Source organism: Clostridium sp. E02, assembly GCF_003833015.1.
In the GTDB taxonomy this organism is placed as follows: domain Bacteria; phylum Bacillota; class Clostridia; order Lachnospirales; family Lachnospiraceae; genus Lacrimispora.
In genome coordinates this window covers 1-57,671 of sequence record NZ_RJLQ01000010.1, presented here as the reverse complement: position 1 = coordinate 57,671, position 57,671 = coordinate 1, and the positions used below count along the sequence as shown (strand labels likewise).

Here is a 57,671-nt window from a genome sequence, read left to right as displayed (position 1 = left end):
AATAGAAAATAATGATATAAAACATATAAAATCAGACTATATTTATAAAATATGCAAATAGACGAATTATCTGAAAACTCTCAAATAAAACGCATTTACAAAGTGTGAAAAATGTAGTATTATCAATTAAAATTCACTGTTACACTTTATCACCTCAAAGCAGATGGGGCAGTCAGGAAAGGATGAGATTATGGATAAGAGTTTACAATCTCCGAACAAAGCAGTAACTCCGGGTTTATATGATTCCCGTTTTGAACATGACAACTGCGGAATTGGCGCGGTTGCCAATATGAAAGGCATTAAGACTCATAAAACAGTGGAACGGGCACTCCATATAGTGGAGAATCTAGAACACAGGGCAGGCAAGGATGCAGATGGAAAAACTGGTGATGGGGTAGGCATCATGCTTCAGATTTCTCACAAATTTTTTAAAAAGGTTACAAAACCTTTGGGGATTGAGGTGGGAGAAGAGAGAGAGTATGGGGTTGGCATGTTTTTCTTTCCTCAAGATGAGCTTGCAAGAAATCAAGCAAAAAAGATGTTTGAGATCATTGTAAAAAAGGAAGGACTGGATTTTCTTGGTTGGAGAGACGTCCCGATCCATCCCGAACTGATTGGAGAAAAAGCAGTAAACTGTATGCCTTATATTGTGCAGGCTTTTATAAAGAAACCTGGAGAAACAAAACAGGGGTTGGAATTTGACAGAAAACTTTATGTATCCAGACGGATTTTTGAACAAAGCAATGATAATACCTATGTGGTCTCATTGAGCAGTAGAACCATTGTTTATAAAGGAATGTTTTTGGTAAAAGAGTTAAGGAAATTTTTCGGTGATCTTCAGGATAAAGATTATGAGTCAGCCATCGCAGTGGTACATTCCCGTTTCAGTACCAATACAAATCCAAGTTGGATGAGAGCCCATCCCAACCGTTTGATTGTGCATAACGGGGAGATCAATACGATTCGCGGTAATGTAGATAAAATGATGGCTAGAGAAGAAACCATGGAATCTGATTTTTTCCATGCAGATATGCATAAGGTACTTCCTATTATTAATCAGGAAGGTTCAGACTCCGCTATGCTTGATAATGCACTGGAATTTATGGTTATGAGTGGAATGGATCTTCCTCTTGCTGTCATGGTAACCATTCCGGCGCCGTGGGAACATGATAAATCTATGCCTCAGGAAACTCGTGATTTTTACCGGTACTATGCGACGATGATGGAACCTTGGGATGGTCCGGCTTCCATTGTATTTAGCGATGGGGACCTTGTTGGAGCAGTTTTAGACCGGAATGGTCTTCGACCATCTAGATATTATATCACGGATGATGATCATATGATTCTTGCATCCGAGGTTGGGGCGATTGATATCGAACAGAGTCATGTAGTGAAAAAAGAACGTCTTCGCCCTGGTAAAATGCTTCTGATTGATACGAGAAAAGGCTCTCTAATTAGTGATGAGGAACTAAAAGAGTATTATGCTGTGCGAAAGCCCTATGGGGAATGGCTGGATTCTAATCTGATTGAATTAAAAGACCTGCCCATTCCAAACAAAGGGGTTCCGCGTCTTTCGAAAGAAGAAAGAGCAAAGCTTCAGAAAACCTATGGTTATACCTATGAAGAATATAAAACGATGATTCTTCACATGGCTTTAAATGGAGCGGAAGCAGTGTCAGCCATGGGAGCGGATAGTCCTCTGGCAGTATTAAGCAAAAAGCATCAGCCTTTGTTTAATTACTTCAAACAGCTCTTTGCACAGGTTACAAATCCTCCCATTGATTCCATACGGGAAGAGATCGTGACTTCAACCACTGTTTATGTGGGAGAAGAAGGGAATATACTGCAGGAAAAAGCCGAAAATTGCAAGATTTTAAAGGTTACCAATCCGATTCTTACCTCAACGGATCTTTTGAAGATCAAACATATGAACAAATCGGGATTTAAAGTAGAAGTAATCCCCATTACGTATTATAAAAATACTTCTCTTGAAAAAGCCATTGACAGGTTATTTCTAGAGGCAGACCGAGCCCACCGGGATGGAGCAAATATTATTATTTTGTCGGATCGTGATATTGATGAAAACCATGTGCCAATCCCTTCATTGCTTGCAGTTTCTGCCCTTCAGCAGCATTTGGTAAAAACGAAGAAACGAACTTCGGTTGCATTAATTCTAGAGAGTGGGGAGCCAAGAGAGGTTCATCATTTTGCAACTTTATTAGGGTATGGAGCTTGTGCCATCAATCCCTATCTTGCTCAGGAGTCCATTCACAATTTAATTGATAGTGGAATGCTTGATAAAGATTATTATGCTGCGGTGGAAGATTATAACCTGGCAGTTCTTCATGGGATTGTAAAAATAGCCTCTAAAATGGGAATTTCTACGATTCAATCCTATCAAGGAGCACAGATTTTTGAGGCCATTGGGATATCAAAAAAAGTAGTAAATCAGTATTTTACCGATACAGTCAGCCGAGTAGAAGGGATTGATCTAGAGGATATTGCGAATGATGTCGATACCCTTCATTCAGCCGCTTTTGATCCCCTTGGACTTGATGTAGATTTAACGCTTAACAGTGTTGGCAGTCACAAGGAGAGAGCCGGAGAGGAAGAACACTTATATAATCCTCGAACCATCCATCTTTTACAACAGGCAGCAAGAACTGGAAACTATGAAACCTTTAAGGAATATTCAAACGCACTCACAAATGAGGGGCAGATGGTGAATCTAAGAAGTCTGCTGGATTTTGATGATTCAAAAACCAAGGAGATTCCGCTAAATGAAGTGGAAAGTGAAGATTCCATTGTGAAGAGATTTAAAACTGGAGCAATGTCTTATGGTTCCATCTCACGAGAGGCGCATGAAACCCTTGCCCTTGCCATGAATCAGATTCACGGAAAATCAAATAGTGGAGAAGGCGGAGAGAGCTTAGAGCGACTAACCATTGGAAGCGACGGCAAAAACCGGTGTTCTGCAATTAAACAGGTGGCTTCTGGTCGATTTGGAGTAACATCCCGATATCTAGTCAGTGCAAAGGAAATCCAGATCAAGATGGCACAGGGAGCGAAACCGGGAGAAGGCGGTCATCTACCGGGGAAAAAAGTGTATCCTTGGGTAGCGAAAACCAGACATTCAACCACTGGAGTCGGGTTGATCTCCCCGCCTCCTCATCATGACATTTATTCCATTGAGGATTTGGCACAGCTGATTTATGACCTTAAAAATTCCAATACTCAAGCAAGGATTTCGGTGAAACTGGTTTCTGAGGCAGGAGTTGGTACCGTAGCGGCTGGTGTTGCCAAAGCAGGTGCTCAGGTGATTTTAATCTCAGCTTTTGATGGCGGAACAGGGGCAGCACCCAGAAATTCCATTTATAATGCAGGACTTCCCTGGGAACTAGGTGTTGCAGAAGCACATCAGACATTAATTATGAATGGGCTTCGGGATAAGGTGATTTTAGAGACAGATGGAAAGTTGATGACAGGCCGTGACGTTGCAATTGCTTGTATGCTGGGAGCAGAAGAATTTGGGTTTGCAACGGCTCCTCTTGTTACGCTTGGCTGTGTTATGATGCGTGTCTGCAATCTAGATACCTGTCCAGTGGGGATTGCAACTCAGAATCCTGAATTGCGCAAACGTTTTAAGGGGAAACCAGAATACGTTATTAACTTCATGTACTTTATTGCAAAAGAACTAAGGGAATACATGGCGAAGCTGGGAATTCGTACGGTGGATGAGTTAGTGGGAAGAACGGATCTGTTGAAAAAGAAAGATAAGGTTTCTTTTCATCGAGCAGATAAAGTGGATCTCTCTTCCATTCTTGGTAATCCATATGCAGAATTAAAACTTGCGGGGTACGACAAAAAGCATATTTACGATTTTGAGCTGGAAAAAACAATAGATGAAAAAATCCTCTTAAAGAAATTAAAGCAGGCGTTGCAATCAGGGCAGAAAAAAGGACTTCAGATTGATGTGTCTAATACAGATCGTGCGCTGGGCAGCATCTTTGGTTCAGAAATCACAAGGCTTTATCCGGAAGGACTTCCAGAAGATACGTTTGTTATAAACTGCAATGGAAGCGGGGGGCAAAGCTTTGGAGCCTTTATTCCAAAAGGTCTGACGCTGGAATTAGTGGGAGATAGCAACGACTACTTTGGCAAAGGTTTATCTGGAGGAAAACTGGTTGTTTATCCCCCTCAGGGAGTTAAGTTTAAAGCATCTGAAAACATTGTAATTGGGAATGTAGCCCTTTACGGAGCCACCAGTGGAAAAGCATTTATCTGTGGTGTTGCAGGAGAGAGATTCTGTGTTCGAAACTCAGGAGCAACAGCAGTGGTGGAAGGGGTTGGCGATCACGGTTGTGAATATATGACGGGAGGCCGTGTCGTTGTGCTAGGATCCACAGGTAAGAATTTTGCGGCTGGTATGAGCGGTGGAATTGCTTACGTGCTGGATGAAAAAAGAGATCTTTATAAGCGATTGAATAAAGAAATGGTTTCCTTTGAGGAGATTACGAATAAATATGATGTTTTAGAATTAAAAGATATGATCAAAGAACATGTTGCTTACACCAATTCAGAAAAGGGGAAGGAAATTTTGGATAACTTTGGCGAATATCTGCCTAAGTTTAAGAAAATTATGCCTCATGATTACAGACGTATGCTGAACACCATTATACAGATGGAAGAAAAAGGGTTGAGTAGTGAACAGGCACAGATTGAAGCATTCTATGCGAACACCAAAAAGTAAGGAGGAGGCGATAAATATGGGAAAGCCAACAGGATTTTTAGAATTTAACAGAGAAACAGGAAAAACGGTAGATCCCAAGACTCGTATTAAGAATTACAACGAGTTCCATCTACCTCTTTCCGAAAAAGAACAAAGATGTCAAGGTGCACGCTGCATGGACTGTGGAGTTCCTTTTTGCCAATCCGGTGTAATTTTAAATGGTATGGTTTCTGGCTGCCCGCTGAATAACTTGATTCCAGAATGGAATGAGCTGGTGTATACAGGTACTTGGGAACAGGCATTTAACCGGTTAAAAAAGACCAATAGTTTTCCGGAATTTACAGCAAGAGTCTGTCCTGCGCCCTGTGAAGCTGCTTGTACCTGTGGATTAAATGGAGATCCGGTTAGTATCAAAGAAAATGAATATGCAATTATAGAACGTGCTTATGACAATGGGATTGCTGGACCGAATTCTCCAAAGATCCGCACAGGAAAAAAAGTGGCCGTCATCGGTTCGGGTCCAGCTGGACTGGCAGCTGCGGATCAGTTAAATAAACGGGGACACAGTGTTACAGTATTAGAACGGGAGGATCGTTTGGGAGGTCTTTTGATGTACGGGATTCCCAATATGAAACTGGAAAAACATGTGATCGACCGGAAGGTAGACATCATGAGACAGGAAGGCGTAACGTTTGTGACGAGTGCAGACATTGGAAAGAATCAAAAGGCAAAGGACTTGTTAAAAGAATACGACCGAGTAATTCTGGCATGTGGGGCGTCCAACCCCAGAGATTTAAAAGTATCTGGAAGAGATGCGATGGGAATTTACTTTGCTGTAGACTTTTTAAAATCCACCACCAAAAGTCTTCTTGATTCCAACTTGCGGGACAATCAATTTATATCTGCAAAAGGGAAGCACGTGATCGTGATTGGTGGGGGGGATACAGGCAATGACTGTGTGGGAACTGTTATACGTCATGGTTGTTCCTCTGTTACCCAGTTGGAGATGATGCCTCAATTACCAACCGTCAGAGCAGAAGATAATAGTTGGCCTGAATGGCCGAAAGTCATAAAGACAGATTATGGTCAGGAAGAATCCATTGTAGTATTTGGAAAGGATCCTAGAGTCTACCAGACCACAGTGAAAGAGTTTATCAAAGACAAATCAGGGAAATTAATAAAAGTGATACTCATGAGCCTGGTGCCGAAAAAAGATGAAAAGACCGGACGGACAAATATGGTTCCGGTTGCAGGAAGTGAGAAAGAAGTTCCTGCTGATTTGGTATTAATTGCGGCTGGTTTTTTAGGAGCACAAAGTTATGTGGCAGATGCATTCGGTGTGAAGTTAAATGCGAGAAGCAACGTGGAAACAACAAGTGGTAATTACAAAACCAACGTAGAAAAAGTATTTGTAGCAGGAGATATGCACCGGGGGCAGTCTTTGGTTGTTTGGGCGATCAGAGAAGGCCGGGAGGTAGCAAAAGAAGTAGACGTCAGTTTAATGGGATATTCAAACCTGGCATAGCTACGAGCAGTGCGCTAATAAAGGAAGAAGCCTGGAAATGAGAGTTCACTCACATTTCCAGGCTTCTTCCTTTATTGGCATACGGCGACAACCGTCCATAAGGGAGGCAGTTTACGCCTCCCTTATGAGCCGGTCAAGAGCCAGTTGAGAATATTATCTTATACATTAAACCGGAACAAGATCACGTCTCCGTCTTTTACAATGTACTCTTTGCCTTCCAGTCCCACCAGCCCTTTTTCTTTGGCAGCGGTGTAAGTTTTACAGTCCAGAAGATCTTTGTAAAAAACAACTTCAGCCCGGATAAATCCACGTTCAAAGTCTGTATGAATCTTACCAGCTGCCTGAGGTGCCTTGGTGCCTTTTGTAATGGTCCATGCCCTTGTCTCAGTAGGACCTGCGGTCAGATAACTGATCAGACCCAGAAGCTGGTAACTGGCAGCAATCAATTTTTCCAGTCCAGATTCGGTAAGACCCAAATCCTCTAAGAACATCTTTTTCTCGTCTTCTTCCAACTCTGCAATCTCTTGCTCAATCTGAGCGCAGATAACAAAGACTTCGCTGTTGTTCTCCTTTGCAAATTCCCGAACCTTTTTTACGGATTCATTATCAATCCCGTCGTTCGCTAAATCATCCTCACATACATTGGCTGCGAAGATTACAGGTTTATAAGTAAGAAGATTCAAAGTAGAGATGAATTCCTGCTCATCTGCATCATCGACTTCCATGCTTTTAGCCAGTTTTCCATCTTCAAGATGAGCTTTGAGCTTCTTTAAGGTTTCCAGTTCTTTTGCCAGTGTCTTATCGTTCATACTTCCCTTTGAGGTCTTGGAGATACGACGATCCAAAATCTCGATATCGGAAAAGATCAGCTCTAAATTTATGGTTTCAATGTCACGCAAAGGATCAACGCTTCCATCAACGTGAATCACATTGGGGTCTTCAAAACAACGTACGACATGTACGATGGAATCCACTTCTCTGATATTGGAAAGAAACTGATTTCCAAGGCCTTCGCCTTTGGAGGCACCTTTTACTAGCCCTGCGATATCTACAAATTCAATCACTGCCGGTACGATCTTGGCGGAATGATACAATTCAGCAAGTTGTGATAGACGTGCATCTGGAACTGGAACTACACCAATATTTGGATCAATGGTACAAAAAGGATAGTTTGCAGATTCTGCTCCAGCCTTTGTCAGAGAATTAAAAAGAGTGCTCTTACCTACGTTTGGTAATCCGACAATACCTAATTTCATAGTTATTACCTTCCTATATTGAATAATATTGTTCATATTCATGGTTGATTTTTGTCTGTAACTAATATAGAATATCATATTATCCGCAAAATTAAAAGCGAAAAACGCAAGAATTGATACTGCTGTCGAATATTAGTTGAATATGTCGGGCGAATCTGTTTGATTTTTGTGTTTTCACGGGGTAAAATAAAGAAAACATCGAAAGGAGAAGACGAATGGCAAATACGGCAGATATTAGTTTTGTGCATTTGGGTATTACCATTGATCATCTGCATAACAATATCTCGATATTTGGGTTCCGCATTGCATTTTACGGGATTATCATAGGGATTGGTATCCTGGCAGGTTTATGGGTTGCAGCACGCGACGCAAAAAGGAGAGGACAGGATCCGGATATTTATCTGGATTTCGCTCTTTATGCAATCGTTACATCAATTATAGGCGCAAGAATCTATTATGTAATATTTGATTGGGACAACTATAAAGATAACCTGCTACAGATATTTAATACAAGGGCGGGTGGACTGGCGATCTATGGAGGTGTTATAGGAGCCATTATCACTCTTACGGTTTATACCAGGGTAAAGAAACTTTCCTTCTTTTCTTTGGCAGATACCGGCTGCCTTGGACTGATAACCGGGCAAATAATAGGAAGATGGGGAAACTTCTTTAATTGCGAAGCGTTTGGCGGATACACCGACGGCTTGTTTGCTATGAGAATCAGAAGGGCGCTGGTTAACGAGAATATGATATCAAAGGAGCTTTTAAACCATTTGATTGTAAAGGATGGGATTGAATATATACAGGTTCATCCGACTTTCCTTTATGAATCTGTATGGAATCTTTGTGTTCTGGTGTTTATGTTATGGTATCGGAAGCACAAACGATTCGATGGGGAAATACTTCTTATCTACCTGCTTGGCTATGGTTTGGGACGAGTATGGATAGAAGGAATGCGTACAGACCAGTTAATATTTTTTGGTACTGGCATACCGGTGTCTCAGGCACTGTCTTTGATATTGGTAGTGGTATCTACTCTTGTGCTCTTCTGGAAACACAAACAGATACGAATAAAGAGCAAAGGAGAAGTATGATATGATAAAATCAAAAGAAGAGTTAATACAAAATATTGAAGAAGCAAGGGAAAGATTAAATAAAAGCATTGATCATGACGATGGAGATGTGATTTATCTTAGAAGCACCGAACTGGATAAATTAATTGAACAATATATTGAAGCAGGATATTAATTGGAAAAAGAAAGCAGGAGATATGAAAACATCTTCTGTTTTTTTGTATCATAATGAGGAGAATAATCCAATACAGATGAAATCGTATGAGCAGGCATTTGAGCATAATTATGTTATGCAAAAAGCCTGCTTATTTTGTTTTTGTGTTCAGAAATCTATGCAATGTGCATAAACATGTAAGGAGGTTGCACAGGAATGACTGATAGCCAGTAAAAAGGTATATCGGCAGCTCTCTTAGGAGGTAGAAAGATGAGAAAGAGACACAACAAAATGATTACGTTTCTTACAGTTGGAACCGTAATACTCTCCATGCTTTGGGGGTGCCAGAAAGCAGAACCAGAACCTAATAAGAATGTGGAAAAAAACACGGAGGCAGTCGAAGAGACTACCAAGGAATCAGTTACTGAGAATAATACAGAGAAAACGGATGGCCAATCAGGCTCCACCCCCAGAAATGAGACTCTCTATTTTAATGGACAGCAGTGGGGAACGATCAACGACTGGAATCCGCTAAGTTCCAATTCCAACAATGCTATGGCTGTTTCTCAGAATGACAATTCAAGAGAACTAGTTTATGAAACTCTGTTTATGTACAACATGCTGGACGGTAAAATCTATGGATTGTTGGGAAATAATTACGAATGGAATCAGGATCAGACAAATCTTACCATAACCATAAATCCAGATGCCAAATGGAATGATGAGACGGCCGTGACAGCAGATGATGTGGCCTATACCTTCGCATGTCACAAAAAATATGCGTCTGCCCAAGGAAGTGATTATGCAAATTATATTGATTCCGTCGAGGCAGTGGATGATCATACCGTTGTATTTCATTCAAAACTGGACAAAAAAGGACTTCCAGTAAATCCCCTTAAGGTAATGGAGTACATTCCAAAAATTTATGTATTGCAAGAAGCGTATCTTAAAAAAGTGGAAGAACGAAATGGGAACGATGGGGATAAAATCAAACAAGATAGAATGGAAGATTTTGTTTCTTCCGGTCCTTATACCTCCTATTATAATGATGACCAGAAGGTGGTTTTGGTTCGGTATGAAAAATATTGGGGGACTGCATTGTGGGGTAGTTTACCTGCACCCAAGTACATTACTCATGTTATTTATGAAAATAACGCAGCAGGGGATACGGGATTTAAGACCGGAGAAGTAGATGTATCACAACAGTTTATTACCAATGTACAAAAACTATGGGAAGAAGATGGGCTCCCGATCTCAACCTATGTTGATGAAGCTCCCTATGGTGTTTGTGCAACAATGCCCACGGCATATTTTAACGTTGAGGTGAAGGGCCTAGATCGAAAAGAAGTCCGGAAAGCCATAGCAATGGCTGTGGATTACGACCAGATTATTGCTTCTGCTATGTCCAATCAGTCTCCAAGCTTTAAAGATGTCCCTCGTTCCATTATGAATCCAACCGTTGGAGAACAGACGTTGGTAAACCAAGAAGAATTAAAAGACGTTCAATTTACGGGAAACGACATTGCAGGAGCCAATGCGTTGTTAGATAAAGCAGGAATTGTAGATACCGATGGGGACGGCATCCGGGAAATCGACGGAAAGAATCTTTCTTTTAAGGCAGAATGTCCAGATGGATGGACCGATTGGAATGCATCTCTTGAAATTGTTGCTGCAGCTGGAAAACAAATTGGAATAGAGCTTGAAACTTATTTTCCGGATGCCAATACATTCTATGATGATATGACAACGAGAAAATTCGATATTTGTATGTGGAATCCACCGGCTGCTTCAGTAGCAAATCCATGGGGAAGGGCTATGGCTTTTCTGTCAACTGACTATGCCAATCTTAAAGTGAACTGGAGTGGAAACTTTGGAGGGTATGTAAATCCCCAGGTGAATGATATACTCAACAAGATTCCTCTTGAGACAGATAAGGATATATTAAAAGATTACTATACGCAATTGAGTAAGATCTATTTGGAGGAAGTTCCTTCCTTTTCCCTAATGTACAGACCTATGCTGTTTCATGCAGTTAATGAGAGTGTTTGGACTGGGTTTCCGCAATTAGAAGATGGAAAGAACATACCACCGACAGATTGTACCGATGGATATGGAGTTGCAGCGCTTTATCATCTTAAAAATGTGAACTAAGTTATCATAAGACCATGCGTTCCAAAGAATTCATTTCCTTGCACCATGGTCTTTTTCAATAAGAGTATATGAAACCATCCAATAAAAAGAGGTGATCGTTTGAAGGGATATAAGAAATACTACAGGAGTAAAATAATCTGGTACTTATTTACGTTTATAATTGCAGTTATGCTGAATTTTATTTTACCAAGACTCATGCCTGGGGATCCTGTATCTGCAATTGCGGCAAGGGCTGTTGATGGGATGACAGATTCGACTGCGATACAAGAGGTTTACGAAGATTATGCAGAGAAATTTGGTGTCAACCAACCCATGATAACACAATTTTTCCTATTTGTTAAAAATGCAGTCAAAGGAAATTTTGGTGTATCTTTTAGTCAGTATCCCAGGGCAGTATCTGATATCATCGCTACTTCGGTGTGGTGGACGGTATGTCTGCAGCTTCCAGCAATTATACTAGGATGGATTTTAGGCAATATTCTCGGTGCAGTCGCTGCATATATGAAAGGGGTTTTTGATAAGGGAATTCTTCCGCTCTTTTTGTTCCTTAGTAATATCCCTGCATTTGGAATGGCTACCATATTGCTATTTGTGTTTTCCTTAAAACTTGGTTGGGCACCATCAAGCGGAGGATATGGATTTGACTTAATACCCAGTGGAAGTCTGACATTTTTTAAATCTGTGATTTTACATTATCAGCTTCCGTTCTGGTCGGTGGTACTAATTACCATAGGCGGGCAGGCCATTGGAATGCGTTCCATGTCCATCTATGAGCTAAATGCTGACTATGTAAAATACAGCCGTTTTCTAGGGATTAAGGACAAAACAATTGTTGGTTATGTATTTCGCAATGCCATGCTACCTCAGATTACAGGACTGGCCATGTCCATTGGCACCATGATCGGCGGTGCACTTGTTGCAGAAATTATCTTCAGTTATCCTGGACTTGGAACCACTTTGCTTTCTGCTATCAAAGGCAGAGATTATCCCCTGATTTCGGCATGTACCTTGATTATTACAATTATGGTACTTCTTGCCAATCTGTTTGTGGAATTGATTTACGGTGTCATTGACCCACGAATTAAAGCGGCGCAACAGGATTAGGAGGAATGCGATGAAAAACCAGATCAAACAGATCTTTCATTATCCCAAATTTGTAATTGGCTTTGTGATCTTTCTTGTAATATTCTTGATCACCATTTTATACCCATTGTTTGTAACCGAGGATCCATTAAAAATGCTTGGAAAGGGAAATTTTTTTAAACCAGGTGTTTACATAGCAGTTACTGATGTAGTACGCACAGATACCTATCCGCTTAATTTAGATCCAACCACCAATCGGTTGGAACAAAGCCTTTTGATGGAGGACCGGACTGCAATGGCAGAATGGCTTGAGGCATATGGGAGTGTACCTGTTGGAGAAATTGATGTAACCGATGGAGAAGGGCTGGTTTCTTTGTGGAATGCTCACTATGATCCATTGAATGAACAGAAAGGGGAAATAGCAGCTAGAAAAAAATATTTTAAACGTCTAGACAAAAAAGTAAAGGGGTTGTTGGAAGAATCAGAGGTAATTATTGCAGAAAAGGAAGAAAAGACAGGAAACCTTGCTGTGAAAAAAAGTATATCACAAGAAGAATACGTGAATATCAAAGACGTTCCAAATCAGAGAGTTTTTGTTTTAGGTACAGATAATTTTGGGCGGGATGTGCTAACTGAACTGATTTCGGCCATTAAAACATCATTAAAAATCGGTTTGATTGCAGGAATTACAGCTACGTTAATCGGTTTAACCCTTGGACTGTTAGCAGGGTATGTAGGAGGAGTGTTGGATGAATTCATTATGTTCATCACCAACTTATTTACGGTGATTCCCAGTTTTATATTATTGATTCTGATTTCATATAGTGTAGGGAAAAATGCCAGAGGGGTTATGATGGTAGCGGTGATTATCGGTGTAACATCGTGGACCTGGACGACAAGATCTGTGCGTTCCCAAGTGATTTCTCTTAGAAACAGAGATCATGTGAATTTATCCAAACTGTCGGGACATAGTTTAGTTGCTATTATATTAATGGATATCCTTCCTTATATTGCTTCTTATGTTGTTATGGCTCTCATCTTACAGATTTCTTCCGGAATTCTTGCAGAGGCCCAATTGTCTATGATAGGACTAGGTCCTGCAACAACTACGGTATCCACGCTGGGGCTGATGATGAATTGGGCAATGTCATACAGTGCACATTTAAATGGAGACTGGTGGGCATATTTTCCTGTGATTTTCTCCATTGCACTAATTTCATTTTCTTTGAATCTTATGAATACAGGCCTGGATCAGGTATTTAACCCGCAGTTGAGAGAATAAAAGGAGTGGTGATTATGGGAAAGAAGATGCTTGATGTAGACCATTTGAAAACAAAGTATATCACTAGGTCAGGAGAAAACATTTATGCAGTAGATGGAGTATCTTTAAAAATTGAGGAAGGGAAGTCTCTTGGGATTGCAGGAGAATCTGGTTGTGGAAAATCTACACTAGCTCTAAGCCTGATGGGCTATTACTTTGCGCCTCTTCATTATCAAAGTGGAACAATTAAAGTGGATGGTGTGAATATCTCCAGTATGAAACCAGATGAAATTCGAAAAAAAGTTCTAGGAAGTGAAATTGCTTATATTCCTCAGGCGGCGATGAATGCATTAAATCCTACCCAGAAAATCATTCATTTCATTGAGGATGTGGTTCGCGCGCACAAACCCAAAACGACGAAGAAGGAGATCTATGATCTCGCAAGAGAGAGATTTGAGATACTTGGGCTGCCGGAAGGTGTACTAAAAAAGCATGCCGTAGAGCTTTCTGGAGGGATGAAACAAAGAACAGTGATCGCAATCTCCACCATTCTCTCCCCTAAAGTTTTAATCGCAGATGAGCCATCTTCCGCGCTTGATGTTACCTCTCAGAAAATGGTAATTAAAATGCTTCATAACCTTATGGAAAAAGGGTTGATTAAATCCATGCTTTTTATTACACACGAACTTCCTTTGCTTTATAATGTTACGGATGAGATAATGGTAATGTATGCGGGGCAAATTGTGGAGCAGGCTTCTGCTCGTAATATGGTATTTGATCCACTCCAGCCTTATTCAAAAGGTCTGATGGGATCCATTCTGGTGCCAGAAGAAGGCGTGAGAAGTGGGAAATTAACGGCTATTTCAGGGACACCTCCCAATCTGAAACACCCACCAAAGGGATGCCGGTTTGCAGACCGATGTAAGTATGCCAAGCCAGAGTGTATGCTCCACGGAATTGCAGAAACGCATATGGAGAATGGAAGAATGTTTCGCTGTTATCTGACGGAACAGGAATTGAGGGAGGTGTATGCGTGTGAATCTTAACGAAAAACCAAAAGAACTATGGCTAAGTGGGAGCGGAGTTACGAAGATATTTGGTTTTGGAGATGAAAAGACAGTTGCCGTAGATCATGTGGACTTTTCATTTCTAAAAGGGGAGATTGTATCTATAGTAGGAGAAAGCGGTTCGGGTAAAACCACATTGTCTAAAATGCTTCTTGGTCTGATTCGTTTAACGGATGGAGAGATCAACTATCAGGGGAAAGTCAGAGATCTTTCCAGCGGAAAAAAGAAAAAAGAGTATTGGAAAGGGATTCAAGCTATTTTTCAAGATCCTTTTTCTTCCTTTAATATTTTTCGCAAGATTGATCAGGTACTTCTTGATTGTATTAAGATGCGGGGGGATGGAAAGCTTCCTTATATTAAAAAGGTGGAGCTTATGGCAGAAGCTTGTCAATTTGTCAACTTGAAATTTGAAGAATTAACCAATAAATATCCCTTTGAGTTGTCTGGTGGACAGATGCAAAGATTGATGATTGCCAGAATTTTTTTACTAAAGCCACAGATTTTGCTGGCAGATGAACCCACCTCTATGGTAGATGCCTGTTCACGGGCTACCATACTGGATATGCTTTTAAAATTAAGACAAGAAACCAACCTAACCATTATATTTATTACCCATGATATTGGGCTTGCTTATTACATTTCGGATACTATTTACATTATGGAGCATGGCAAATTTGTAGAGTCTGGGGATGTAGAATCTGTTATCATAAATCCCAAGGCAGATTATACGAAGCGATTGATTAACGATGTGCCAAAGATTCATGAAGAATGGGATTTATCCTAGTTTAAGAGAAAACAATGAGAAAAGGAGCAAAATAGTATGCAAAAAGTTGAAATGAAAGACATATTTAAGATGCGGATCAAGGGAACGGATCAATGGCATCCGGCAAAGGTGCCGGGAAGTGTTTACACAGATCTACTTAATAACAAAGCAATGTCTGACCCCTTTTGGAGAGATCAGGAAGAAATGGTATTAAGTTTGATGGAAGAAGAGTTTGAATACTTGGGTGTTTTTGACGTTTCTCCCTCAATGTTGGAAGAAGAAAAAAATCTACTACATTTTGATGGTCTTGATACACTGGCTGAGATTGAATTAAATGGAGTTTGGTTAGGCTCTGTGAATAATATGCATCGAACCTATGAGTTTGTCGTCACCAATTTGCTACGCATGAAAGACAATGAACTGCGAATTTTGTTTCACTCTCCTACAAAGTACATAGAAAAAGAGTATCAAAAAGAACCAATTGGAGGTTCTGAAGATGCAATGAGAGGCTTTTCAAGGCTGCGTAAGGCTCATTGCATGTTCGGTTGGGACTGGGGGCCGCGGCTTCCAGATGCAGGAATATGTAGAGGGGTTTATTTATTGGGGTTTACTTATGCGCGTCTGGATCAGGTATATATCACCCAAAGACATCAAGCCGAAGGGGTTTATCTGGATTTTCAGGTTGATTTAAAGTTGAATCAAAAGGATGATTTGCTTACATTTGTAAAAGATCAAAAAGAGTTGAAACGAAAAAAATATTCCTATCAGGTTACGGTAACAGAACCAGACGAGGAAGGAAAGCAATGTGTTTATGAACATGCTCCGGAGACAATTTTGCTTACAAATCCAAAATTGTGGTGGCCCAATGGATTTGGCAAGCAGAATTTATATCATATACGGGTTGTCCTCTTAAAAGAAGGGAAGGAGATTGATGCATGGGAAAACCACATTGGTCTTCGAACGATGACCATACACCGGGAAACAGACGAATACGGGGAATCCTTTGCCCATGAGGTCAACGGCATAACGATATTTGCCATGGGTGCAGATTACATTCCAGAAGATAACCTTCGTGGAAGATGCAACCCAAAAAGAACAAAAAACCTGCTCTTACAATGCAAAGCAGCCAATTATAATATGATACGAGTTTGGGGTGGCGGATATTATCCAGACGATTATTTCTATCAGATCTGTGACCAATTAGGTTTCATTGTCTGGCAGGATTTAATGTTTGCATGTGCGAATTATGATCTGACGGAAGCGTTTGAAGAAACAGTTTTTTATGAATTGGTAGATAATATACGGAGAATCCGCCATCATGCCTGCCTTGGACTCTGGTGTGGAAATAATGAGATGGAACAGTTTACCGCACTTTCTGCCTGGAATTGTACTCCAAAACAAAAAGCAGACTATATAAAGCTGTTTGAATACATCATACCTAAAATTCTCAATAAAGAGGACCCACAGACCTTTTACTGGCCGGCTAGCCCTTCGTCTGGTGGAAGTTTTGATTCCCCCAACGATGAAACCAGAGGAGACGTTCACTACTGGGATGTATGGCATGGGAACAAACCGTTTACGGAGTACCGCAAGTTTTATTTTAGGTATTTGTCAGAATTTGGCTTTCAGTCGTTTCCATCTTATCGAACAATAGAAACATTTACAGAGGAAAAAGACCGGAATGTGTTTTCCTATATTATGGAGAAACATCAACGCAATGCCCAGGCCAATGGAAAAATAATGGGATATCTGGGACAGACGTTTTTGTATCCTACAGACTTTGACGTTCTTTTGTATGCATCTCAACTTCTTCAGGCAGAGGCCATGAAATATGGAGTGGAACATTTTAGACGGAATCGGGGAAGGTGCATGGGAACCATTATCTGGCAGCTCAATGATTGCTGGCCGGCTGTTTCCTGGTCCTCCATTGATTACTGTGGAAGATGGAAGGCACTCCATTACTATGAAAAACGTTTCTTTGCGCCTCTTTTGATTTCTTGTGAAGAAGCTGTTCACACTTGTGAAGTAGAAACGTCCATTCGCCTATCTTTGGCAAATGAGTCGCGTTTTGATGAAACCGTAACAGCCAGCTGGCAATTGACAAAAAACACAGGAGAAATCATACGAAAAGGGCAAGAAAAAAGGGGACTAAAAAAATTGTCCTCCCTGTGGCTTGATCCGGTAATGCTTCCAGAGGCAAATATTCATGAGGATTATGTAAGCTATCAAATGGAACGGGAAGGAGAGATTGTTTCTTTTGGAACGGTTTTGTTTTGTGCTCCCAAACATTACAACTTTCTGGATCCTGAGTTGACGGTACGAGCAGAAGCTGATACGATCATAGTAAGATCCAAAGCGTACGCAAAATCCATTGAAATTCGGAATAGAAACGATGATTTAATTCTTTCTGATAATTTTTTTGATATGAATCCGGGTGAGAGACAAGTGAAAATATGGAGCGGAATACCAGAGGATCTAACGGTTCGAAGTGTCTACGACATTCGTTAAGAAAAGTAGCGTTTGAAAAAAGAAAGGGGATTTGTATGGATGTAGAAAAAATAGTGAAAGAGATGACGCTAGAAGAAAAGGCGGGACTTTGTTCGGGGGCGGATTTTTGGCATACCAAAGTGGTTGACCGGTTGGGGATACCTGCTTCTATGGTGAGCGACGGGCCTCACGGTCTTCGAAAACAGGATCAGGAAGGGGATCATCTAGGCGTGAATGACAGCATCAAGGCGGTTTGTTTTCCAACGGCATCGGCAACGGCATCTTCGTTTGACCGGGATTTGCTGATTACGCTTGGAAACGCATTGGGAGATGCCTGTCAGGCAGAGGGGCTGAGTGTGATTCTTGGACCTGCTGTTAATATCAAACGCTCTCCTTTGTGTGGACGGAATTTTGAATATTTTTCAGAGGACCCTTACTTGGCATCCGAGATGGCGGCCAGCCATATTACGGGTGTACAGGAAAAACAAGTTGGAACCAGCATCAAACATTTTCTGGCAAACAACCAGGAGAAAAGACGCATGACATCGGATTCGAAAATTGATGAGAGAACCTTACGGGAAATATATTTAGCGGCATTTGAGGGAGCGATAAAAAAAGCAAAACCATGGACTGTGATGTGCTCGTATAATCGGATCAATGGAACTTATGCATCGGAAAGCCACCACTTTCTCACTGAAATATTAAGAGAAGAATGGGGATTTGATGGGTATGTAATGAGTGATTGGGGCGCAGTTAATAACAGAGTGGAAGGGGTAAAGGCAGGTCTTGATCTTGAAATGCCCTCTTCTGGAGGAAGGAATGATGCGTTGCTTGTAAAGGCTGTAAAGGAAGGGGAACTAGATGAACAGGTCCTTGACAAAGCGGTAAAAAGAATTCTTACCATTATTGACCGGTATCATAAAAATAAAAAACCAAATACTGTCTGGGATAAAGAAAAACACCATGAACTAGCTCGAAAAATCGAAGGAGAGAGCGCGGTTTTATTAAAGAATGAAGGAGTTCTTCCTCTGCAAGATACGGATGAAGTTGCATTCATTGGTTATTTTGCGGCTCACCCAAGGTTTCAAGGTGGTGGAAGTTCCCATATCAATGCCACAAACGTGCTGTCTGCAGTGGAAGCGGCGAAGGATAAGAGGATTACATATAGCCAGGGATACGAAATTAATACGGATCAGGAAAATGCAGCCATGAAGATAGAGGCGGTGGAGGCGGCAAAGAAAGCAAAAAAAGCCGTTATCTTTGCTGGACTTCCAGATTCTTTTGAATCCGAAGGATATGACCGTACTCATATGGCAATGCCTGACTGTCAAAATTCTTTGATTGAAGCAGTAGCGGCCGTACAGCCAAATACAGTGGTTGTTCTTCACAATGGATCACCAGTAGAGATGCCGTGGATTAATCAGGTGTCCGGAGTGCTGGAGGCTTATCTTGGAGGGCAGGCCGTTGGAGGTGCGATTGTAGATCTTTTATATGGAACGGTAAATCCCAGCGGAAAACTAGCCGAGTCGTTTCCAATACAGCTTGAGGATAATCCATCCTTCCTCTACTATGGAGGAGAAAAAGATGTAACAGAATATCGAGAAGGGATTTTTACCGGTTATCGTTATTATGACAAAAAGAAGATGGCTGTCAGATTCCCGTTTGGTCATGGTCTTAGTTATACAACTTTTGCATACAGTAATATGAAAGTAGACCAGGATTTAATGAAAGATACAGATACAGTGATTGTTTCCGTTGATGTAACGAATACAGGCAGGGTGACAGGAAAAGAGGTTGTTCAGATCTATGTAGAAGCCAAAGATCAATCGGTGATTCGTCCGGTGAGAGAACTGCGTGAATTTGCAAAGGTTCAGTTAAAAGCAGGAGAAACAAAAACTTTAAGATTTTCTTTGGGAAATCGTGCGTTTTCCTATTATAATGTTGAAATCAGTGACTGGCATGTCAAAACCGGAGGCTATACCATATATGCAGCTGCTTCATCAAGGGACCTTCGGGAGTCTGTATCGATTCGCGTTCAGTCCACTGTCAAAATACCAATGAAGTATCATCTTAATAGCACCATAGGCGATATTCGCTCAGATTCTATTGCGGCGGAGGTGTTACAGCCACTGATGGAACAATTTCAGAAACAGAGTGCCATAGGAAATTCGGATGGAGATGCTTCAAAATCAGCCATTTCAAATGAGATGGATGAAGCCATGTTCCGTGATATGCCTCTGCGGCAGATTTTTAGTTTTGCGCCTTCTTTAACGACGCAGGAAGAATTAGAAACATTAGTTGATCAAATGAATGAAATGAAAAAAAATAATTGATTTCGGATAAGTAAATAGTAGAGTTTCTCTTAAGGCAATGGAGTTTTTCTGTCTTAAGAGAGGCTCTTTTTGTCACTTTATAGAGAATAATGGAAAAGTATGGAAATAACAAATTTTATCCGTGTATGAAATTAAAAAATCTTTAAAATTGTTCTTGCTATTTACCAGTATATGTAATAAAATTATACTATAAGTGGAGGAAAGTGGTACAAAGTGGTAGAAAATGGTGGGAATGCAGCTGTTTTTCTCACCACTCATTGTACTAGCAGGTGATTGGTATGTTCATGGGCGAATACAATCATACAGTTGATGCGAAGGGACGTCTTATAGTCCCATCGAAGTTCAGAGAACAGCTTGGAGAAGAATTCGTTGTTACGAAAGGCTTAGATGGCTGTTTATTTGTGTATGATAATGAAGAATGGACTGTACTGGAAGAGAAACTGAAAAGCCTGCCGCTGACTAACACCAATGCCAGAAAATTCTCCCGATTCTTTCTGGCCGGCGCAACTGCATGCGAAGTGGACAAACAGGGAAGAATTTTATTACCTGCTGTCTTAAGAGAACATGCGGGAATTTTAAAAGATGCGGTATTAGTAGGGGTAGGCAGCCGAATTGAAATTTGGAGTAAAGATGCATGGGCAGCTACTAACACCTATGAAGACATGGAAGAAATCGCAGAAGCTATGGAAGGACTTGGAATATGACATTTGAACACAAATCAGTACTGTTAAACGAAACGGTTGACAGCCTGAATGTAAAGCCGGACGGAATTTATGTGGACGGAACATTGGGAGGAGGCGGACATGCTCTTGAAGTGTGTAAGCGCCTGGGACAAAACGGAAGATTAATTGGAATTGATCAGGATGCAGATGCGATTGCGGCAGCAACGATGCGGCTTGAGGCATTCAAAGATAAAGTTACAATTGTTCGCAACAATTATAAGAATATACAGATGGTTTTAAGTGATCTATCAATTGAACGGGTGGATGGGATTTACTTGGATCTTGGAGTGTCATCTTATCAGCTTGATATGCCGGATCGGGGATTTACCTATCGGGAGGAGGATGCGCCTCTTGATATGCGTATGGATCAGAGAAATGATCAGACTGCAGCTGACATCATTAATGACTACAGTGAATTTGATTTATACCGGATTATTCGAGACTATGGAGAAGATAAATTTGCAAAAAACATTGCAAAGCATATTGTTCGGTCCAGAGCGGAGAAACCGATTGAAACAACGGGTGAATTAACTGAGATTATTAAGGGAGCCATTCCTGCAAAGATAAGGGCCGTAGGCGGGCATCCGTCCAAAAAGACATTTCAAGCGATTCGGATTGAATTAAATAAAGAACTTGAAGTGTTAAATAATTCCCTAGATACTATGATTGACCTGTTAAATCCAGGAGGAAGATTGGCGATTATTACGTTTCATTCATTGGAGGATCGTATGGTGAAAACTAGATTTCGAACCAATGAAAGACCATGTATATGCCCGCCGGACTTTCCGATCTGTGTTTGTGGGAAAAAGAGTAAAGGGAAAGTGATTACAAGAAAACCTATCATACCGTCAGAAGACGAGATAATAGAAAACAAACGTTCAAAAAGTTCAAAACTTCGGGTATTTGAACGAAATTAGTGAGGGAGGAAATGAGTGTGACTGCAAGAAACAGTGTGCGATCCTATGGGAACAAACATGCTTATGTGCATGGGAATACAGTCCATAAAGCCATGCCGGTGCAAAGACCGGTATATACACCAGAAAAAATTCAACGTCCATCTGTAAATAATCAGGTTAGGCGAAATCGTGAAAAAGCATTGCAGATGAATCTGCCATATGTAATTCTTCTTACGATTGCTGCAGTCATAACTCTTTGCATTTGTGTTAATTATCTGCATTTACAGTCTTCAATCACTACGGGGATTCATAGCATTGAAGAAAAAGAAGCAGAGCTGGAACATTTAAAAAATGAAAACAATGCATTGGAAACGAGAATTAACACTTCTGTTGATTTGGATCATGTGTATAAGGTCGCTACTGAGGAACTTGGTATGGTCTATGCAAATAAAGACCAGATCCTTCACTATGATAAAACAGAAAGTGAGTATGTAAGGCAGAATGAAGATATTCCCGAACATTAAGAAAAATAAAAATAGAAAAACCAAGGTGTTTCCCCGTTATATGCAGGAAAAGCTGGCGATTACTGTACTGGTAATTACGCTGGCTTTGTTTGCATTGGTTATGATACTTTATAACCTTATGACGAATAAAAAAGAAGATTACAATCAGATTGTGCTGTCTCAACAGGAATATGACAGTCGTGTCATTCCGTTTCGAAGAGGAGATGTAATGGATCGAAACGGCACCTATCTGGCAACCAGCGAGAAAGTTTATAATTTGATCTTGGATCCGAAACAGATTATGTCAGATCAAGATGCATACCTTGAGCCTTCCGTTATGGCGCTCATAGATTGTTTTGGATACGACAGAACGGAAATCCTCAATTTAATTCAGGAAAAAAAGGACAAGCAGTATATCCGCTATGCAAAACAGCTTACTTATAGTGATAAGGAAAACTATGAAACATACAAAACGAAAAAAGCAAAAGAGTTAAAGAATGAAAATAAAGCCATCAAAGGGATTTGGTTTGAAGACGAATATAAAAGAGTATACCCATATAATAGCTTGGCAAGTAGTGTCATTGGTTTTGCCAGTAGTGACGGTGGAGAAGGTACCGGAGGAGTAGAGCAGTCCTACAATTCCACTCTTATGGGAACCAATGGGAGAGAGTATGGGTATCTAAATGATGACTCAAATCTAGAGAGAGTAATAAAGCCTGCTACAAATGGGAATACAGTGGTTTCTACCATAGATTTAAACATACAAAAGATCGTAGAAAAGTACATACGAGAATGGGAACAGCAGACAGGGAGTGAAAAAGTAGGAGTAATTGTTATGAACCCCAATAACGGGGAAGTTCTAGCCATGGCAGATGACAATACCTTTGATTTAAACCATCCCCGTGATTTGAGTCCGGAGTATACAGATGAAAGAATCCGTCAGTTGGGGATCGAAGAGGCCATTGCAGATTATAAGCGTAAAAACAAGGATGCAGAACCACTAACAGAAGAAAATGTGAGCAATCATTATAGCGATACTGAAATTAGATCGTTTGGTACTATGGTGGCCTGGAACCAGACTTGGAGAAATTTCACGATTAGTGATGGCTATGAACCAGGTTCCACCTCTAAGATTTTTACTATTTCTGCCGCTTTAGAAGAAGGTGCGATTACAGGGAACGAGAGCTATGACTGCCCTGGTTTTTTGGAAGTCGGAGGGTATAAAATCAGATGTGCAAGCCGCTATGGACATGGCCTATTGACGGTGGAGCAGGGGCTTATGAAATCCTGTAATGTGGTTATGATGCGGGTTGCCCAGCAGATGGGGAAAGATAAATTCTATAAATATCAGAAGATTTTTGGATTTGGAACAAAAACAGGAATTGATCTTCCAGGAGAGGCCGATAATAAGACATTGATGTATTCTGCGGATTCGGCTGGACCTACAGATCTTGCAACCAACTCCTTTGGACAGAACTTTAACTGTACCATGATCCAGATGGCGGCGGCATATAGTTCTGTAATCAATGGAGGTTCTTACTATGAACCTCATGTTGTAAAACAAATTTTAAACGAACAAGGTTCTGTGGTGAAAAAGATGGAACCAGTTCTAGTTCGTGAGACTGTTTCAGAATCGACTTCTAAATTTATCAATGAAGCGTTATTTAAGACGGTAAACGCGAAGGGGGGAACGGGTGGAGCTGCCAGAGTGGAGGGCTATAAAATAGCTGGTAAAACAGGCACCGCTGAGAAAATCCCAAGAGATAAAACAAATTATCTGGTATCATTTTGCGGATATGCGCCTTCGGATAATCCGCAGGTATTGGTCTATGTTGTGGTGGATCAGCCTCATGTGGAGAGTCAGCCTCATAGCACTTATGCCAGTGAGATTTTTAAAAAAATCATGACTGATATTCTTCCTTATTTAAATATATTCCCGGATACAGATTCTGCGTCAGGGACACCCACTGATAAATCGGATTTGCCAGTTGAAGAAGGAATTACCAGTGAAACCAAAGAGGATGCAGAGCAAATGGAATCTGGAGAGGAATCCAAAGCAGATGGGAGTTCTTCACCGTCTCCAACGATGGAGGATGGGGCTTCCATTCCGGAAGAATATTTAAATCCTACGGATGAATTCATTGACAGGCAGGAAGGAGACGATTCCAATCTTCCGGATTCTCTGCCAAAAGATGTGAATTCGTCGCAGAACTCAACAGAGACAGATCAAGATCAAGAGTAAACGATAAAGTGGATAAGTATCATAAAAGAGTCTGAATTTCATATACTGTATCAATAATGATAGTGGAGTTGTGTATGAATTCAAATAAAACACATCACAGAGAGAAAATAGCCCTCCTGTTTTTCCTGCTTTTTCTTTGTATGACAGGACTAATGGGGCGGCTTGTTTTTCTCATGGTATTCCGATCCGAACACTATAGTGCCATGGCTGAAGATCTCCATGAAAGAGAAAGGACGATAAAGGCGGCAAGAGGGAATATAATTGATGCGAATGGAATTGTTATAGCCACCAACCGGACGGTATGTACGATCTCCGTAATACACAATCAGATAAAAAAAGCCGATGAAGTAGTGGCGGTATTATCGAAGGAACTAGGATTAGAAGAATCAGAAGTGCGCAAGAAGGTACAAAAGTATAGTTCAAGGGAAATTATTAAGACAAATGTAGACAAGGCTATGGGAGATCAGATTAGGGCTTATCATATGGAAGGGGTCAAGGTAGACGAAGATTACAAACGTTATTACCCATATGATACTTTGGCTTCAAAGGTACTTGGCTTTACGGGAGGAGATAATCAGGGGATCATCGGTCTGGAAGTGAAATATGAATCCTATTTAAAAGGGATGAATGGGAAAATACTGACGATGTCAGATGCCGCAGGAATTGAAATCCCCAATGCTGCAGAAGATCGGATAGAACCAATTGCAGGACAGAATCTTACCGTTAGCCTGGACGTGAATATTCAACGGTATTGCGAACAAGCGGCCTATCAGGTTATGGAGAAAAAAGGCGCAAATAGAGTGTCGATTATTGTCATGAATCCACAAAATGGGGAAATTATGGCAATGGTGAATACTCCTGAATTTAATTTGAATGATCCGTTTACACTAAACACATCGGTTGAAATACCGAAAACAGAAAAAGAAAAGCAGAATATGCTCAATCAAATGTGGAGAAATCCCTGTATTAATGATACGTATGAGCCGGGGTCAACGTTTAAGATCATCACAGCAGCTGCAGGGTTAGAATCAGGTGTTGTAAAATTGGATGACCATTTTTCCTGTCCTGGATTCCGAATTGTTGAGGATCGCAGAATCAGGTGCCATAAAGTAGGAGGGCATGGTTCGGAGACATTTCTGCAGGGGATGATGAACTCTTGTAATCCAGTTTTGATTGATGTGGGGCAGAGACTTGGAGTGGATGGTTATTATAAGTATTTTGTCCAGTTTGGCTTAAAAGGAAAAACAGGAATTGATTTGCCGGGAGAAGCGACAACCATAATGCATAAAAAAGAAGATATGGGATTGGTTGAATTGGCTACTGTTTCCTTTGGGCAGTCCTTTCAAATCACGCCAATGCAGCTAATTACCACTGCGTCTTCGATTATTAACGGCGGAAACCGGATTACACCTCATTTTGGAGTGAAATCGGTTCGTGCAGATGAAGAACTGGTACATGATTTTACCTATCCCGTAAAAGAGGGTATCTTATCAAAAGAAACCAGTGCGACCATGCGTTATATTCTGGAACAGGTCGTTTCGGAAGGGAGTGGGAAAAGAGCAAAGATTGAAGGGTACCGGATTGGTGGAAAAACAGCAACTTCTGAAAAACTTCCCAGAAGCTTAAAGAAATATATATCCTCATTTATTGGATTCGCACCAGCGGATGATCCAAAAGTGATTGCCCTGATTACCATAGATGAACCGCAGGGGATTTATTATGGTGGAACTATAGCCGCACCAGTCATTGCGGATATATTTAAGAACATTCTTCCATACTTAGGAATTGAGCCTACAGCGGAGGATACTGTATCTGCGTTTCGAATCAGTGGTTGATTATTCGGGCAAAAAGACGTATACTACTTACTGTGGCATAATTTGCTTAGAGAACTGTTCGATAAGCCAAAGGCGAATCGAACCTCCTTATGAATAATATACGAATACATAAAATATTGAGGTGTGACATGATAAACGAAACGATTTTGGCGATCATTATAGCTTTTGCCATCAGCGCAATGCTGTGTCCCATAGTAATACCATTTCTTCACAGATTAAAATTTGGTCAGGAGGTCCGAAAGGAAGGACCGGAAAGTCATCTGAAAAAACAGGGGACCCCTACCATGGGCGGACTAATTATATTGACCAGCATTATTATAACTTCTTTATTTTATGTAAAGGAATATCCAAAGATAATTCCCGTTCTTTTTGTAACGGTTGGATTTGGTATTGTAGGTTTTCTTGACGATTACATTAAGATAGTGATGAAACGATCAGAAGGTTTGACAGCGATACAAAAGATGGCAGGACAGTTGATTATCACTGGTATCTTTGCATTTTATCTAATTCATTCAAAGGATGTAGGAACCGAGATGTTAATTCCGTTTACCGGAGGGTTTGAGAAAGGGATTTTTCTAAAACTTGGATTCTTATTTGTTCCGGCTGTTTTTTTTATTGTAATTGGAACCGATAATGGGGTGAATTTTACGGATGGACTGGACGGACTTTGTACAAGTGTTACCATTCTGGTTGCAACATTTCTAACTGTAGTTGCCATAGGAGAAAAGACTGGGATCAGCCCCATCACAGGAGCTGTGGTAGGGAGTCTTTTGGGATTTTTGCTATTTAATGTTTATCCTGCCAGAGTGTTTATGGGGGATACTGGTTCACTGGGGCTTGGTGGATTTGTAGCATCCAGTGCCTTTATGATGCAGATTCCGATATTTATAGCCATAGTCGGCTTTATTTATCTCATTGAGGTATTATCTGTCATTATTCAGGTGACATATTTTAAAAAAACAGGTGGGAAAAGAATATTTAGAATGGCACCGATTCATCATCATTTTGAGTTATGTGGTTGGTCTGAAACTAGAGTTGTAGCCGTTTTTGCCATCATAACAGCCGTTCTTTGCCTACTTGCATATCTTGGATTATAGGAGAGAAACCATATGAGTCAGAAAGTATTAATTGCAGGCAGTGGAAAAAGTGGGATCGCCGCATCCAAGTTAATATTAAAATCAGGGGATAAAGCAGTCCTTTATGACTCCAACGATGTACGAAAAGAGGATGAGCTGTTAAGCCAATTTGAGGAGAAAGCGAATCTATCGATACTCTTGGGAGAACTTAAGAAAGAAGATTTAACAGATGTAAACCTATGCGTGATCAGCCCAGGGATTTCCCATGATGCTCCATTTGTATCAGTGATAAAGGAAGAAAAGATACCTATATGGAGTGAGATTGAATTAGCCTATCATCATGCAAAGGGCAGACTAATAGCCATAACAGGAACAAACGGTAAGACAACCACGACGGCTCTTACCGGTGAGATCATGAAAGCTTTTTATGAACATGTTTTTGTTGTGGGAAATATCGGCATTCCATATGCACAAGAGGCGATGCACACAGATGAAGATTCTGTTACAGTTGCCGAAGTCAGCAGTTTTCAGTTGGAAAGCATATTGGATTTTAAGCCCGATGTCAGCGCGGTTTTAAATATTACACCAGATCATTTGAACCGTCATAAAACCATGGAATGTTACATAGAAGTGAAAGAAAGCATTACAAAGAATCAGTCAGAACAAGAGGTCTGTATCTTAAATTATGACGATCCCGTTCTTCGGGAATTTGGGGAAACATTAAAACCGAATGTGATTTATTTTAGCAGTCGAGAGACATTAAAGGATGGCTATTGCCTAGAAGGGGACAGGATTGTCCGCAATCAGAAAGGCAAGAAGACTGAAATTGTAGATATTCATGATTTGCAGATTCTTGGACGGCACAATTACGAGAATGCGATGGCAGCGATTGCAATCGCGGTGGAGCTATCTGTTCCACTGGAAGTGATACAAAAGACAGTTTGTGAGTTTAAGGCGGTAGAGCACAGAATTGAGTTTGTAGCTGAAAAGGCAGGAGTGAAGTATTACAATGACTCCAAAGGAACCAATCCAGATGCGGCTATTCAGGCGGTCAATGCCATGCCAGGATCTACGATCCTGATTGCAGGTGGTTACGATAAGAATTCAGAATATGACCAGTGGATTGAATCCTTTCAGGGGAAGGTCCGGTATATGGTACTTCTGGGACAGACAAGGGAGAAGATTGCAGAATGTGCTGCATCTCATGGATTTACGAATGTGATGTACGCAGAGGATATGCAAGAGGCAGTCCGCGTTTGCGCTTCTTATGCAAATCGTGGAGATTACGTCCTTCTTTCTCCGGCATGTGCAAGCTGGGGGATGTTCAAAAGCTATGAAGAGCGGGGCGAGATTTTCAAGGAAAGTGTCCGTAATCTTTAAAGTAATTCTGGTAAGAAGTCTGGTTGGCAAGGAGGAATGGTATGGCAGAGAGCAGACCAGCGAAGAAAACAAACAAACCACGCCGATTTTATGATTACAGTCTTTTGTTTACGGTGATATTTCTATCTGTTTTTGGGCTGGTTATGATCTATAGTTCAAGCTCATATGCTGCCCAACTAAAATACGAAAATGCGGCTTATTTTATGCTGCGGCAGGCGAAGATTGCACTTGGCGGATTCATAATCATGCTTATAATATCTAAGATGGACTATCACTGGTATGCCAGATTTGCAGTTCTGGCTTATGCGTTATCTTATATACTGATGATCGCTGTATCTGTGGTTGGAATAGAGCGTAATGGTAAAAAAAGGTGGCTGGGAGTAGGATCTTTGTCCTTTCAGCCAACAGAATTTGTTAAGATAGCACTCATTGTTATGCTGGCCGTTATGATCGTTCAGATGGGTAGGAACATTAATACAAGGAATGGTGTCTTTTTGATCCTTGTAACGGCGTTACCCATATCAGGAATCGTTGCGGCTAACAATTTAAGCTCTGGTATTATCATTGTAGGAATTGCATTTGTTATGTTGTTTGTGGCATGCAAGAAAAAATGGCCATTTTTTGCATGCGGATTTGCAGGAGTAGGACTTTTAGCGTTTGCCGGTCCCATCGCTACTGTGTTGGAAAAGCTTAATATACTTCATGATTATCAGCTTGGAAGGATTTTAGTCTGGCTGGAACCGGAGGCGTTTCCTTCCACCGGCGGGTATCAGGTCTTACAAGGACTTTATGCCATTGGCTCTGGAGGCCTAGTAGGCAGAGGGCTGGGCGAGAGTATACAGAAGATGGGATTTGTACCAGAAGCTCAAAATGATATGATTTTTTCAATTATATGTGAAGAACTAGGGCTTTTTGGAGCCGTATCGGTTATTCTCATATTCCTTTTTATGATCTATCGCTTTATGCTCATTGCAGATAATGCCCCTGATTTATTCGGTGCGCTGATTGTGGTAGGTGTTATGGGCCATATCGCCATCCAGGTTATATTAAATATTGCGGTTGTAACCAACACCATCCCAAATACGGGGATTACCCTACCGTTTATCAGTTATGGGGGAACATCTGTCCTTTTCCTAATGATGGAAATGGGCATGGTTTTAAGTGTTTCCAACCAGATAAAACTGGAAAAATAATTAGATATGAAACCATTCTCTCGCTTTTTACATAGGATAGTATATAAGAAGCCATGGGAGGTAACGGATTGTCAGTTATACAGGTCCAGGGGTTACGATCCTTAAAAGGTGAGATAAAGATTCAGGGTTCCAAAAATGCTGTTCTGCCTATGATGGCAGCAGCGGTTCTCCATAGAGGTACAACTGTGATTCGTAATGTCCCCAGGATACAGGATGTGTTCTGTATGCTGGGGATACTTAAGCGTATTGGCTGCAAATGCCAACTTGACGGTCATACGCTCATTATTGATGCAGAAGTAGTGAAAGAATCTGAGATCCCCAAAGAATTTATTAAAAGCATGCGTTCCTCGATTATTTTGTCGGGGCCTTTGCTGGGAAGGCTTGGTAGCGCAGTGACCAGTTTCCCTGGAGGCTGTTCCATTGGAGAACGGCCCATTAATCTGCACCTGTCTGCATTACGGTCGTTAGGCGCCGTCATAGAAGAACTGGGGGATAAACTCATTGCAACAGCACCAAAGTTAAAAGGTGCCAGTATCTTTTTTCCATTTCCCAGTGTGGGTGCAACTGAAAATGCTCTAATGGCTGCTGTCTGTGCTTCTGGGACAACAGTGATACAAGGGGCTGCAAAAGAACCTGAGATTATGACTCTATGTGAATTTTTAAATAACATGGGAGCTAGAATTGATGGGATTGGAACTTCCAGCCTGGCGATTACAGGCGTACCGAAACTTCATGATTCTGAATTTACAGTCGCAGGCGACAGGATTGTCGCGGGAACTTACTTAACAGCTGTTATGGCAGCAGAGGGCAGTGTACTCATGGAAGGAATTCGACCGGATCATTTGACAGCCGCATGTTTACTTGCGGAAAGAATGGGAGCTGAGATTATCAGCTATGAAAATCAGTTGAAGGTAACAATGAGTGGGCGCCCTGATTGTGCAGACGTGATTACAGAACCTTATCCTGGGTTTCCAACCGATCTTCAATCTCAGTTTATGGCAGTGATGGCATCGGGAAAAGGATCCGGTTGGATGGAGGAGACTATTTTTGAAGGGAGGTTTGGCACTGCAAAAGAGTTGCAGAAGCTGGGAGCAGATATTATAATAGAAGGGAAACATGCAGTGATACATGGGACCCATCCGTTACATGGGAGCAAGGTTATTGCGACGGATCTAAGGGGTGGTGCCGCACTGGTAGTTGCAGGACTTGCGAGTGAAGGTATGACCGTTATCCATGAATGTCATCACATTGAGCGCGGATATGAAGATATCTGTCGAGATTTAAGCAGTCTTGGCGCTGCAATCAGAGGGATGGAATGAAGAATTACAAGAAAAGCAGAAGAAAAATTAAATTTGCGATCGCAGCACTGGTCCTTATTCTCCTAACGGTTGTTTTACTATCACTTCAGATCAGAGAGATAACGGTTAGTGGCAATAAAAAATATACAGCGGATCAGATTGAGAACCTGATATTTAAGGATGGCTGGGATAGAAATGCGGTTACCTGTTTTTTCAAGGATCGATTTGTGAAGCATGAACCGATTCCGTTTGTTGAGGATTATAAAATCGTGTTTCTAAGCCCAGTTAAAATGGAAGTAATTGTATACGAAAAATCCGTTGTGGGTTATGTATCCTATATGGGAAGCTACATGTATTTTGATAAAGATGGAATTATCGTGGAAAGCTCCAGTGGAAAATTGTCTGGAGTTCCCTGGGTCACTGGGCTTTCCTATGGACACATTGCTTTGCATCAGCCCCTTCCAGTAAAGGATCCAAAGATTTTTAATAAAATCCTGACCCTGACCCAATTATTGTCAACACATGGGATTCCGGTTGATGAGATTTTATATGACTCAAAGGGAGAAGCGACACTGGTTTTAGGACAGATAGAAGTGTTTCTTGGAAGCAATGATCAGATGAATGGTAAGATATCAGAATTAAAGGATCAGCTCCCTGTTCTTACGGGGTTATCTGGTACCTTATATCTGGATACATATGAGGAGACGGAAACTGTCACATCTTATCGATTTGTGAAGAATAAGTGAATTTACATAATTTGCTTAGAAATTTAATAAAAAAATGGTTGATATTTTCTGCAAAATAAAATATTATATAAATTAGGTTTATTCAGTAAGCTGTTTATGGTTAAAGGAGGATATAATCTTGTTAGAGATTAAGATAAATGAGGCGGACAACGCGGCAAGAATTCTGGTAATCGGTGTAGGCGGTGCCGGAAACAATGCGGTTAACCGCATGATTGATGAGAATATAGCAGGTGTAGAATTTCTTGGAATTAATACGGACAAGCAGGCGTTGCAGTTTTGCAAGGCACCTACTGCGATGCAGATTGGTGAGAAATTAACCAAGGGGCTTGGTGCAGGTGCAAAACCTGAGGTTGGAGAAAAAGCAGCGGAAGAGAACGCAGACGATCTTGCTCAGACCATGAAAGGTGCCGATATGGTGTTTGTAACCTGCGGCATGGGTGGTGGAACTGGAACGGGAGCGGCTCCTGTCGTGGCTAAGATTGCCAAAGATATGGGGATTTTAACGGTCGGCGTTGTTACCAAGCCTTTCCGATTTGAAGCAAAGACCCGTATGACCAATGCGGTTGCAGGAATTGAACGTTTAAAAGAAAGTGTAGACACTTTAATCGTAATACCAAACGACCGTTTGCTTGAGATCGTAGACAGACGAACCACCATGCCAGAGGCATTGAAGAGGGCAGATGAAGTGCTTCAGCAGGCAGTACAGGGAATTACAGACCTGATTAATGTACCTGGTTTGATTAACTTAGACTTTGCAGATGTTCAAACCGTTATGACAGATAAAGGAATTGCACATATCGGAATTGGACGAGCCAAAGGGGATGAAAAGGCGATAGAAGCAGTGAAACAAGCGGTGTCTAGTCCTCTTCTTGAAACGACCATTGAAGGTGCTTCACATGTGATTATTAACATTTCTGGAGATATTAGTTTGATTGAGGCCAATGAGGCGGCAAGCTATGTTCAGGAGATGGCAGGAGATGATGCGAATATCATATTCGGAGCGATGTATGATGAGAATGTTCAAGATGAAGCGAGCATTACCGTCATTGCGACTGGTCTTGAGATGCATAATGAGACACCAGTCTCTAAGGTTATGACTAATTTCTCCAATACGAACTATAAACAGTCTCCTCATCCACAGGGGAATCCGGAAGCAGCAGCAACCGCAGCGACTCCAGGCTATAACCAAAATTTTGGAACTCCGGGATATACTTCTGGACAGTCATATAATAATACCAATACCAATACCAATACCAATAACACCAATGGGAATTTTAATAACCCCAATTACAACAACCCGAATTATTCTAAGCCCAATTACGGCACTCAGAATACGCCTCAGGGAACGCAACAAGGTGGAGGTCAGCCATATCGTCCAACTGTAAACAAAGAAGTACAGATTAACATTCCTGATTTTTTAAGAAATAAACGATAAGAGTTTATGAAATTTGGCAGGTTCTTTTTGAACCTGCCTATTTTGGAAGGAGGGATTACATGTCAGAGAAAGAAAAAGACTGGGAATTATCCGATGATTATTATTCCGTGGAGGAAAAGAAATGCTTGTCTTTGGAAGATTTTATAACAGAAGATCAGCCCAAAAGCAGCGAATCAAAGGTCGCCGATCTGTCTGATGAAGCTTTAAAAAAGACCATAGAGGATGTACATCAGGTTCTGGCACTTGCACAGGAAGGGAAAAGCATCGCTGAGATAAAGGAACGAACCAAACTAGAGGAGTCTTATATCCATGATATTCAGGTTTGTGCTCAAGGATTCCACGAAGACGATGAGATTGCAGTGGCGTACCTCATGCTAGGTTAATCGGAATCGTTCTTTGTTCTATTTCCACCGGTTTATTTGACAGAAGAGAGAACATCTGTTATAATTAAGTCAGTCGTAAAAGGGAGTAGCTTCCAATCTGGTGAGATGGTTGGATAAGGTTGCGTCAGGACGGTATATGATTATACCCGCATACTTATGAAATGCAAGACTTTTACTAATACCATTCTGGTATTAGTGAAAGTCTTTTTTTATATAACAGTATCCTTAAAATTTCAATACCCCTTTACGATCATAGAAAAAACGAGGATAGGAAGAAAGGAGCTACTTATGGAAACATTTAATCCAAACAGCAGCGAGAAGTGGAAACAAGTAAAAAGAATCATGAAAAGGTCTGGTATCCTAGTAGTACTTATAGTGGCAATTCCGTTGATTGGTCTTGGTTCCATTTATAATATTCAGGAACAGGAACAGGCTGTCGTAACTACATTTGGCGTCCCTAGAACAGTTTCTGAGTCAGGTCTTCATTTTAAGATTCCATTTATTCAAAATGTTCATAAAGTTAATACGACCATTCAGGGGTTTGCCATCGGATACGACCCAGCAGACAACGAAAGCAAGGAAGAAGATTCACTGATGATTACAAGGGACTATAATTTTGTTAATGTGGATTTCTTTGTGGAATACAAAATTACAGATCCAGTAAAAGCAGTCTATGCATCTCAGGACCCTCTTCTGATTTTACAAAATATTACAAAGAGCAGCATTCGGTCAATTATTGGAAGCTATGAAGTAGATTCTGTTTTGACAACTGGAAAAAATGAAATTCAAGGCAAAGTGAAAGATATGATTATTGAGAGACTGCAGAAACATAAGATTGGTTTGACGGTTATCAATGTGACCATTCAGGATTCTGAACCACCTACCGTAAAAGTAATGGAAGCCTTTAAAGCAGTGGAAACAGCAAAGCAGGGAAAAGAAACGGCAATCAATAATGCAAATAAATACAGGAATGAGAAATTACCGGAGGCTACAGCCCAAACAGATAAGATCCTTCAAGAGGCAGAATCCACAAAAGCACAAAGGGTGAATGAAGCAAATGCTGAGGTGGCAAAATTCAATGCAATGTATCAGGAATACGCAAAGAATCCAGAGGTAACGAAGAAGAGAATGTTTTATGAAACCATGGAAGATGTTTTACCAAAAATGAAGGTAATCATTGATGGTACCGATAAGACCAGCACGATTTTACCCCTTGACAGCTTTGTTGGTGGGAATCAAGAAGAAAAAAAGGAGACAAAAGAATGAAGAGCAAATTAAAAACATCAGTTACAGTAATTGTGGCGGTAGCATTAATTATGGTGATTTTTAGTTCGATTGTTATTACCAAAGAGAATGAATACAAACTAATCCGCCAGTTTGGTAAAGTGGAACGAGTGGTCAATCATTCCGGATTATCGTTAAAAATTCCAATTATTCAGTCTGCTGATACCTTGCCAAAGCAGGTGCTGATTTATGACCTTGCAGCTTCTGATGTCATAACTATGGATAAAAAGACGATGTTAAGCGATAGTTATGTTCTTTGGGAGATTGAAGATCCCCTAAAGTTTGCACAGTCTTTAAATTCATCTGTTATCTATGCAGAAGGCAGAATTGATACGGTGGTTTATAATTCTATCAAAAATGTAATCGGAAGCATGAGTCAAAATGAAGTGATCAGCGGACGTGATGGAGAACTATCACAGGCAATTATGAATAACGTGGGCGATAATATGACCCAGTATGGAATTCGTTTGCTATCTGTAGAAACGAAGAGACTGGATCTTCCGGCGGATAATAAATCGGCTGTCTATGAAAGAATGATGTCGGAAAGAGACAAAATTGCGGCTACCTTTACAGCAGAAGGGCAGGCAGAGGCGAAAAAAATTCAAAATACAACAGACAGGGAAATAGCCATCAGCATATCAGATGCCCAGGCACAGGCAGCCTCAATAACTGCAGAGGGTGAGGCAGAATATATGAGAATTCTCGCCAATGCGTATAATGATTCTCAGAGAGCTGATTTTTATGCATTTGTCCGGTCGCTAGAGGCTGCCAAGAAGTCTTTGATTGGAAAGGATAATACTTTGATCCTTCCAGCGCAATCTCCTCTTGCAAGGATATTTATTGCCCAGTAATAGTTGCGGCATCCAGTTTTTTGTGGTAAAGTGTTAAAAACTAAAAACGAATGACTGGAGACTGACAAGATGAAGATTACAGATATACTAAGCCAGGGAAAGCCAACGTTATCCTTTGAAGTATTTCCACCAAAGACTGAGGAAAAATATGAATCGGTGAAGCAGGCCGCATCCCAGATTGCAAAATTAAACCCTGCATTTATGAGTGTGACCTACGGTGCAGGTGGTGGAACCAGCAAATATACGGTAGACATTGCTTCCACAGTACATGAGGAATTTAAGGTGACGGCTCTGGCTCATTTAACCTGCGTATCATCAACCAGGCAAAAGGTGAAAGCGGTTCTAACAGAGTTAAAAGAAGCAGGGATTGAGAATGTTTTGGCATTACGTGGAGATCTCCCTCTAGATGCCCCTGTAAACAGAGAATATCATTATGCTTCGGAGCTAATCCGGGAGATTCGGGAATCTGGAGATTTCTGTATCGGTGCAGCTTGTTATCCAGAAGGACACGTAGAATCTGCGAATAAGACAATTGATATGGATTATTTAAAGCAGAAGGTAGAAGCTGGTTGTGATTTTGTAACGACGCAGATGTTCTTTGATAATAATATATTATACAACTACTTATATAGAATCCGGGAGAAGGGGATAACAGTTCCAGTCGTTGCGGGGATTATGCCAGTGACCAATGTTAGACAGATTATAAGAACCTGTCAACTTTCTGGAACGTATCTACCTACCCGGTTTAAGGCAATTGTCGACCGATTTGCCGATAACCCGGCAGCGATGAAACAGGCGGGTATCGCATATGCGACGGAACAGATTATTGATTTGATTGCAAATGGAGTCAATGCCATTCATGTTTATTCCATGAATAAGCCGGATGTGGCCCAAAAGATTAAAGAAAATTTATCGGAGATTCTCTAATCGGGTTGTCACGAGAATGGAGGAACGCATGGAAGTAAGCCAAAAAGAGATATTAAGATATTTAGGCTATAAAGGAAATGCTGGGGATGAACAGGTAAATGCCCTGATAATAGAATGTCTAGAAGAACTAGAAGAGGCAGCTTCCTTAAAATCCATCCATCGGACATTTCCTTTGCAGCTCCTTCCGGATGATGAAATTGATTTTTCAGTATTTCGGATTAGAAGCCATAAATTAAGCAAGAATCTCACAGATTGCGATCAGGTGATTTTATTTGCCGCCACTTTAGGAACGGGAGTGGATCTGAAGATTAAAAAATACTCCAAACTCCAGATGAGCAAAGCGGTGGTGATGCAGGCAGCGGCGACGGCGATGATTGAAGAATTCTGTGATATAGAAAACAGAAAACTAAAGGAAGCATATGAGGCAGAAGGGTTTTTTTTACGGCCCCGGTTTAGCCCAGGATATGGTGATTTCCCCTTAGAATGCCAGAAAGATATGACCACTGTTTTGGAAACACCAAAAAGAATCGGGATCATGCTGACAGAAAGTCTTTTAATGATTCCTTCTAAATCAGTTACAGCAGTCATTGGGGTAAGTAAAAAGCCGCTTCGATGTGAGAGTAAGGGATGTGAGTCTTGTAAAAAAACAGATTGTGCATACCGAAGAAATGGATGAGACTGAATGCAGATGGAGGAACCTATGGCAGGGATAATGGAAGAAATAAAAAACAGAATCGTATTTTTTGATGGAGGGACAGGAAGTCTTCTGCAGGCAAAAGGGTTAAAGCCAGGAGAACTGCCAGAAACCTGGAACATAACGCATCAAGAAACCATTGTGGCACTTCACAGAGACTATTTGGAGGCTGGTGCAGATATCATAAAAACAAACACATTTGGTGCCAATGGACTAAAGTACCTGACTGGAACAGAGTTTGATTTAGACCGGATCGTGACTACGGCTGTGAAAAATGCCAGAGCGGCAGTGGAAACGGCTGTTTATCCCAATGGGAAAAAGAAAGGGTATATTGCACTTGATATCGGTCCCACGGGAAAGCTATTAAAGCCTCTTGGAGATCTTGATTTTGAAGATGCTTATGCCATGTTTTCTCAGGTGGTAACCATTGGAGTAAGAGAAGGCGCAGATTTGATTCTCATAGAAACAATGAGTGATAGTTACGAAGCGAAGGCCGCCGTCTTAGCAGCAAAGGAGAATTCTACACTTCCGATATTTGTAAGTTTGATTTTTGATGAAAAAGGAAAGTTATTAACAGGCGGCAATGTGGAATCTTCTGTCGCTCTTTTGGAAGGCCTTGGAGTGGATGCCATTGGGATCAACTGCGGTTTGGGTCCAATTCAGATGAAACACATCCTAGCCGATCTTTTAAAGGTAGTGTCAGTTCCAGTCATTGTAAATCCCAATGCCGGTCTGCCACGAAGTGAAGGGGGTAAGACGGTTTATGACATTGATGCAGACGAATTTGCCCACGTGATGAAGGAAATCGTTACTATGGGAGCCTGTGTTGTTGGAGGCTGTTGTGGAACGACTCCAGAACATATCAAAAAAACCGTAGCACTTTGTCAGGATTTTGACGTGATACTTCCTGAGAGGAAAAAACGAACGGTAATCTCTTCCTATGCGCAGTCCGTGGTAATTGGAAAGAACCCAATTCTTATTGGAGAAAGAATCAACCCCACAGGGAAGTCAAAGTTTAAACAAGCGCTGAAAGAACACAACCTTGAGTACATTTTAAAAGAAGGCGTTCTCCAACAGGATAATGGAGCGCATGTTCTTGACGTTAACGTTGGACTTCCAGAGATCGATGAACCAGCTATGATGGTGGAAGTTATCAAAGAACTTCAAAGCATTATCGATTTGCCCCTTCAGATCGATACTTCCAATTTAGAAGCAATGGAACGGGCGATGAGAATCTACAACGGAAAACCCTTAATTAATTCTGTGAATGGAAAAATAGAATCAATGGAAGCTATTTTTCCTTTGGTGAAGCGGTATGGTGGTGTGGTAGTTGCACTTGCACTTGATGAAGATGGAATACCAGAAACGGAAGAAGGTAGAATTCTTGTTGCAAAGAAGATATACCAAAAAGCCGCTTTCTATGGAATTGAAAAAGAAGACATTATCATTGATGCCTTATGTCTGACAGTAAGTTCCGATAGCAAAGGCGCACTAACGACTTTAAATACGTTAAAAAGGATCCGGGATGAACTGGGGGGAAAGACTATACTTGGAGTTTCCAATATATCGTTTGGACTGCCCCAAAGAGAGATCGTCAATGCATCGTTTTTTACCATGGCATTATTAAATGGTTTGAATGCTGCCATTATAAACCCGAATTCAGAAGCCATGATGCGTTCCTATTACAGTTTCCGGGCTTTGGCTGATTTGGATCCACAGTGCAGCAATTATATTGCTGTTTACAGTGGAAATGTAGTTTCTCTTGGTGAAACTTCCAGGTATTCAGACAGAGGAAACAAAACTAGTTCCAGAGAGGATATAACTTTATCAGAAAGCATCAAAAAAGGACTAAAGGACCGGGCGTTTCAAGCTGCGTCAGAGCTTTTAAAAGACAAAGAACCTCTGACCATAATTCAGGAAGAGATGATACCTTCTCTGGATCTGGTTGGAAAAGGATTTGAAAAAGGAACGATTTTTCTTCCACAGCTTCTCATGAGTGCAGAAGCAGCCAAAGCAGCCTTTGAAGTCATTAAGGGAAAGATGGCAGAGACAGGTGCAGTGGAAGAAAAGAAGGGAAAGGTCATATTGGCCACGGTAAAGGGAGATATCCACGATATTGGTAAGAACATTGTAAAAGTACTTTTGGAGAATTACAGTTATGAGGTGCTGGATTTAGGAAAAGACGTATCCCCAGAGGTCATTGTTGAGGCTGCCAGAAAAAATGAAGTAAAGTTAGTGGGCTTAAGTGCACTGATGACCACAACCGTTCCCAGTATGGAAGAAACCATAAAAAAACTGCGTATACAAACACCGGAAGTTAAAGTTATGGTGGGGGGAGCTGTTTTGACAAAAGAATATGCACAAACCATTGGAGCGGACCGTTATTGCCGGGATGCGATGGCATCTGTCAATTATGCGGAGGAAGTATTTCAAGTAAAATAATGTGCCTCATTGACAAATACAAAATGAATGGTACAATAAAACTTGATAATATATCTGGAGGTACAAAATGGGAAAGATTATTTTAACGGGGGACCGGCCCACTGGAAAACTGCATATCGGACATTACGTAGGTTCGTTAAAGGGAAGAGTGGAGCTGCAAAATTCCGGTAAATTTGATGAAATTTATATTATGATTGCGGATGCACAGGCACTTACGGATAATGCGGATAATCCAGAAAAAGTTCGACAGAATATCATTGAAGTCGCACTGGATTACCTATCTTGTGGGTTGGACCCTGAGAAAAGTATCATGTTTATCCAATCGCAGATTCCACAGCTTACGGAATTGTCCTTTTACTATATGAATTTAGTAACTGTTTCGAGACTACAGCGCAATCCTACGGTAAAATCTGAGATTGCAATGAGAAACTTTGAAACTAGCATTCCAGTTGGATTTTTTACGTATCCCATCAGCCAGGCGGCTGATATAACAGCATTTCAGGCAACTGCAGTCCCAGTAGGTGAAGATCAAGAGCCAATGCTTGAACAGACCAGAGAGATTGTACGGAAATTTAATTCTGTTTATGGAGAAGCGTTAGTAGAGCCGGACATACTTCTTCCGGATAATAAAGCTTGTTTAAGGCTTCCAGGAACAGATGGGAAAGCCAAAATGAGCAAATCTCTTGGAAACTGTATCTATTTATCGGATACAGAAGAAGAAGTGAAGAAAAAGATTATGAGTATGTATACGGATCCTAACCATATCCAGGTGTCAGATCCGGGAAAAGTGGAGGGGAATACAGTCTTTACGTATCTGGATGCATTCTGTAAAGAAGCGGATTTTAAAGAATACTTACCGGACTATCAGAACTTAGATGAGCTGAAAGAGCATTATAAAAAAGGCGGTCTTGGAGATGTAAAGGTGAAAAAATTCTTAAATAGCATACTGCAGCAGGAATTAGAGCCTATTCGCAAAAAAAGGAAGCAGTACGAAGAGGATATTCCATATGTTTATCAGATGTTAAAAGAGGGAAGCGAAAAGGCAGAAGCGAAAGCAGCTGCAACGCTAAATAGCGTAAAGAATGCGATGAAGATTAATTATTTTGATGATGCGGAACTGATTGAAGGTCAAGCGAAGAAATATCAAAAATAGAGGCTATTATGAAGATCGTATCAATAAGTGAGATTTTACAGTGCAATGAGTTTCTCAAAGAAAAAAATCTTGGATTTCGGATCCATTTAAAAGATGCCTGTGGCAAACAGTCCTGTTACATTGAATCCCTGCGGGAGGAGAATCAAGAGGCTCAGTTCGAGGCGCTCTATGAGGCATTGGATGAATTCTTTCAAAAAATGCGCTTCCGTTTAGAATATGGAGAGAATAAAACTAATTTTTGGATTCTATGATCCATTGATGAGAAAAGCCGGAGAGATTATAAGGGAGAAGAATCCTTTATAACCTCTCTGGTTTTTTGAAATAGAAAGTCCCTGATTTGGGAGGAGACAGGTCAGTAGCTGGGAAAGAAACAAACAAAAACAATAATTATTATCAATTTTATAGTTGCAATTTATGGTAGGATATGATACACTTAACTCATGAATTAGTTAAGGCTAACTTATAAAACGTAAAGAAATCAGCCATATTAATGTAGATAGCGATCGGAAAGGAGATAATAAGTATGTCATTTATCGGAAAAGAGATTAGTGAATTTAAAGTACAGAGTTTTACAAACGGAGAATTTAAAGAGGTAAAGAAAAAGGATGTGATAGGAAAATGGGGCGTGTTTTTTTTCTACCCTGCCGATTTCACCTTTGTTTGCCCCACGGAACTAGAGGATCTGGCAGATAAATATGAAGCGTTTAAAAAGATTAAATGTGAAATATACAGTGTGTCTTGTGATTCTCATTTTGTTCACAAAGCATGGCACGATGCTTCAAAAACCATTCAAAAGATCAAGTATCCTATGCTTGCCGATCCAACCGGTGCCCTTGCAAGAGCCTTTGATGTTATGATTGAAGAGTCTGGCATGGCAGAACGAGCAACTTTTGTAGTGAATCCAGAAGGTACCATTGTAGCATATGAGGTCATTGCTGGAAATGTTGGGAGAAATGCAGAAGAGTTGTTTCGCCGAGTTCAGGCCTCTCAATTTGTAGCGGAACATGGGGATGAAGTATGTCCGGCAAAATGGAAACCAGGAGAAAAAACATTAAAACCTAGTCTTGATTTGGTGGGCCTTTTGTAAAGGTGGGATTTTATGAATGAATTTTACGATGTGGTAATTATCGGTGCAGGCCCTGCGGGGTTATCTGCCGCCATTTATGCGGCACGGGCAAGGTTTAAAGTTCTCGTATTAGAAAAAGAAAAGCTTGGTGGGCAGATTACCATTACTTCTGAAATTGTCAATTATCCTGGAATTGATCGCATAGATGGGGATGAACTCACGGAGCGTATGAGAAAACAGGCAGAAAATTTTGGGGCAGAATTTAAGATGGCTCGTGTGTCTGATCTTGATTTATCACAGGAATTTCGCATTGTAAAGACGGACAAAGGTGATTTTAAGACGATTGGAATTGTCCTTGCTCTGGGAGCCAATCCAAGGACACTTGGATTTCAGGGCGAACAGGAGTACAAAGGACGTGGTGTGGCTTATTGCGCTACTTGCGACGGAGAATTTTTCACTGGAATGGATGTGTTTGTAATTGGCGGTGGATTTGCGGCGGCTGAAGAAGCCGTATTCTTAACCAAGTATGCGAAAAAAGTGACAATCATAGTACGGGAAGATGATTTTACCTGTGCAGCTACTGTGGCAGATAAGGCAAAGGAACATGAGAAAATAGAAATACAGTATCATACTGAAATTATAGAAGCAGCAGGTGACAGCCTTCTTCGAAAAGCACGATTTAAGAATCGTCACACGGGAGAGATTTGGAACTATGAGTCTTTGGCTGGGGAAACATTTGGCATCTTTGTGTTTGCAGGTTATGTACCAGATACCGGTATTATTAAGGGGAAGCTTTCGTTAGATCCACAGGGATATTTGCTTACGGACAAAGATCAGATGACAGATGTTCCTGGAGTTTATGGTGCAGGTGATGTATGTGTTAAGAACTTACGACAAGTAGTGACTGCCGTTTCTGACGGGGCAGTAGCCGCTACCTCTCTTGAAAAGTATGTTGCAGAAGTTTACGAAAGACTGGCACTTAAGCCGAGAGAGTGGGAAAAGGTTAAAAAAGAGCCACTGGTTGAAGCCTCAAATCCAGAGAGGGAAATAGATTCTTTTATCACTCCTGAAATAAAAGAACAACTAAAAGAATTATTTGGGAAGTTTCGTAGTAAAATAACAATAAAGGCATTGCTTGACCAAAGTCAGCTGGCTGATGAGATGGAAGGTTTTTTAAAAGAATTATCCCGACTTTCAGATCGGGTAGAAGGAGTGGTAAGCCGGGAATCGGATCAGACGAAACCAAACGAGAATTTACCCGCACTTTGTGTTCTAAGAGAAGACGGAACGGAATGTGGGATTCGATTTTATGGAATTCCAGGTGGTCATGAATTTAATTCTTTTATCATAGGACTATATAATGCAGCTGGTCCCGGTCAGACTCTTTCACCGGAAGAGTTAAAACGGATTAAAAAGCTTAAAAAGCCCTTAGATATAAAAATTGCGGTATCGTTATCCTGCACCATGTGCCCAACAACGGTTATGTCTGCAGGCCGTATCGCAACGGAGCATGAGAAAGTCAACGCATGGACCTATGATCTGGCCTATTATCCTGAATTAAAAGAACGATATCAGATCATGAGTGTTCCTTGTATGATTATAAATGAAAAGACGATAGAATTTGGGAAGAAATCCGTAGAGGAACTTTTAACCATACTAGAAACAATCTAATGGAAAAGGAGAGCAAGTGATGAACTATTTAGAAATTGTAAAGGTGTTAGGACGAGAAATTATTGACTCCAGAGGAAATCCAACTGTTGAGGCAGAGGTTCATTTGGCCGATGGAACCATAGGGGTGGGAGCAGCACCAAGCGGAGCTTCTACTGGTGTATTTGAGGCTCTGGAACTTCGAGATAATGATAAAACACGCTATGGTGGAAAAGGCGTTTTGAATGCGGTTCACAATATTAACACTGTAATCCATTTTGCATTAATGGGAATGGATGCCTCTGATATATATTCCGTTGATAAAGCGATGATAAAGGCAGATGGAACAGCAGATAAATCAAAACTTGGTGCCAATGCGATGTTAGCAGTTTCCATTGCCTGTGCAAGAGCATCGTCTGTCAGTCTGGGGATTCCACTCTATCGTTTTCTTGGTGGGATGAATGGAAACCGACTTCCAGTGCCTATGATGAATATCCTAAATGGTGGTGCTCATGCAGCAAATACAGTGGATGTGCAAGAATTTATGATTATGCCAGCAGGCGCTTCTAGCTTCAAAGAAGGACTGAGATGGTGTACTGAGGTGTTCCATGGCTTGGCCTCTATCTTAAAGTCCAAAGGACTCACAACTTCAGTTGGAGATGAAGGTGGATTCGCACCAGATTTGGACAGTGACGAAGCAGCCATTGAACTAATTCTTGAAGCGATTAAAAAAGCTGGGTTTGAACCGGGGAAAGACTTTGTTCTGGCCATGGATGCGGCAGCGAGTGAGTGGAAGGGAGAAAAGAAAGGTGAGTATTTTCTTCCAAAAGGGAAAAAACACTTTACTTCTGAGGAACTGATTCAGCACTGGAAACAGTTAAGTGATAAGTACCCCATTTATTCCATTGAGGATGCCTTGGATGAAGAGGATTGGGATGGTTGGCAGCTTTTAACGAAAGAATTAGGAGATTCCATTCAGCTGGTTGGTGACGATTTGTTTGTAACCAATACCCAGCGGTTGAAGAAAGGGATCGAAGAAGGCAGTGGCAATTCCATTCTGATTAAGCTCAATCAGATCGGAACTATTTCTGAGACCTTAGAAGCCATTCAGATGGCTCATCGAGCTGGCTTTACAACGATTGTTTCCCATCGTTCTGGAGAAACTGAAGATACAACCATTGCTGATCTTGCGGTCGCATTAAATACGGGTCAGATAAAGACAGGTGCACCAAGCAGAAGCGAGCGTGTTGCAAAGTATAATCAACTTTTAAGGATAGAGGAAGAACTGGGAGAGAATGCTGTTTATCTTGGGTTTGATGCATTTCGTATCAAACGTTCTTAAAAATAGAATGAGTAAGGACCTGTCTGGTTGAACCCTGGCAGGTCTTTTTTTGCCATAAAATTTATAAAATGATTTGAACAATGGGAAGATACATGTTATTCTTATAAAAACAGTGGACAATGAAAAATCGGATAAAATAAAACACAAAAAGTGAGAAAAAATCGGAATATTGAAAGCATTCTGCCAATACAATAAACAATGATACTTTGAAGGATCAGGCGTTCTTCGAGAAGAATGGGAAGTGAGAGGGAGGAAGATGGCAGAGATAAAGCGAATCAGATGCGGGGCTGAAAACACCTATCTGGTGGAAAATCAGGGAAGAGCCATTCTTGTGGATACAGGAAGAAAAGGGTTTGAAGAATTGATATTAGCCCAGTGTAGGAAAACAAAGGTGGAACTGATCGTTTTAACGCATGGACATATCGAACAGGTTCAAAATGCCGCTTTTCTGTCGGAAAAACTCAAGGTTCCACTTGCCCTTCATCCGGTAGAACTGGATCGTATAAAGAATGATAGCGAGGAACCCTTGCTTTATCAGGGAATACTGGGACTGGTGTTTGCGGAAATAACCGTAAAAAAACAAGAGATTGCTGAGATCCCTGATTTTAGGCCGGATATATTTCTAAAAGAGGGAGATTGTTTGACTGATTACGGATTGGATGCAAGAGTAATGGAATTACCTGGTCATACCAGAGGGTCCATTGGTCTGGACATCGAGGAATCAGATTTGATTGTAGGGGATGCATTAATGAACTTATTTTATCCAGGTCTGCCCATGGTTTATAGTGATAGGGAGAGCGCACTAAAAAGCGCTGAAAAAATTCATTCCCTTGGATCAAGAAAATTATATTTCAGTCATGGAGATCCGGTGGATAGTCAGACCTTTCGCTGGAGTGAAAATTAAACAAAGGATAGAAGCATATGGTTTGGATTTATTTAAAAAAATACGATGACTTGCAGGTGAAAGTGAAACAGAAACGAGATAGGGAACATCAATTAGGAACGGAACTGCTGTTGCAGGGATTAGAAGAACAATATGGAATGAAGAAACCAATTGAGCCCCCACTTTCCATAGCCAAAGGGGAATGTGGGAAACCGTATCTGACGGACTACCCTCATATCCATTATAATATCAGCCATACGGATGGTCTGGTGGTTTGTGCCATAGGAGATGATCCTCTTGGTGTTGATGTGGAGAAAATTCGTACGCATCCTCAAGAAGTTATAAGAAAAATAATGTCAGAACAAGAAAAACAGGCGTTGAATCAATGTTTGGAAAAGGAACGGGATCAGCTTTTTTTTCAGATATGGACGCTAAAAGAAAGTTACGTAAAAGCCGAGGGCTGTGGAATTACGGTGCCACTAGCAGGGATCTCATTTGATCTGAGTCACGATTCTATTGTCTGCAATAAACCAGGTGTTTGGTTGGAACAAAGAATTTTAGAAGATAGGTATGTTTTGTCTTTCTGTAGTTTTAAGTACACAGAGCTTACGTTTGTAAGAGCTTAGCCTGCCAACCTAATATAGAATAAATATCGTTTCATGCGTGGAGAATACAGCCTTAGCTGTATTCTCTATTTTTTTACCACAATAGAACGAGCAGAAAGCGAAGAAAAATAATCTTTGTTATGAATTTGACAAAAAGTGGTAAACTATAGATAGAATAAAAATGATAGGAGGAAAAGCCATGAAAAACATGACAGATAACTTTTTGATTTCATTTCTTCAAAGATTTGATCAACACCCCTTTGAAGTAAAGATGCACGGGACCGCTCATAAAATTGGGGAAGGAAATCCTACTTTTGTTGTAAAGGTTAAAGATGAGATAGCTGGAAAAGACTTAATGACCAGTACGTCACTGGCATTGGGGGAAGCTTATATGAAAGGAAACCTAGAAATTGAAGGGGATCTTTTTCAGGCGCTGGATCACTTTCTTGGGCAGATGGAAAAATTCTCTACAGATCATTCAAAACTGAAAAAACTAATTTTTACTTCACAATCCAAGAAAAATCAGAAAAAGGAAGTTACTTCCCATTATGATATTGGAAATGATTTTTACAGTCTCTGGCTTGATGAAACCATGAGCTATTCCTGCGGATATTTTAAAAAGGAAGATGATACCTTATACGAGGCACAATGCAATAAAGTGGAACGTATTTTGAAAAAATTATATCTAAAAAAGGATATGACGCTCTTGGATATCGGTTGTGGATGGGGATATTTGCTAATGAGAGCAGCAAAAGAATATGGGATTAAAGGGACTGGAATCACTCTCAGCATCGAACAGAAGAAGAAATTTGAAGAGGAAATTGAGAAAGAAGGGTTGACAGATCGGATTTCGGTGGAACTTATGGATTATCGTGATTTATCTAAATGCGATAAAACATTTGACCGGGTTGTCAGTGTTGGGATGCTTGAACATGTGGGAAGGGATCATTACCCATTGTTTATTAAGGCGGTTGAGTCAGTGTTAAATCCAGGAGGGTTGCTTTTGCTGCATTATATCAGTTCCTTAAAAGAGTATCCAGGAGATCCGTGGATGAAAAAATATATTTTCCCAGGGGGAACGGTTCCCAGTCTGCGGGAGATGATTTATACATTAAGCGAGGAAAATTTTTATACCTTAGATGTAGAAAGTCTAAGACGCCATTATTACAAAACGCTGCGTCTATGGGACCAGAATTTTAATGAAAACAGAAAAGACATTGAGGATAAAATGGGATCTGAATTTACTAGGATGTGGGATTTGTATTTAAATGCATGTGCCGCTACGTTTCATAATGGGATCATTGATCTTCATCAAATTCTGGCATCAAAAGGGGTCAACAATCAGCTTCCAATGACAAGATGGTATTAAAAAATAGGATTTTGAAAGAAAATAATGAAAGAAATCAGCCTGTACTTTACAAGATATTTCCGATCAGATATACTTATGTAATATAATTACATGAATTCGAGGTAAATAGTTTATGCAGGATAATATCAGTGTGTCAGGAGTTCTATGTTCCTCATATGATTCATTTTTTGAGGCTGAGAAAAAAATAGCGGATTATATACTGGCTCATAAAAGCGAAACGATTGACATGACGGTGGCGGAGTTGGCACTGGCTAGTGGTACGAGTGATGCAACGGTATCCAGATTCTGCAGGAGATGTGGGTTTCATGGATTTCATCACTTAAAGATCAATCTTGCAAAAGAAGTGGTGGAAGAAAGGGGCAATGCAATTGAAGTGTCCAATGAGATTAGTCGGGATTTAATTGGGCAGTCCTTGCAGAATATATTAGCCAATAAAGTTGCAGAGCTGACTCAGACCATATCGATGATGGAACCAGATAGACTAAATCGCATTTTAGAAGTTATAGAACAAGCGAGAGCCATTCAGCTTGCTGCAGTAGGCAATACCATTCCAGTAGCAATGGATGGGGCATTTAAATTCAATCAGCTTGGAATTACGGCTGTGTCTGGTCCGATTTGGGAGACACAGATGGCTTACACTTGTAACCTTGGTAGGGAAGATGTAATAATAATTATATCAAATTCTGGTTTTTCAAAACGTCTTATGACTATGGTTGCAGTGGCAAAGGAGAATCATACACCTACCATTGCCATAACAAATAACCCGTCGTCTCCACTCGGACAGGCTTGTGACTATCATATTACGACAGCAACAAGAGAAAAACTGTTGTTGGGTGAGTTCTGTTTCTCTCGAGTATCCGCTACCATGGTAATTGAGATTTTATATCTCTTTTTATCCGTTAGTAAGAAGGATTCTCACGATCACATAAGACGACATGAGATTGCAATTTCGGATGATAAAAAATAATAAGAAAATAAAAGATTTATTTCGTATAATAGGAAGAAAAAGATTTGTTTTCTTCCTGTTTTTGTGAATAATAGTATTTTAAATACCTTTTGGGAAATACTAGGATGATGCAGACAGCACAAAAAATTAAAAAAAATGTTTATAAAATAGATGCTAATTTGTGCGAAGTGCTGAAATATCATAAGAAAGAGTATTTCTTTGTGAAACATATTGACGAAATAAAGCAATCGTATTATATTAGTAATGAGATAAGAAATAAAATTTTACAGATCGAAGGAGAGATGACATATGATTTACACCATAACATTTAATCCTGCACTGGATTATGTCGTAAAAGTAGATCATTTCACATTGGGATCCGTCAATAGAACTGAATCTGAGACCATTTACAGTGGCGGAAAAGGTTTGAATGTATCTGCAATATTGGAGACATTGGGATATGAAAATACGGCATTGGGATTTATCGCTGGATTTACTGGTCAGGAGATTGAAAAGAGAGTTCATGAAATGGGATTTCAATCTGATTTTATCCATGTAGAAAAAGGATGCTCAAGAATTAATGTAAAGCTGAAATCCGAAAAAGAGACGGAAATTAATGGAATCGGTCCGATGATAAATGACAGCCATGTAGAACAGCTTTTTGCAAAACTGACTGGTCTTTGTAATGGAGATGTATTGGTATTGTCTGGAAGTATTCCGAAATCAGTGGACGATGATATCTATGAGAGGATTATGGAATTTTTAGATGGAAGAGGAGTTCGTATTGTTGTAGATGCGACGAAGGATCTGCTTTTAAATGTTCTTAAGTATCACCCATTTCTCATTAAGCCCAACAGTCATGAACTGGGAGATATGTTTGGCGTTACGTTAAAAGATCCGGAAGATATCATTCATTATGGAAAACTGCTGCAACAAAAGGGAGCCCAAAATGTGTTAATATCCAGGGCAGGAGATGGTGCGATTCTGATCACGGAAGAGGACGAAGTTATACAGTCAGGGGTTCCATCTGGAGTTGTAATTAATTCTGTAGGAGCCGGAGACTCTATGGTGGCAGGTTTTATAGCTGGGTATCTGGAGAATGGGAATTATAAGCATGCGCTTCGTTTGGGATCTGCCGCTGGAAGTGCCAGTGCTTTTTCCGAAGGACTTGCTGATAAGAAAGATATTATTAAGATGTACGAAGGACTGAAAAAGGAGGGGTATTGATGAAGATTACCGAACTGTTAAAAAAAGAAAGTGTAGAATTGGGGGTAGCGGTATCCAGTAAGGAAGCGGCCATTGATCGGCTGGTTGATCTTATGAATGCAGCCGGAAGTTTGAATAACAAAGACGAATATAAGAAAGGAATTCTGGAACGAGAGTCACATGGAAGCACAGCTGTGGGAGAAGGGATTGCCATTCCTCATGCAAAAGTGGCTGCAGTGAAAGAACCTGGACTTGCTGCTATTGTTGTACCAGAAGGGGTGGATTACGGAGCTTATGATCATTCACTTTCACATTTGATCTTTATGATTGCAGCACCTGAGGGAGAATCAGATGTGCATCTGGAGGCTTTGTCTAGACTGTCCACCTTGCTTATGGATCCGGAATTTAAAGATGCGCTGCTGCATGCTGGATCAAAGGAAGAATTTTTACGGATCATAGACGAAAAAGAATCTGGGTCTGTAGGAAAAGAAAAGAAATCGTTGGATGGATATCGGGTACTGGCAGTTACTGCTTGTCCGACTGGAATCGCCCATACTTTTATGGCAGCGGAAAACCTTGAAAAACAGGGAGAAAAATTGGGAATTCCTTTAAAAGCTGAGACGAATGGCGCAGAAGGTGTTGGCAATGCGTTGACGAAGGACGAGATTGCGGCAGCGGATGGGATCATAATTGCAGCAGATAAAAATGTAGAGATGTCTCGTTTTGACGGGAAACCAGTCATTATGGCTACGGTATCAGAAGGAATTCAAAAAGCAGATGAACTGATCCACCGCGCGGTTAGCGGTACTGTTCCCGTTTATCATCATTCAGGAGCTGCATCTTCCGAGGAATCCCAGGACAAAGAGGGATTTGGACATTCCATCTATAAGCATTTGATGAATGGAGTTTCTCATATGCTTCCCTTTGTTATTGGTGGAGGAATTTTAATTGCACTGGCATTCTTGTTTGATGATTATTCCATTGATCCTTCTAATTTTGGTAAGAACACCCCCCTTGCCGCTTACTTAAAAACCATTGGAGAGCAAGCGTTTGGTATGATGCTTCCAGTGCTTGCCGGATATATCGCTATGAGCATTGCAGATCGTCCAGGTCTGGCGGTAGGGTTTGTTGGCGGTTTGATTGCGAAGATGGGAGCTACGTTTGCAAACCCAGCTGGTGGAAGCGTGAATTCGGGATTCCTGGGAGCATTATTAGCTGGTTTTATCGGTGGATATCTGGTTCTATTTTTGAAAAAAGCATTCAAAAAGCTTCCGAAATCGTTAGAAGGAATTAAACCTGTATTGCTCTATCCACTGATTGGTATCTTTTTGGTAGCGGTTGCAACTACGTTTATTAATCCCTTTGTAGGTGCGATCAATGATGGTCTGACCCACCTTTTAAATAGCATGGGTGGAACGAGTAAGATCATTCTGGGAGCAGTTGTTGGAGGAATGATGTCTGTTGATATGGGTGGCCCTGTGAATAAAGCGGCTTATGTATTTGGTACGGCGCAGCTTGCAGAAGGGAACTTTGATATTATGGCTGCAGTCATGGCAGGTGGTATGGTTCCACCCATCGCCATAGCACTTTGCACCACATTCTTTAAGAAAAAATTCACGGACAAGGAACGTCAGTCTGGACTTGTTAACTATATTATGGGATTGTCCTTTATTTCGGAAGGTGCCATTCCATTTGCAGCAGCAGATCCGCTCCGGGTAATCCCTTCTTGTATTGTAGGTTCTGCAGTGGCAGGAGGGCTTTCCATGGCACTTAATTGTACCCTTAGGGCACCTCATGGTGGAATTTTTGTAATACCAACCATTGGGAATCCGTTTGGATACCTGATCGCCATCGCAGCAGGATCCTTGACAGGCTGTTTGATTCTTGCAGTATTAAAGAAGAACATTAAATCAGCATAGTAGTACGTTTGTTACTATAAAAAGGCATTGCAGGTATCACCGCAATGCCTTTTTCGTAGATAAAATAGTTGTCCATGGAAACCACCACGTTTTCCGTAGAAATAGGATTCGAATCTGATTTAAGGATTTGATACCAGTTTCCTGCAGCAAGAGATGCAACAAGCAAGATTATAAACAATAGTATTGATCCAATTGTCCAAGCTCTTAAATTCTTCTTCATAGATACTCCCATTCATATTAATGATTAGCAATAGTATAGACAAGATAAGAGGAGTTATACAACGAAGCGCATTGGAAGATAAAAGAGTTGAAAAACAAAGGAAAAGGAAGTACAATTTTTATAATGAATAGTTTAAAGGGAGGTAGAATTCATGTACCAGTGCTGTATCTTTGATTTAGACGGAACGATTATAAATACAATTAAGTCCTTAACTCACACCATTAACCTTACATTGAAAACGTTTGGTTATCCGCCCATTGACGAGGCGCATACCAAAAAATTTGTAGGCAACGGTTATGAGAAATTTGTGGAACGGGCATTTCTTTATTCTGGGGGGAAGGAACTAGTTGATCGTGAAAACGTATTGGAACAATATAATCTCAATTTTCTAGAACAATGCCAGTATCAAATTATGCCATATGATGGAATACCGGAATTACTTGAATTATTAAAAACAAAGGGAATAAAGATTGGAATCTTAACCAACAAAGATCACAATCGTGCGGTAGAATGTGTGGAAAAGGTATACGGAAAAGGAGTCTTTGATCAGATTTTAGGAGAAGGAAATGGACTGAAATTAAAACCAGACCCTTCCGGTGTATATCTAATTGCAAAACAATTATCCGTTCCTATTTCGGACTGTCTTTATTTTGGTGATACCAATACGGATATGGAGACTGGAAAAAATGCTGGTGTAGATACGGTGGGAGTCACATGGGGGTTTCGGACAAAGGAAGAACTTTGTGCCTATCATCCGAAATACATAATTTCCCATCCATCAGAGATCCGCGAGGTCTTTGAATAAAAACGAAGAATTATGGAAAATTAAGGAGAGATAAGAAAAATTATCTCTTCTTTTTTTCATGGGAGAGTTGGAGGGACTATGGAAAATTATATAAAATGGGGTTTTGTTATGATTGCGGCTGTTTGGGCAGTTATGATTGGAACAATGATAGGTTACACATGGAACATCCTTCATCTACCTCAGAAGTTACCGGAAATAGAAATGCCTCAGATACAGAATAATAACATTAGTATAAAAACTCAAGAATTGCTGGAAGGCTATTGGACTGTGGCTGTTTTTGGAGTTGATGCAAGAGATGGAACACTTGATAAGGGGACAAGATCAGACATGCAGATGCTTTTTAATGTAAATTTGGGAACCGGTGAAATAAAAGGGGTATCTGTTTATCGGGACACTTATTTAAAAATTAATGAGAAGGGAAGATATGATAAAATCAATGAAGCTTATTTTTATGGAGGTCCGGCTCAAGCGTTAACAGCATTAAGAGATAATTTGGATATTACCATTGACGACTATGCCTCGTTTAGCTGGAAAGCAGTTGCGGATGCGATTAATATTCTGGGAGGAATTGATGTGGATGTTAGTCATGAGGAATTTCGGATCATCAATGGCTTTATCACAGAGACAGTAAAAGCCACTGGAGTAGGTTCTCATCATTTGAAAAAAGAAGGACCAAATCATTTGGATGGGATACAGGCGGTTGCTTATGCCAGACTCAGGAAGACGGATACAGATTTTAAACGGACAGAGAGGCAGAGGACGGTCTTTGACCTGATACTAGATAAAGCAAAGAAAGCAGACATTGCAACGTTAAACCAATTGGTTCATACGGTTCTTCCACAGATCTCGACCAGTGTGGGGGGCAAAGATTTACTTCCATTGATAAAAAATATCAAACGGTTTCATCTGACGGAAACGGAGGGGTTTCCAACTAAAATAAAAGGGGCTAGAATTGGAAGAAGAGATTGTGTTATACCTGTGGATCTGGAATCCAATGTAAAAAGGCTTCACGAGTTTTTGTTTGATGAAACAGATTATCAGCCTTCTTCTTTTGTACGGGGAACCAGTCGTCAGATTCGGATAAAAGTCAAAAAATAAGAATATGAAACTATGCTTTTCCTATAGTTAAAAGTGTGCTATACTATGCAAATAGAATTAGACTGTAAGAGAAAGGCAGAGATACGGACATGGATGAAAAATGGAGAAAACGATTTAGACGGAATGTGAGCCAGACGCAGTTTATCGCTTATGGATTCTTTTGTATTATACTAGTCGGAACGCTTCTCTTAATGCTTCCATTTGCTAGCAGGGATGGACAGTCGGAACCTTTTCTTAACTGTTTGTTTACTGCAACCAGTGCTTCTTGTGTTACGGGATTAGTCGTTCGGGATACGTGGACTCAGTGGTCCTTGTTCGGTCAGTTAGTAATCCTTACTATGATACAGATCGGTGGTCTTGGTTTTATAACAGTAGGTGTATTTATTTCCATTGTATTACGTCGCAAGATAGGACTGAAAGAAAGAGGTTTGTTACAAGAGAGTGTAAACACCTTACAGATCGGGGGTGTCGTCCGGCTGGCAAAGAGAATTATCAAAGGAACCTGTATATTTGAAGGAGTGGGAGCAATTTTATTATCCATTCGTTTTGTCCCTCAATTCGGTATATTAAAAGGTGTGTTTTATGGAATTTTTCATTCTATATCTGCTTTTTGCAATGCAGGATTTGATCTGATGGGTAACCAGGAACCCTATAGTTCTTTTGTTTCCTATTATGATGATTGGCTCGTAAATTTGGTTATCATGTCATTGGTCATCGTAGGCGGGATTGGTTTTATCGTATGGGATGATGTCTATAAGAACAGGTTTCATATGAATAAATATCTACTTCATACAAAAATCGTTTTGGTGACCACGACATTCTTATTGTTTGGTGGTGGACTCCTTTTTTATTTGTTGGAACGTAACAACTTATTGGTGGGAATGAATGCAAGTGGTCAGATTCTAACGTCTCTGTTTAGTTCTGTAACAGCCAGAACGGCGGGATTTAATACCTCAGATACAGGGGCATTAACAGACGCCAGCAAGCTTTTAACCATTATGCTTATGTTTATCGGTGGAAGTCCTGGTTCAACCGCAGGTGGAATTAAGACCACGACTTTGTTTGTACTGTTTATATGCGTGTATTCTAATATTAAACAGACTTATGGAGTGAATGTTTTTGGCAGACGCATCGAGGAGATGGCGATCAAACGGGCAGGTACCATACTAAGTATTAACCTGTTTTTGGCGTTGTCTGCAGCATTGGCGATTATGGCTTTGGAGCCATTTGGATTTTCTGATATATTATTTGAAACTTTTTCTGCCATAGGTACTGTTGGGATGACAACTGGAATCACCAGAGAGCTTCATACGTTATCCAGGGTGATTATTATAATTTTGATGTATTGTGGTAGAATTGGAAGTTTGTCATTTGCACTTGCTTTTGTACAAAGCCACCGCCGGGCTCATATCGAACAGCCGGCAGAAACAATTAACGTAGGATAAATGGAGGAATTAATTCATGAAATCAATATTAATCATAGGACTTGGACGATTTGGACATCATCTTTGTATTAATATGGCAGGACTTGGCAACGATGTGATGATCGTCGATAAGAAGGAAGAGTGTTTGGAAGACCTTCTATCCTATGCAACCAGTGCAAAAATCGGAGACTGCACCAATGAGAAAGTTCTTCGTAGCTTGGGGATCGCAAATTTTGATTTGTGTTTTGTATGCATTGGGACTAATTTTCAAAGTAGTTTAGAGATTACTAGCCTAGTAAAGGAATTAGGGGGAAAAAGGGTGATCAGTAAGGCGAACCGGGACATTCATTCCAAGTTCTTGTTAAGAAACGGCGCTGACGAAGTGATATATCCGGATCTTGATATTGCGGAAAAGCTGGCAGTTCGTTATAGTGCTGACCACGTGTTTGATTATATTGAACTGACTCCGGAATATTCCATATACGAAATCCCTCCTTTGCCCAAATGGGTTGATCACTCTATAAAAGAAGTGGACATTCGAAATCGATATCATATCAGTGTACTTGGTATTAAGCGGGATGGAAGAGCGCAATTAATGCCACCGGCCGATTATGTCATTCAGGCACAGGAACATCTGATGGTGATTGGAAAAAAGGAACATATTGAATATATTTTAAAAGAGATAAAAGAATAAACGGAGGTCTTTTATGATTAGCTGGCTGGCATCCAATGGATCCACCATCATCATTGCACTAATTCTAGTTGGTTTGGTGATACTGGCATTAAAAAAGAGAAAGAAGAGTGGTGGGTGCGGATGTGGTGGCTGTAGCAGTTGCCATCTCGATTCGAAAGATAAGGATACCAAAAGATAATAAAAAAGTGGGAGATAAGGAACGGTATCAAGTCCTTGTTTCCCACTTTTTTATTATTTACTTTAAATCAAGCGTTAAGTCCCCTTCATGGATCCAACTGATTTTTCTAAGTATTTCTCCAAAGATCAGAGTTAATGCGGCTGGAAGTAAAAAGCATACCAGCAAGATACCATACCACATTGTATTACCGCCTCCCATTGCGGTGAAAACACCAATGGGTCCTACCAGACCACAGGTACCCATTCCAGATCCTGCAGGGATGTTTTTGAGTTGAAACAAAACAGTTGCCACCGGTCCGGTTATCATAGAAGCAAGAATAGGGGGAATCCATATTTTTGGATTTTTTACGATGTTACCCATCTGGAGCATACTCGTACCAAGACCCTGTGCAAACAATCCTCCCACACCATTTTCCCGATAGGAAAGTACGGCGAAGCCGATCATCTGTGCACAGCAGCCAGCGGTTGCCGCACCTCCAGCTAGTCCATCTAAGGATAAGGCGATGCAAATGGCAGCGCTGCTAATGGGGAGGGTAAGGGAAATGCCGATAAGAGCTGAAACCAGAATTCCCATAAAGAAAGGTTGTAGTTCCGTGGCTGTTTTTACCAGTGTTCCAAACCAGCCCATAAAACCGGCCACTCCTGGACCTACAAACTGAGCCATTAAAACTCCTGAGATAATCGTAACTCCTGGAGTAACCAGAATGTCTAGCCGTGTTTCCTTTGATACGATCTTACCCAACTCAGTTGCGATTACCGTTGAGGCCAAGGCACCTACAGGCCCTCCAAGTGCATTGCCGGCAATCCCTACTGTTACTGCAGAAAACAAAACCAGCGCTGGAGCGTGAAGTGCATAGGCAATTGCGGCACCTAGCGCAGCACCGGTGGCACCTTTTGCATAATCTGCAATTACGTTGAAAATTTCGATTTTAAATTGCTGTCCCAGTGTACCAAAGATGGTTCCGATCAATAGAGACGCAAAAAGGCCAAATGCCATAGCACCCAATGCGTCAATGAGATAGGTTTGGACAGTAATTGTGACATTCTTTTTCTTAAGAAAGTCTGTTACGCCTTGTTTACCCATATTTCAATCTCCTTCAAATTATTGGTGCACACATTTGACCTTTGTCAAAGCAGTTGCTAGTATTTTAGCATATTATCGAAAAAATACAAGGTTATTTTGAGTAATTCCCTTAAATTGTATGATTCATTTATGATAATGTCCTAGTGTATCACAAATGATTATGTCCCAATTAGTAGTTCATATATTATAATAGAACCTCATGACTTAGAAATGAGGTGGACACAATCAGAAAGGTATTACTAAC

General features: G+C 40.6%; 47 protein-coding genes. 44 read left to right on the top strand and 3 right to left on the bottom strand.

Annotated features, from left to right (window positions below):
* The first annotated feature begins 190 nt into the window (after positions 1 to 190).
* Positions 191 to 4,750, top strand: a complete 4,560-nt coding sequence (gltB, locus tag EFT72_RS09030; RefSeq protein WP_124066592.1) for a glutamate synthase large subunit — start codon at positions 191 to 193, stop codon at positions 4,748 to 4,750.
* Between the two features lie 16 nt (positions 4,751 to 4,766).
* Complete coding sequence (locus tag EFT72_RS09025) at positions 4,767 to 6,254, top strand: glutamate synthase subunit beta (protein ID WP_124066591.1); 1,488 nt, start codon at positions 4,767 to 4,769, stop codon at positions 6,252 to 6,254.
* A 158-nt stretch (positions 6,255 to 6,412) separates the two neighbouring features.
* Here EFT72_RS09025 and ychF read toward each other — a convergent pair whose 3' ends face one another.
* Entirely contained in the window at positions 6,413 to 7,510 is a 1,098-nt protein-coding gene (ychF, locus tag EFT72_RS09020) for a redox-regulated ATPase YchF (protein WP_124066590.1), read from the bottom strand.
* A gap of 215 nt (positions 7,511 to 7,725) precedes the next feature.
* On the opposite strand from ychF, the gene lgt reads away from it, so the two are divergent.
* The 37 genes from lgt (at position 7,726) to EFT72_RS08835 (ending at position 51,925) form a co-directional block, all read left to right on the top strand.
* The gene (gene lgt, locus EFT72_RS09015) at positions 7,726 to 8,604 is read left to right on the top strand and encodes a prolipoprotein diacylglyceryl transferase (RefSeq protein WP_124066589.1); all 879 of its coding nucleotides are present in this window, start codon (positions 7,726 to 7,728) and stop codon (positions 8,602 to 8,604) included.
* Between the two features lies 1 nt (position 8,605).
* Entirely contained in the window at positions 8,606 to 8,758 is a 153-nt protein-coding gene (locus tag EFT72_RS09010; RefSeq protein WP_206426630.1) for a Spo0E family sporulation regulatory protein-aspartic acid phosphatase, read from the top strand.
* 249 nt (positions 8,759 to 9,007) lie between these two features.
* Positions 9,008 to 10,888 carry an ABC transporter substrate-binding protein gene (locus EFT72_RS09005; protein WP_124066588.1) on the top strand — a complete coding sequence of 627 codons (1,881 nt, stop codon included), beginning with the start codon at positions 9,008 to 9,010 and terminating at the stop codon, positions 10,886 to 10,888.
* 99 nt (positions 10,889 to 10,987) lie between these two features.
* Positions 10,988 to 11,992 (top strand): ABC transporter permease, encoded by a 1,005-nt coding sequence (locus tag EFT72_RS09000; protein WP_124066587.1) that lies wholly within the window; start codon positions 10,988 to 10,990, stop codon positions 11,990 to 11,992.
* Between the two features lie 10 nt (positions 11,993 to 12,002).
* Positions 12,003 to 13,253: an ABC transporter permease gene (locus EFT72_RS08995; RefSeq protein ID WP_124066586.1), complete on the top strand. Its 1,251-nt coding sequence runs from the start codon at positions 12,003 to 12,005 to the stop codon at positions 13,251 to 13,253.
* Positions 13,254 to 13,267: 14 nt separating this feature from the next.
* Positions 13,268 to 14,278, top strand: a complete 1,011-nt coding sequence (locus tag EFT72_RS08990) for an ABC transporter ATP-binding protein (protein ID WP_164473120.1) — start codon at positions 13,268 to 13,270, stop codon at positions 14,276 to 14,278.
* Complete coding sequence (locus EFT72_RS08985) at positions 14,268 to 15,083, top strand: ABC transporter ATP-binding protein (RefSeq protein WP_206426629.1); 816 nt, start codon at positions 14,268 to 14,270, stop codon at positions 15,081 to 15,083. Before EFT72_RS08990 ends, EFT72_RS08985 begins: the two co-directional genes overlap by 11 nt.
* Positions 15,084 to 15,119: 36 nt before the next feature.
* Complete coding sequence (locus EFT72_RS08980) at positions 15,120 to 17,570, top strand: glycoside hydrolase family 2 protein (RefSeq protein ID WP_124066584.1); 2,451 nt, start codon at positions 15,120 to 15,122, stop codon at positions 17,568 to 17,570.
* Between the two features lie 29 nt (positions 17,571 to 17,599).
* Positions 17,600 to 19,882, top strand: a complete 2,283-nt coding sequence (locus EFT72_RS08975; protein WP_347561865.1) for a glycoside hydrolase family 3 C-terminal domain-containing protein — start codon at positions 17,600 to 17,602, stop codon at positions 19,880 to 19,882.
* A gap of 278 nt (positions 19,883 to 20,160) precedes the next feature.
* Positions 20,161 to 20,586 (top strand): division/cell wall cluster transcriptional repressor MraZ, encoded by a 426-nt coding sequence (gene mraZ / locus EFT72_RS08970; protein WP_124066582.1) that lies wholly within the window; start codon positions 20,161 to 20,163, stop codon positions 20,584 to 20,586.
* Positions 20,583 to 21,521 carry a 16S rRNA (cytosine(1402)-N(4))-methyltransferase RsmH gene (rsmH, locus tag EFT72_RS08965; RefSeq protein ID WP_124066581.1) on the top strand — a complete coding sequence of 313 codons (939 nt, stop codon included), beginning with the start codon at positions 20,583 to 20,585 and terminating at the stop codon, positions 21,519 to 21,521. Before mraZ ends, rsmH begins: the two co-directional genes overlap by 4 nt.
* A 17-nt stretch (positions 21,522 to 21,538) precedes the next feature.
* On the top strand, positions 21,539 to 22,024 hold the full coding sequence (locus EFT72_RS08960; RefSeq protein WP_124066580.1) for a cell division protein FtsL: 486 nt from the start codon (positions 21,539 to 21,541) through the stop codon (positions 22,022 to 22,024).
* A gap of 40 nt (positions 22,025 to 22,064) precedes the next feature.
* On the top strand, positions 22,065 to 24,245 hold the full coding sequence (locus EFT72_RS08955; RefSeq protein ID WP_124066579.1) for a penicillin-binding protein 2: 2,181 nt from the start codon (positions 22,065 to 22,067) through the stop codon (positions 24,243 to 24,245).
* A 74-nt stretch (positions 24,246 to 24,319) separates the two neighbouring features.
* Positions 24,320 to 26,080 carry a penicillin-binding transpeptidase domain-containing protein gene (locus EFT72_RS08950; protein WP_124066578.1) on the top strand — a complete coding sequence of 587 codons (1,761 nt, stop codon included), beginning with the start codon at positions 24,320 to 24,322 and terminating at the stop codon, positions 26,078 to 26,080.
* 128 nt (positions 26,081 to 26,208) lie between these two features.
* On the top strand, positions 26,209 to 27,177 hold the full coding sequence (gene mraY, locus EFT72_RS08945; RefSeq protein ID WP_124066577.1) for a phospho-N-acetylmuramoyl-pentapeptide-transferase: 969 nt from the start codon (positions 26,209 to 26,211) through the stop codon (positions 27,175 to 27,177).
* Between the two features lie 12 nt (positions 27,178 to 27,189).
* Complete coding sequence (gene murD / locus EFT72_RS08940) at positions 27,190 to 28,536, top strand: UDP-N-acetylmuramoyl-L-alanine--D-glutamate ligase (protein ID WP_124066576.1); 1,347 nt, start codon at positions 27,190 to 27,192, stop codon at positions 28,534 to 28,536.
* 41 nt (positions 28,537 to 28,577) lie between these two features.
* Positions 28,578 to 29,729 (top strand): FtsW/RodA/SpoVE family cell cycle protein, encoded by a 1,152-nt coding sequence (locus EFT72_RS08935; RefSeq protein WP_124066575.1) that lies wholly within the window; start codon positions 28,578 to 28,580, stop codon positions 29,727 to 29,729.
* A 68-nt stretch (positions 29,730 to 29,797) separates the two neighbouring features.
* Positions 29,798 to 31,048, top strand: coding sequence for a UDP-N-acetylglucosamine 1-carboxyvinyltransferase (gene murA / locus EFT72_RS08930; protein WP_124066574.1), 1,251 nt, complete (start codon positions 29,798 to 29,800; stop codon positions 31,046 to 31,048).
* Positions 31,045 to 31,773, top strand: a complete 729-nt coding sequence (locus EFT72_RS08925) for a cell division protein FtsQ (protein WP_124066573.1) — start codon at positions 31,045 to 31,047, stop codon at positions 31,771 to 31,773. The genes murA and EFT72_RS08925 overlap by 4 nt, the downstream gene beginning before the upstream one ends.
* Before the next feature lie 118 nt (positions 31,774 to 31,891).
* Positions 31,892 to 33,208, top strand: a complete 1,317-nt coding sequence (gene ftsZ / locus EFT72_RS08920) for a cell division protein FtsZ (RefSeq protein ID WP_124066572.1) — start codon at positions 31,892 to 31,894, stop codon at positions 33,206 to 33,208.
* A 59-nt stretch (positions 33,209 to 33,267) separates the two neighbouring features.
* Positions 33,268 to 33,591, top strand: coding sequence for a hypothetical protein (locus tag EFT72_RS08915; protein ID WP_124066571.1), 324 nt, complete (start codon positions 33,268 to 33,270; stop codon positions 33,589 to 33,591).
* Between the two features lie 288 nt (positions 33,592 to 33,879).
* Complete coding sequence (gene hflK, locus EFT72_RS08910) at positions 33,880 to 34,857, top strand: FtsH protease activity modulator HflK (protein WP_124066570.1); 978 nt, start codon at positions 33,880 to 33,882, stop codon at positions 34,855 to 34,857.
* Positions 34,854 to 35,726 (top strand): protease modulator HflC, encoded by an 873-nt coding sequence (locus EFT72_RS08905; protein ID WP_124066569.1) that lies wholly within the window; start codon positions 34,854 to 34,856, stop codon positions 35,724 to 35,726. The genes hflK and EFT72_RS08905 overlap by 4 nt, the downstream gene beginning before the upstream one ends.
* 69 nt (positions 35,727 to 35,795) lie before the next feature.
* A complete protein-coding gene (gene metF / locus EFT72_RS08900) occupies positions 35,796 to 36,653 on the top strand; it encodes a methylenetetrahydrofolate reductase [NAD(P)H] (protein WP_124066568.1) in 858 nt (285 codons plus the stop codon).
* A gap of 28 nt (positions 36,654 to 36,681) precedes the next feature.
* A complete protein-coding gene (locus EFT72_RS08895; protein ID WP_206426628.1) occupies positions 36,682 to 37,329 on the top strand; it encodes a vitamin B12 dependent-methionine synthase activation domain-containing protein in 648 nt (215 codons plus the stop codon).
* Positions 37,330 to 37,353: 24 nt separating this feature from the next.
* Positions 37,354 to 39,789 (top strand): homocysteine S-methyltransferase family protein, encoded by a 2,436-nt coding sequence (locus EFT72_RS08890; RefSeq protein ID WP_124066566.1) that lies wholly within the window; start codon positions 37,354 to 37,356, stop codon positions 39,787 to 39,789.
* 67 nt (positions 39,790 to 39,856) lie between these two features.
* Complete coding sequence (trpS, locus tag EFT72_RS08885) at positions 39,857 to 40,942, top strand: tryptophan--tRNA ligase (protein ID WP_124066565.1); 1,086 nt, start codon at positions 39,857 to 39,859, stop codon at positions 40,940 to 40,942.
* An 8-nt stretch (positions 40,943 to 40,950) separates the two neighbouring features.
* On the top strand, positions 40,951 to 41,193 hold the full coding sequence (locus tag EFT72_RS08880; RefSeq protein ID WP_124066564.1) for a hypothetical protein: 243 nt from the start codon (positions 40,951 to 40,953) through the stop codon (positions 41,191 to 41,193).
* A 272-nt stretch (positions 41,194 to 41,465) separates the two neighbouring features.
* The gene (ahpC, locus tag EFT72_RS08875; protein ID WP_124066563.1) at positions 41,466 to 42,029 is read left to right on the top strand and encodes an alkyl hydroperoxide reductase subunit C; all 564 of its coding nucleotides are present in this window, start codon (positions 41,466 to 41,468) and stop codon (positions 42,027 to 42,029) included.
* Positions 42,030 to 42,041: 12 nt separating this feature from the next.
* Complete coding sequence (locus tag EFT72_RS08870; RefSeq protein WP_124066562.1) at positions 42,042 to 43,679, top strand: FAD-dependent oxidoreductase; 1,638 nt, start codon at positions 42,042 to 42,044, stop codon at positions 43,677 to 43,679.
* 19 nt (positions 43,680 to 43,698) lie between these two features.
* A complete protein-coding gene (eno, locus tag EFT72_RS08865) occupies positions 43,699 to 44,997 on the top strand; it encodes a phosphopyruvate hydratase (protein ID WP_124066561.1) in 1,299 nt (432 codons plus the stop codon).
* Positions 44,998 to 45,253: 256 nt separating this feature from the next.
* On the top strand, positions 45,254 to 45,901 hold the full coding sequence (locus tag EFT72_RS08860; protein ID WP_124066560.1) for an MBL fold metallo-hydrolase: 648 nt from the start codon (positions 45,254 to 45,256) through the stop codon (positions 45,899 to 45,901).
* Between the two features lie 17 nt (positions 45,902 to 45,918).
* Positions 45,919 to 46,506 (top strand): 4'-phosphopantetheinyl transferase superfamily protein, encoded by a 588-nt coding sequence (locus EFT72_RS08855; protein WP_124066559.1) that lies wholly within the window; start codon positions 45,919 to 45,921, stop codon positions 46,504 to 46,506.
* A gap of 178 nt (positions 46,507 to 46,684) precedes the next feature.
* On the top strand, positions 46,685 to 47,854 hold the full coding sequence (locus tag EFT72_RS08850; protein WP_124066558.1) for a cyclopropane-fatty-acyl-phospholipid synthase family protein: 1,170 nt from the start codon (positions 46,685 to 46,687) through the stop codon (positions 47,852 to 47,854).
* A 112-nt stretch (positions 47,855 to 47,966) separates the two neighbouring features.
* Entirely contained in the window at positions 47,967 to 48,821 is an 855-nt protein-coding gene (locus tag EFT72_RS08845; protein WP_124066557.1) for a MurR/RpiR family transcriptional regulator, read from the top strand.
* Between the two features lie 288 nt (positions 48,822 to 49,109).
* Positions 49,110 to 50,027, top strand: coding sequence for a 1-phosphofructokinase (pfkB, locus tag EFT72_RS08840; protein WP_124066556.1), 918 nt, complete (start codon positions 49,110 to 49,112; stop codon positions 50,025 to 50,027).
* Positions 50,027 to 51,925, top strand: coding sequence for a fructose-specific PTS transporter subunit EIIC (locus tag EFT72_RS08835; protein WP_124066555.1), 1,899 nt, complete (start codon positions 50,027 to 50,029; stop codon positions 51,923 to 51,925). The genes pfkB and EFT72_RS08835 overlap by 1 nt, the downstream gene beginning before the upstream one ends.
* On the opposite strand, the gene EFT72_RS08830 is transcribed toward EFT72_RS08835, so the two are convergent.
* Entirely contained in the window at positions 51,912 to 52,145 is a 234-nt protein-coding gene (locus tag EFT72_RS08830; RefSeq protein WP_124066554.1) for a hypothetical protein, read from the bottom strand. The genes EFT72_RS08835 and EFT72_RS08830 overlap by 14 nt on opposite strands.
* A gap of 151 nt (positions 52,146 to 52,296) precedes the next feature.
* Between EFT72_RS08830 and EFT72_RS08825 the strand changes: the two genes are divergently transcribed.
* The 5 genes from EFT72_RS08825 to EFT72_RS08805 all read left to right on the top strand — a co-directional run bounded on the left by EFT72_RS08825 (position 52,297) and on the right by EFT72_RS08805 (position 56,344).
* Positions 52,297 to 52,950: an HAD family hydrolase gene (locus EFT72_RS08825; protein ID WP_124066553.1), complete on the top strand. Its 654-nt coding sequence runs from the start codon at positions 52,297 to 52,299 to the stop codon at positions 52,948 to 52,950.
* 78 nt (positions 52,951 to 53,028) lie between these two features.
* On the top strand, positions 53,029 to 54,048 hold the full coding sequence (locus tag EFT72_RS08820) for an LCP family protein (RefSeq protein ID WP_124066552.1): 1,020 nt from the start codon (positions 53,029 to 53,031) through the stop codon (positions 54,046 to 54,048).
* Between the two features lie 89 nt (positions 54,049 to 54,137).
* Positions 54,138 to 55,493, top strand: a complete 1,356-nt coding sequence (locus tag EFT72_RS08815) for a TrkH family potassium uptake protein (protein ID WP_124066551.1) — start codon at positions 54,138 to 54,140, stop codon at positions 55,491 to 55,493.
* 16 nt (positions 55,494 to 55,509) lie between these two features.
* Complete coding sequence (locus EFT72_RS08810) at positions 55,510 to 56,166, top strand: TrkA family potassium uptake protein (protein WP_124066550.1); 657 nt, start codon at positions 55,510 to 55,512, stop codon at positions 56,164 to 56,166.
* Between the two features lie 13 nt (positions 56,167 to 56,179).
* The gene (locus EFT72_RS08805) at positions 56,180 to 56,344 is read left to right on the top strand and encodes a FeoB-associated Cys-rich membrane protein (RefSeq protein ID WP_124066549.1); all 165 of its coding nucleotides are present in this window, start codon (positions 56,180 to 56,182) and stop codon (positions 56,342 to 56,344) included.
* A 57-nt stretch (positions 56,345 to 56,401) separates the two neighbouring features.
* Here the strand turns inward: EFT72_RS08805 and EFT72_RS08800 are convergent, their stop codons facing one another.
* A complete protein-coding gene (locus EFT72_RS08800) occupies positions 56,402 to 57,427 on the bottom strand; it encodes a PTS sugar transporter subunit IIC (RefSeq protein ID WP_124066548.1) in 1,026 nt (341 codons plus the stop codon).
* Positions 57,428 to 57,671: the final 244 nt, after the last annotated feature.

Coding starts and splice junctions, on each gene's coding strand:
- gltB (WP_124066592.1), top strand. CDS start 191: ATGGATAAGAGTTTACAATCTCCGAACAAAGCAGTAACTCCGGGTTTA.
- EFT72_RS09025 (WP_124066591.1), top strand. CDS start 4,767: ATGGGAAAGCCAACAGGATTTTTAGAATTTAACAGAGAAACAGGAAAA.
- ychF (WP_124066590.1), bottom strand. CDS start 7,510: ATGAAATTAGGTATTGTCGGATTACCAAACGTAGGTAAGAGCACTCTT.
- lgt (WP_124066589.1), top strand. CDS start 7,726: ATGGCAAATACGGCAGATATTAGTTTTGTGCATTTGGGTATTACCATT.
- EFT72_RS09010 (WP_206426630.1), top strand. CDS start 8,606: ATGATAAAATCAAAAGAAGAGTTAATACAAAATATTGAAGAAGCAAGG.
- EFT72_RS09005 (WP_124066588.1), top strand. CDS start 9,008: ATGAGAAAGAGACACAACAAAATGATTACGTTTCTTACAGTTGGAACC.
- EFT72_RS08995 (WP_124066586.1), top strand. CDS start 12,003: ATGAAAAACCAGATCAAACAGATCTTTCATTATCCCAAATTTGTAATT.
- EFT72_RS08990 (WP_164473120.1), top strand. CDS start 13,268: ATGGGAAAGAAGATGCTTGATGTAGACCATTTGAAAACAAAGTATATC.
- EFT72_RS08980 (WP_124066584.1), top strand. CDS start 15,120: ATGCAAAAAGTTGAAATGAAAGACATATTTAAGATGCGGATCAAGGGA.
- mraZ (WP_124066582.1), top strand. CDS start 20,161: ATGTTCATGGGCGAATACAATCATACAGTTGATGCGAAGGGACGTCTT.
- rsmH (WP_124066581.1), top strand. CDS start 20,583: ATGACATTTGAACACAAATCAGTACTGTTAAACGAAACGGTTGACAGC.
- EFT72_RS08955 (WP_124066579.1), top strand. CDS start 22,065: ATGCAGGAAAAGCTGGCGATTACTGTACTGGTAATTACGCTGGCTTTG.
- EFT72_RS08950 (WP_124066578.1), top strand. CDS start 24,320: ATGAATTCAAATAAAACACATCACAGAGAGAAAATAGCCCTCCTGTTT.
- mraY (WP_124066577.1), top strand. CDS start 26,209: ATGATAAACGAAACGATTTTGGCGATCATTATAGCTTTTGCCATCAGC.
- murD (WP_124066576.1), top strand. CDS start 27,190: ATGAGTCAGAAAGTATTAATTGCAGGCAGTGGAAAAAGTGGGATCGCC.
- EFT72_RS08935 (WP_124066575.1), top strand. CDS start 28,578: ATGGCAGAGAGCAGACCAGCGAAGAAAACAAACAAACCACGCCGATTT.
- EFT72_RS08925 (WP_124066573.1), top strand. CDS start 31,045: ATGAAGAATTACAAGAAAAGCAGAAGAAAAATTAAATTTGCGATCGCA.
- EFT72_RS08915 (WP_124066571.1), top strand. CDS start 33,268: ATGTCAGAGAAAGAAAAAGACTGGGAATTATCCGATGATTATTATTCC.
- hflK (WP_124066570.1), top strand. CDS start 33,880: ATGGAAACATTTAATCCAAACAGCAGCGAGAAGTGGAAACAAGTAAAA.
- EFT72_RS08905 (WP_124066569.1), top strand. CDS start 34,854: ATGAAGAGCAAATTAAAAACATCAGTTACAGTAATTGTGGCGGTAGCA.
- metF (WP_124066568.1), top strand. CDS start 35,796: ATGAAGATTACAGATATACTAAGCCAGGGAAAGCCAACGTTATCCTTT.
- EFT72_RS08895 (WP_206426628.1), top strand. CDS start 36,682: ATGGAAGTAAGCCAAAAAGAGATATTAAGATATTTAGGCTATAAAGGA.
- EFT72_RS08890 (WP_124066566.1), top strand. CDS start 37,354: ATGGCAGGGATAATGGAAGAAATAAAAAACAGAATCGTATTTTTTGAT.
- trpS (WP_124066565.1), top strand. CDS start 39,857: ATGGGAAAGATTATTTTAACGGGGGACCGGCCCACTGGAAAACTGCAT.
- EFT72_RS08880 (WP_124066564.1), top strand. CDS start 40,951: ATGAAGATCGTATCAATAAGTGAGATTTTACAGTGCAATGAGTTTCTC.
- ahpC (WP_124066563.1), top strand. CDS start 41,466: ATGTCATTTATCGGAAAAGAGATTAGTGAATTTAAAGTACAGAGTTTT.
- EFT72_RS08870 (WP_124066562.1), top strand. CDS start 42,042: ATGAATGAATTTTACGATGTGGTAATTATCGGTGCAGGCCCTGCGGGG.
- eno (WP_124066561.1), top strand. CDS start 43,699: ATGAACTATTTAGAAATTGTAAAGGTGTTAGGACGAGAAATTATTGAC.
- EFT72_RS08860 (WP_124066560.1), top strand. CDS start 45,254: ATGGCAGAGATAAAGCGAATCAGATGCGGGGCTGAAAACACCTATCTG.
- EFT72_RS08855 (WP_124066559.1), top strand. CDS start 45,919: ATGGTTTGGATTTATTTAAAAAAATACGATGACTTGCAGGTGAAAGTG.
- EFT72_RS08850 (WP_124066558.1), top strand. CDS start 46,685: ATGAAAAACATGACAGATAACTTTTTGATTTCATTTCTTCAAAGATTT.
- EFT72_RS08845 (WP_124066557.1), top strand. CDS start 47,967: ATGCAGGATAATATCAGTGTGTCAGGAGTTCTATGTTCCTCATATGAT.
- pfkB (WP_124066556.1), top strand. CDS start 49,110: ATGATTTACACCATAACATTTAATCCTGCACTGGATTATGTCGTAAAA.
- EFT72_RS08835 (WP_124066555.1), top strand. CDS start 50,027: ATGAAGATTACCGAACTGTTAAAAAAAGAAAGTGTAGAATTGGGGGTA.
- EFT72_RS08830 (WP_124066554.1), bottom strand. CDS start 52,145: ATGAAGAAGAATTTAAGAGCTTGGACAATTGGATCAATACTATTGTTT.
- EFT72_RS08825 (WP_124066553.1), top strand. CDS start 52,297: ATGTACCAGTGCTGTATCTTTGATTTAGACGGAACGATTATAAATACA.
- EFT72_RS08820 (WP_124066552.1), top strand. CDS start 53,029: ATGGAAAATTATATAAAATGGGGTTTTGTTATGATTGCGGCTGTTTGG.
- EFT72_RS08815 (WP_124066551.1), top strand. CDS start 54,138: ATGGATGAAAAATGGAGAAAACGATTTAGACGGAATGTGAGCCAGACG.
- EFT72_RS08810 (WP_124066550.1), top strand. CDS start 55,510: ATGAAATCAATATTAATCATAGGACTTGGACGATTTGGACATCATCTT.
- EFT72_RS08805 (WP_124066549.1), top strand. CDS start 56,180: ATGATTAGCTGGCTGGCATCCAATGGATCCACCATCATCATTGCACTA.
- EFT72_RS08800 (WP_124066548.1), bottom strand. CDS start 57,427: ATGGGTAAACAAGGCGTAACAGACTTTCTTAAGAAAAAGAATGTCACA.